The sequence below is a fragment of the Algibacter sp. YIN40 genome, from assembly GCF_057219435.1.
This window is the reverse complement of the sequence record NZ_JBXVVC010000003.1, coordinates 115,343-173,013: the sequence shown is the minus strand read 5'-3', so window position 1 is coordinate 173,013 and position 57,671 is coordinate 115,343. Positions and strand designations below refer to the sequence as shown.

Sequence of the window (57,671 nt, the reverse complement as noted above, 5' to 3'; positions counted from 1 at the left end):
TTAAAAAATCTGAAGCCAAGGGCTATAACTATTTAGATTTCGAACAGTTTCAAGATTTATTCTTACCTGAATGGTCACATTTAGCCACGAAAGACGCTCAATTTTTCACGAAAGAACTTATAAAGATTATGAAATCTGATGGTACTTTGTCTAATTTAAAAACCAACTAACCATGCTATTTAATTCATTAAGTTTCGTATTATTCTTAGTTATAGTTCTAGTATTATACTATTCTAAAATTTTTAATTGGACAGGAAAAAAGCGTATGCTGCTATTATCCAGTTACGTGTTTTATGGCATGTGGAATCCTCCACTAGTCATCTTGTTATGGATATCCACCATAGTCGATTGGACTGCTGGTAAAAGATTAGCAGTTGAAGAAAATCAAAAAAAAAGAAAAATGTGGTTGCTTCTTAGTATGTTCGTAAACCTTGGTTTTTTAGCATTCTTTAAGTATGGAGATTTTCTTCTTGAAAATTTTGTAGTCATTATGAACAGTATTGGCATAGACTTTCAAGCAAGACCAATGGACATAATTTTGCCAATGGGGATTTCATTTTACACATTTCAAACCATGTCTTATACCATAGATATGTATAAACGTAAAATCGAACCTGCAAGAACGTTTTTAGATTTTGCATTGTATGTAACGTTCTTTCCTCAATTAGTTGCAGGACCAATTGTAAGAGCAAAAGATTTAATTACCCAGTTTTATGAAGAGAAGAAAGCAACAACCAATCAATTTATTTGGGGTTTATTTCTTCTTACAATAGGATTGTTTCAAAAGGTTGTTATGGCAGATACGCTACTTGCCGACACATCTGATGCTGTTTTTGGTTCTGGTAAATTACTACATGGTATTGATGCTTGGATAGGTACCCTAGCTTTTTCTGGTCAAATCTTTTTTGATTTTGCTGGTTATTCAACTTGCGCTATTGGTATCGCGTTAATGCTAGGTATCATATTACCAGATAACTTTAGATACCCTTATGCCTCATTAGGGTTTTCAGATTTATGGAAACGTTGGCATATTTCTTTATCCTCTTGGTTAAAAGACTATTTATATATTCCTCTTGGAGGAAATAGACACGGTATTACAAGAATGTATGTAGCATTAATGTTAACTATGCTTTTAGGTGGCTTATGGCACGGTGCCGCTTGGACTTTTATGGTTTGGGGCGGATTACATGGCACGTATTTAATTTTAGAGAGATTACAAAGACGTTATTTACCATTCAAAATAACTAAATGGAATGGCATATTTCTAGCATTTATAACGTTTTCCTGTGTTAACATTACTTGGGTCTTCTTTAGAGCGAGAGAGTTTGACACAGCTTGGAATATGATAAAGTCTATGTTTTATATGCAAACTGATGGTGAAAAGATTTTAGGTTCTTTTGACATTTTAAAAGTAAGTGTGGTGATAGCTATTTTGTTTCTATGCCATTGGGTTATGCGAAATACTTCTATGAAAGAAGTATCTTTAAAAACCTCTCCTTATGTTCTAGGATTAGTTTGGGCATTTATGACTTTTTTAATAATCATTGCGCAAGGTAGTGGTGAGCAGTTTATTTATTTTCAGTTTTAAAATTTAAAAGCATTATATGAGTTTAGTCAAATCCTCTCGAATCGAATCCATAGATATTTTAAGAGGGGTTGTTATGATTATTATGGCGTTAGACCATACTAGAGACTATTTCCATTATGGTGCTTCCATTGGCGACCCAACTAATTTGGAAACCACTACACCAATATTATTTTTCACAAGATTTATAACGCATTATTGTGCCCCTGTTTTTGTTTTCTTAGCAGGTACTTCTGCCTTTTTATATGGTAGCAATAAAACAAAACCTCAACTTTTTAAATTTTTATTTACGCGTGGTATTTGGCTTATTATTTTAGAAATCTTTTTAAACAACCTCCTTTGGTTTTTTGACATATCGTATAGCTTTGTTCTTCTCCAAGTTATTTGGGCTATTGGACTAAGTATGGTGGTTTTATCTTTTCTTATTTATCTTCCCAAAAAAGCTCTTTTAATTGTTGGCTTTTTACTGGTAGCTGGACATAATTTATTAGATAATATTATTGCAACTGGCGATAGTTTTAAATCTGTTTTATGGTATGTACTGCATCAACCAAGTGGCATTCAAATTAGTGAATCTACATTCCTTTATTTTGCATACCCAGTAATACCATGGATAGGTTTAATTGTATTAGGATACAGTTTTGGTTCTTTATACACTAGAGGTTTTGATATTAATACTAGAAAAAAATGGCTACTAAGGTTAGGACTTAGCTCGGTAATATTATTTTTTATACTAAGGGGAGCGAACGTCTATGGTGATTTGGCTCCTTGGTCAATGCAAGATACAACGACTAAAACCATTCTGTCATTTTTTAAGGTAACTAAATATCCACCGTCATTGGCATACTTGCTTATTACAATTGGACCTTCATTATTATTTTTATACAGTATTGAAACTATAAAAAACAAACTAACCGACTTTATTCTAGTTTTTGGTCGTGTGCCGCTCTTTTATTATTTCTTGCATGTATTTGTTATACATGTAACTGCAATTATTGTCCTTATCTTATTAAATGATAATTGGAGAGAATTGTTAAAAGCTAATGGAAACCCAATATCGACACTTACAAAAAATGGCTATTCCCTTTTTATAGTTTACATAGTTTGGATTGCAATTATTATTTTACTGTACTTCCCTTCAAAAAAATACATGACCTACAAAGCGACTAATAAAGACAAATGGTGGTTAAGCTATTTATAAAAATTTATTTAATAAACGATATAATATTGATGAACATAAAATCTAATAGAATTCAATAAATAGTTATTTTAAGAAATGCTGTATTAGTGATTATGGCATTGGAAGATGTTCATTATTATTTTAGCTTTCACTCATTTTTAACAAACCAACTTACCTATATGACAAAAACGAATCAACCAAAACCCTTAAGTTTAAAAGAGCGAATTGCTTATCTAGATATTCTTCGTGGTATAGCCATTTTATTTATTTTTTCTGCAAATATTATTTATTTCTCAGGGTATTATTTTTTACCAGAAGATACTTTAAAGTCTTTTGCTACATCTGCATTCGATGAAATTTTAGAATTCATTATATATATTTTAATAGATGGTAAATTCTATTCCATTTTTTCTTTACTATTTGGTATTGGTTTTGTCGTGCAATACAACAATCTTAAAAAATCGAACAAACCCTTCGTTCCATTTTTTAGTCGACGCATGTTCTGGCTTACCATAATTGGACTATGTCACCTAGTTTTCTTTTGGGTTGGTGATATTTTAACATTATACGCCTTATTAGGTTTTATTCTAATTATATTTAGACATAAAACAAATAAACAATTACTTATATGGGCAAGTATTTTAATTCTATTCCCCTTACTGCATTGGATTCTAATCTATTCTACAGGTTCATTTTATTTTATATATTTTTTTAATAGCTATGGTGAGTATTGGCAAGATTTAGGTTTACCAATGCTGGATATAGGAAACGGTCAGCTAAGGCCTGATAACCTGCAGTACTTTCATTTAGATAATATTGAAATATTCTTTAAAGCTAATCTAAAAAGGTATTATTTAAGAATTGGCATGATATTGCAGGAAGGTAGAATATTTAAAGTTTTAGGTATCTTTTTAATAGGGATTTGGACAGGACGAAAAATTTTAAATGAAAATATTTTGGAGAACACCAAACTATTAAAGTGCATCGCTTTGTATGGCTTTTTAATAGGTTTTCCCTTCAGCGTTTTTAGAGGCATAATCGAATTTTATTTAGATAAAAATATAACTTGGAGTTTTGTGCATACAGTAACTTATGCTTTTGGCACAGTACCATTAGCTATTGCTTATGCTGCCTCAATTGCACTACTTTGTCAAAAGAAAACTACTTGGTTAACTTGGTTTGTTCCCGTAGGAAGAACAGCTTTATCTAATTATTTATTTCAAACATTAATATCGATAAGTTTATTTCACGGATTTGGTTTTGGTTTAACTGGCAAAATTGGCTATACAGGCCTATTTGGTTTAGTTATTGGAATATACATTTGCCAAAACTTACTTAGCCGTTGGTGGTTGCAATATTATAAATTTGGTCCTATCGAATGGATTTGGAGGCAATTGACTTATGGAAAACGTATGTCCATAAAAAAATAATATGCTATGAAGAAACTTGTGACGAATTGATATTGATGCTAAAATATTACTCATTAAAAAATTATTATCTATAAAGCTAACAATAAAGACAAATGGTGACTCAGCTATTTATAAAATTTTGATACGATGATTAAAAATGATGGTTTAAAAAGACGCATTGGCACTTTAGGTTTATCTGCCAACATTATAAATATAATTATTGGTGCTGGTATATTTGCTCTTCCTGCTATAATAGCTTCCAAAATGGGCGCTTCTAGCCTTATCGCTTATCTTTTTTGTGGTATTCTAATCGCATTGGTAATGCTTTGCTTTGCGGAAGCTGGAAGTAAAGTTACCAATACTGGTGGCCCATACACCTATATAGAAACGGCATTTGGTGACTATGCTGGATTTCTAGGGGGGGTGTTTGTTATGATAAGTGCCTTCTTTGCAGATGCTGCCGTTTCAAATGCCTTAGCAAACATGCTAGCATCTGTTAATCCGTTTTTTGAAATTGAATGGGTTCGATTATCCGTGCTTTTCATTATATTTTTTGGATTTGCTTACATAAATATTCTTGGATTAAAACAAGGTATCGGATTAGTAAAATTTAACACGCTAGCAAAACTCATTCCCTTGCTAATACTTGTAATTTTAGGATGGAAAGGAGTCTCATTTAATAATTTATCTATAGACTCCATGCCAAGTATTAAAACACTTGGCGAAACGTCTCTTATTTTATTTTTTGCTTTTCAAGGGGCTGAAACTGGGTTAATTGTTGGCGGAGAAGTTATTAATCCAAAGCGTACGGTTCCCAAAGCTATATTTATAAGCATTTTTGTTGTTGTAATATTATATATTCTAGTTCAAACCGTTTCGCAAGGTGTTTTAGGCAGTGACTTAGCAAACTTTACAGCAATACCTTTAGCAGAAACTGCTAGAGTAGCATTAGGACCAATTGGTTATACAATATTATTTTTTGGAGCTATCATATCCATGTTTGGTTACTTAAGCGGTTCCATACTTAATAATCCTCGGGTAGTTTATGCACTGGCTAGGGACAACGTTATTCCTGTAAAATCTTTAGCAAAAATTCACAAATCGTTTGCGACACCTCACGTAGCTATTATTGTTTATGCTTTTATTGTTTTTATAATTGCCGCTAGCGGTAGTTTTGAAAAATTAGCCATAATTGCAAGTAGTGCCATGTTAATTGTATATTTAGCCGTAGCATTATCAGTAATAAAAATGCGCAAAACCCATAAATCGAAAGAAGGGGAATTTAAAATACCTGGAGGGTTTATAGTTCCTTTACTGGCAATAATTGTTATTTTATATTTTTTATATAATATGTCTTCAAAAGAAATGATCGCTACAGTTATAGGTATTGCATTTCTTACTATTTTATTTGGTGTTATTAAGTTTATAAAAAAACGAGTCTAAAGTATTTATTTTTATCTTAGTGCTGTTATTAATTAGCCTATTTGAAATGCCTCCTACTCAGTCCTTCAAAAATTTAGTACTTCTGCTTGCTTTTTTTTGCTATAGTTTAAATGCTATTGCACAAGAATTCGGATATAAAGAAGAACAACTCACAAACACGACATCGGATAACAGATACGCTAGTTATAATAAAGATGGTACAAAAATATTATTTGAATCTAACAGAACCGGTAAGTGGCAGCTATACACCATGGACATAAACGGAGGGAATCAAAAAAGGTTACTTACAAACTCTTTTAACGACAGGCGTCCCACTTGGCATCCATACAAGAATATCATTCTGTTTGAATCGGATAGATTAGGAATGACCGAAATCTACAAACTTAACTTAGATAATTATAAAGTTTCTAAAATTGCAATTCCCTTAGCTGGAAATAAATCACGAGCTCAATACGCTCCTAATGGTGTTGAAATCGTTTTTAATTTAGAAGACCCAAAAGGCGATTTCGATATATACCATATTCATTATAAAGGGAAACGACCAAAAAAACTTATTGACGACTCATTTAATAATTTATATCCGCAATTTTCAAGAAGAGGTAATTATTTTTTATATCATTCTAATAAAAATAATGAAAAAGAAACCGATGTAATTTACACCTACAATATTATTACCGAGAAACGTTCTAGACTTACTTATTTCAAGAATCACAGTAACTATGCTAAACTTTCTAATAATAAACTTAGAGTTGTTTATTCTGCTACGGTTGGAGGTGGAAAACCCGAAATTTATATTATGAAGCACGATGGAAAAAGTAAACGGCAAATAACATTTAATGATGAAGTCGATATACTCCCGTCCTGGTCGCCTAAGGATATAAACTTATTAATATCAAGTACAAGAAATGGTTATTTTCAAATCTGCAAAATACTTTTAAAGGAGCCAATAGAACCTTAAACTTTACATCAATCTAATTATCAGTAGTTTAAATTCGTTATATTTATATCAACTAACCAAACTTCTTTATTGAAGTTTATAAAACTAATGATAATGAAAAATAAAGTTCTTGCCATTATTGGTGGCACAATTTCCCTTTTTGGTCTAGGGTATTTAATTTATGTTATTATGGGCTTTCATGCCCTAACTGGAGAAAACGTTTCAGAAGTTTTCACTAAACTAGACTTGCCAATTATTATCTTAATGGAAGTATTATATGCTACCTTGATTGTAATAATATTTAGCAGATGGGCTCAAATTAAAACATATGCAACTGGTGCCCAAGCAGGTTTTATAATTGGTGCCTTTATTGGAGGTTGTCAAACATTAGAAACTCTTGCTACAAGTGATTTAACAGACCTAACTGGTGTAATTATTGGTGCGCTTTCCTTCGGAGTTCGTTTCGGAGTTGCTGGTGCCGTAATTGGCTATTTATTGGGAAGAGACTAAAAAAGTATTAATTAAATTGAAAGAGGCTGTCTAAAAAGCCAATAGAATCCATTTTGTCAAGTTGAGCTTGTCGAAACTGATATTGATTATCAGTAAGTAAAAAATATTTCGATATTCTCAATATGACATTGAGTTTACTTTTTAGACAACCTCTTTTTTATAAAAAACTCAAACTAATGAAACTTTCTTTATTTTTATTATTATTTATCTCTTTAAATAGTTTTTCTCAAAGACCAAGCGCAAAAGAAAAGGGTAAATTTTTTGAACTAAACGGAAACAAAGTCCTTTATGGTGGTAAACTAGAAAGCCAGCATTTTATTATAAATAATTTGGACTTAAAAGAAGATCAATTCCATTATGGTATTGGTCGCGAACGATTTCCCGCACTTCTCAACCCAGAGTTCGAAAATGTAGCATTAGCCGATAAGAAATGGAACGATGAAGATCGTTTTTTAATAGCTCATAAAGGAAATGATATAAAAGCCTATTCAGTAAAAGATTTAACCAAACATGAAATTGTTAATGACAGCTTAGATGGTGAGCCCATAATGGCGGCTTATTGTATTTTGGCAGATTTAGGGGCTATTTATAAACGAAAATATGATGATACTACTTTAACATTTGCTTTAAGTGGTTACACCTATTTCGATAAAGACATTTGGAATGGATTAGATGGATTTATCCTTTGGGATAGAGATACCGAAAGTCTTTGGTGGCCTTTAATTGGTAAAGCAGTATCAGGTCCTCTAAAAGGTGTTGAGCTACTTGAAATGAATAAAGCTTTTTGGGAAGACACTACTTGGAAACAAATAAAAGAAAACTATCCTAATGCATTAGTTCTTATTTCCGGACAAGATTTTGATAGACCCAAAACATGGAAAAACATTAAGAATGTTAACCATATTGTAGAAAAATATTCAAAGTAAAATCTAATCCCTTAATTTCCCAGCAAACACACTCACATTAGAATTAAAAGGATTCCCAGAAGCACGCCTTAGCATTACAATTTGACCGCAATGCCATAATGCATCTGCTATAGGACCGTTTATAAGATTCCAGAAAGGAAATCTATTATTATCAAATTCTGAAAGATCTTCACTTTTCATCAAAATATCTGAAGCCTTCTTAAAATTAAGTAAAGTCTCTCTACGTTTATCTTCAAAATTGAATTTCACTTCTTCTTGTTTACCTGTTTCTTTTAATAAAGTCCGTAATATAAAATTAGAAAGATTATACATATGGCCTAAGTTTTCATCCATGGTTCTCCCTGTTTCACTAGGTTTATAAGCTAAATCAACTTCTGTTAATCCTTCTGTTGCCCAATAATATCGAAACCCTAATCCATCAACCATTCTCGCTGCTACCGCCCCAGGAGTATACGTCTCTGGCGTATTCGAAATATCAGAATAAGGTAAATCGTTTGTGTTCTGTGAATAAACCATTGCCGATAAAAATACGGCTAAAATTAAAGTGACTTTTTTCATTTTATAAAATTCTAATTTTTTATTTTATTTGGATTAGCAATAGGGTTCACGCCGTACTTATCAAACAAATACACTAATGATGTCATGGTTGCAGCGCCTAATTCTAATTCTCTTTTATTAACGGCATCGAACGTATCATTACTAGCGTGATGATGATCGAAATAACGCTGTGAATCGGGACGCAAACCTGCTAAAACCATGGCATCACTTTTTAATGGACCAATGTCTGCACCGCCATAGCCTTTTTCAAAATAATGGATTAAATATGGTTTAAATAAGGGCTTCCATTGTAAAACTTGATTAAAACTAGCATCATTACAATCGAAACTAAAACCTCTAGGTGTAAAACCACCAGAATCACTCTCTAATGCAAATACATGTTTTTCATTTTTCTGTTTACTAATTTCTGCATATTTATTACCACCACGTAAACCGTTTTCCTCATTCATAAACAAAACTACGCGAATACTCCGTTTTGGTTTAATACCAACTTCTTTCAACAAGCGTAATACTTCCATAGATTGCACTACTCCTGCTCCATCGTCGTGTGAGCCATCACCTAAATCCCATGAATCTAAATGGCCACCAACGAGCATATATTCCTTAGGAAATTCGGAACCAGTAATTTCTCCAACAACATTATAAGACAATACATCCTTTAACTGCTTACAGCTTTGCTTAAAATAGAAACTTATTGACTTATCTAACTTAAGCATAGCACTCAACAATTCAGCATCATTGGTACTTATCGCTGCAGATGGTATGCGCTTGTTTACTGGTAAATCATCATAAGTCATCGCGCCTGTATGTGGCAAATCATCTAAACGTAAATTCATAGAACGGACAAGTACACCTATAGCTCCATATTTTGCGGCTTCTACCGCCCCTTTGTAGCGTTGATCAACACAGCCCCCATAAGCTTCAAACGTATGAATTAAATCTGGCTGCATCGGGCGATTATAAAATACAATTTTGCCAGCAACCGTCTCTTCACCAAGAATTGCTAATTCTTCAAAATTTTGAACTTCTACTACACCTGCTTTTAAACCGAGTGATGGTGTTGAAACAGAACCACCTAATGCACATATATTAACTATAGATGTTTTACCTGAACCCGATTCGATATAGGCATATTCCTTGGCACCTCGAATCCATTTTGGAACCATTACTGGTTGCAACCAAACCTTATCCAAACCTAATTTTTCTAATTCCTCCTTTGTCCATGCGACTGCTTTTTCTGCACCATAAGATCCCGACAAACGGCTACCTATTTGGTTTGACAAATAATTTAACCAATGATAACTTTGACCATTAGTTAAAGATGTTTTATAAATATCTTTAATAACTTCTTCATCTGTTTGTGAAGTTGAATTAAATGAAAATGTAAGCAAGCAAATTACTATAAGTAATCTAAGATTTATCATAAAATATAACGTGAAATTTGATGTCTAAAATACTATTTTATAAAAGCATTAGTCTAAAAGAAATCATAAAAAAACTACTCACTCTTTAGTTGTTGTTTATACAATTCAATATTGGCTTTAATATCATCATCCAATTCAGGTTCTTGAATATCGGTATACTTACTTAATGTATCATACATTATTTTAGCGACAATGTAACGCGCCGTAGGTTTATCATCGGCAGGAATATTATACCAAGGTGCATGTTCTTCAGAAGTTCTATTAATAGCATCTTCATAACAATCCTGGTACTTTTCCCATAGCTTACGCTCCTTTAAATCGCCAGGTGAAAATTTCCAATTCTTTTCTTGCTTATCTAAGCGTCTTAAAAGTCGATTTTTTTGTTCTTCTTTAGATAAGTTTAAAAAGAACTTAAATATAATGGTACCATTATCTGCTATATGCTTTTCAAAATTATTGATTTGTTCAAATCGTTTATCCCAAAAAGCTTCGTTAACATCTTCAACAGAATTTACTGATGGTATGTTTTCACCCAAAATATATCCAGGATGCACACGAGTTACTAAAACATTTTCATAATGTGTTCTATTAAAAACTCCAAATTTTCCACGCTCTGGAAGCACAATATAGTGGCGCCACAAATAGTCGTGATTTAACTCAACTTCAGTTGGCACTTTAAAACTATGGACTTCAATACCTCGAACATTAAATTCTTTAAACACTTCACGAACCAAACTGTCTTTTCCAGAAGTATCCATCCCTTGTAAACATACAAGTACCGAATATTTACCGTGCGCGTACATCGTATTTTGAAGTTTTCCTAGCTTCTTACTAATATCATTCAGTTCATCTTCTATGGTGTTTTTAGAAGCGTCTAAATTGTAAGTTGATGATTGTGATTTTATTTGGATTGGTGATTTTATTTTGAATTCTTCAAGGTTTATTTTCTTCATAGGTATATTTCGATATTAAGATTCTATAAATATACTAAATCCATTTTTTCGATGAAATACATGTCTTTTAACGATATTTTTAATACATTCGTCGTTAATTTACATAAACTTAACCTGTTTAATATGGAAAAATCTTACTTTTTAGTCTTGCTTTTTTTAGTTTCAACGCTTTCATTTGCGCAATCTAAATGTGAAGATGCAGACTCAGACTTACTCTATGCCTATTCTCATGTGAAATCGGCATATAAATCTAACAATATTTCGCATTTAAAATATTATTCAAATAGATCTTTAGAAGCTTTTGAGCGATCTAAAGAAAAACTAAAAGCATGTGGTTGCGAAAGCGCTTATGATTTAGCCTATGATGGCGCTAAACTTTTAGCTCACGTCGAAAATGCTGGTACCTATGAGGATGGTCGTTTTTATGTAAAACGTGCCAGAGATATTGCTCAAAAAAGTATTGTGGAACTCGACAAATTCACAGTTTTGACAAATGACGAAGAAGAGCTTTTGACTTTAGAGTCTGAAAAAAATGAACTTGAACAGTTACAAATTGAATTGAAAGAGAAAGAAGCACAAATTAAAGCAAAACTTGCGTTTCAAAAAGAAAAGGAGGCGAATCTTAAAAAAGAGCGCTTAATTAACACTTATAAAGAAGCTATTGCAAATAATATAGAAACGTACAATAGTATATTAGAAATTTGTGACTGCGACCCTAATACTTTAGCAGATATAAAACCTAAAGAAGAAAAAATTGAAGATAAAAGCGTTGAAGAAATTAAGCTTTTACTAATAGAAAACATAAAAGGTTTAACGACTAATTATTTGTCTCGATTAGATCTTTGCGATGAAGAATAAGCAGAAAAAAATACACATATAAAACTCAATAAAAAGGGATTAGTTTAAAGACTAGTCCTTTTTTATTTCGCAATTATTACTATCAATTTCATAAAGTATTGTATTAATTGTTTCTATTTAAAACCTATCATTAATAGGCTTTTTTACTGTTATTTTGAATTATGAAAAAAACAGTAATTATTCAAGCGAGTTCTAGAAGTAAAGGAGATACCGGCAAAATTGTAGAATATATAAAATCAAAAATTGATGTTGATATTATAGACTTGCGAACAAAAAATATTGGTCATTATGACTATGAATACCAAAATGAAAATGATGATTTTATAGATTTAATGACTCACATTATAAATACCTACGATACTATTATTTTTGCAACCCCAGTTTATTGGTACGCAATGAGTGGGATTTTAAAAGTATTTTTTGATAGAATTTCAGATTTATTAAGAATACATAAAAATACTGGAAGAGAGTTACGCGGAAAGAACATGGCTATGATTAGTATTAGTAATCAAGATGATATAAAAGAAGAATTTTCGATGCCTTTTGTAGAATCTGCAAACTACTTGGGAATGCACTATTTAGGAGATATTCATACCTACGTTGAAAATAATTCAATTAATAACCAAGTAAAACTTATAATAGATAACTTTATAGATACAATAAAAAAGAGGCTGTCTTAAAAGTCTAATCCTATGTCATATTCAGCTTGCCGAAATATTCTATCATATTGATAATCAATATCGATTTCGACAAGCTCAATCTGATAAATTAAAAATAAGTACTTATATCGATGCCTCTATATATTATTATTTCGAAGCAAACAACTTAACATCTTCTTCACTTACTTCTTTACCACCAAGGATAATTAAGCGCTCAATAACATTTCGAAGTTCACGGATATTTCCAGTCCAATCATAATCTTGAAGCAACTTAACAGCCTTTGTTGTAAAAGTCTTTTTAGCTGTACCTTGTTCTGTAGCTATTTTATTAGCAAAATGCTCTATTAGCATCGGAATATCATCACGTCTTTCATTTAAAGCTGGAACTTTAACAAGTATAACTGCTAATCGATGGTATAAATCTTCACGAAATCTGCCTTCTGATATTTCCTTTTTTAAATCTTTATTTGTTGCAGCAACCACACGAACATTCACCTTAATGTCTTTATCACTCCCTACACGCTGTATACGACTTTCCTGTAATGCTCTTAAAACTTTAGCTTGCGCTGATAAACTCATATCACCTATTTCATCTAAAAAAATAGTACCTCCGTTCGCCGCTTCAAATTTACCTGCTCTATCTTTAGCCGCACTTGTAAAAGCGCCTTTAACGTGTCCAAACAATTCACTTTCTATTAACTCGCTAGGTATAGCGGCACAGTTAACTTCAATCATAGGCCCTTTAACACGATCACTCTTTTCGTGTAACCAGTGCGCAACTAGCTCTTTTCCAGTTCCATTTGGACCAGTAATTAAAACACGAGCGTCTGTTGGGGCTACTTTGTCTATAATGTCTTTTATTTGAGAAATAGCATCACTCTCACCTACCATTTCATATTTCTTACTTACCTTTTTCTTTAGAATTTTATTTTCAACAACCAATTCTTTTCTATCCAAAGCATTTCTTACCGTATTGAGTAAACGATTTAAATCTGGTGGTTTAGAAATATAATCAAAAGCGCCTAAACGCATTGTATTTACTGCGGTATCTAAATCACCATGACCAGAAATCATAACAATTGGTATTTCTGGTTTTATTTTTTTTACAGCTTCTAATACTTCAACGCCATCCATTTTCGGCATTTTAATATCACAAAGAATTAAATCGAAATCTTCTTTCTTAATTTTCTCTATACCTAACAAACCATCCTCTGCTTCATCTACCTTATAAGTATCATTTTCTTCTGATAAAATTTTCACAAGTACGCGTCTAATCGCAGCTTCATCTTCTATTACTAATATTTTTGACATATTTTATATTTTAAATTTAATTCCAGTTCTTAAATAAAACGCATTCAAATCGTCTAATTTAAAAATTTCCTCTCTACTTTGGTTTCGCAACACATTATTTAATCTCAATGTATTTCCTATATACATATAGGTTACTAAATGTTTAGTAAAGCAATATTCGTACCCAAAACCTCCAATGATTACAGATAACGAAATATGTTCCACATTTTCTCCGTTGACAATTGTTGGTGATTGTAGATGAGCCAAGTAGCCATCTAGTCCAACAAAGGCTTGCAAATTATTTCTTTTATTAAATGTATATTTTAAATTAGACTTAGGAATCCCTGCATTATAACTCCACTTTTTATTTATCTCTCTATAATAACTAATAAATGGCAACGGAAAAGGTAAACCCGTTGTCGCATTATACGTTAATCCTAATATTAATCGGTAAGGGTGGCTCAAATTCTCATCTTTAGTTTTGTCTTTAATAAAAAGCACAGCCCCATTCATAAATAAATCATCCTCAGTAATTTGACCTGTTAGTGTAGATGCTATTCTAGGATTAAACTTTATTGCAAATCGCCATTCTTGATTCCATTTGAATGTATAGCCTAGGTTCAAATCTATAACATGTATTTTATTTAGACTTTCTGTGTTAAAAGGATAAGCATCTTCAAGATTAAGTAAAACTCGATTATACTCTGCTCCTACCAATAAATAAGTGTCTTTTTTAAGTTCTATAGGGTAATTGAAAATACCTCTTAACCTTGTGTATTGGTCTTCGGAATTACTTTTAGGAATAAAAGAATACTCAATACGAGCTATGTCTGTTATTTGAGCTCCAACAACTGCTGACAAAAGAATAAAGCCAAAAATTAATTTCTTTTTAAGGCTATTTCGATTCACAAGCAATTTCAAATAATGACTCAATTAATTTTTATTAAGAGTTTTAGTTATCTGGTTTTTGGATAATATGAATATCCCTTTGAGGGAAAGGAATACTAACATTATTTTCTCTAAACAATCGGTCTATTTCAAACCTAATTTCGCTTTTTGGGAAACGCACATTAAAACTATCATTGATTGTAAATGCTACTTTGAAATCTAATGAACTCTCACCAAAGTCCGTAAATAAAACTGTGGGTTCTGGATAATCTAAAATATATTCATTGCCTTTTGCAGCCTCAAGTAATAATTTTTTAACTAGCTGAACATCGCTTCCATAGGCTACTCCCACGTCAACACTCTCGCGAGTAGTTGTTCCGTTTTGTGTCCAATTATAAAGACTGTTTGTTAGATATAAATGATTAGGAATAACCAATACTTTATTATCGATTGTAGTTGCCCTTGTAGTCCTTAATTTTATCTCTTCAACGCGCCCTACTTTACCTTCTAACTCAATAATATCTCCTACATGTACTGATTGATCTACTAAAATAAAAATTCCCGAAATAATATCCTGAAATAGCGTTTGGAGCGCCAATCCAATTCCAATTAATAATGCAGCAGAAGCGGCGAAAATTGCTGTAACATTAACACCAATTGAATCGAATACTATTAGTGTTACTATGATATAAATCATCCACCTAGCAAAGGTGAAAACCGTATTAAATTTAGCTTTGTCCTGGCTAGGCATATTTCTGGTCACGAGCCTCTTAAACCATCTTAAGACATAGGTTGTTGCCAACATTACAAATATAATAAGCAAAACATATTTTACTCTTAAAATAATATCGTGAGCTTCTTCTCCAACCCCATACGTAAAATCAATAATTTTGAATTCCAGAAAATCTACGAACTTTTCCCACATAGAACTTTGTGTAACAACTTCTTCAACCTGTCCTGCTTTATTTTCTAATTTATATGATATTTTCTCTTGCATTTTAGTACTTAATCCATTTAATTAATTCCTTATAGCTTGGTTTTTTGCCATACATTAAAATACCCACACGATAAATTTTCGCTGCAAACCAGACCGTCCCCATAAAAGTCGCAACCAATAACAGCAACGAGACTATTTGTTGCCATATGGGAACCCCAAACGGAATTCTCATGAGCATAACTACTGGAGAAGTTAACGGAATAAACGAAAACACCGTTGATACAGTTCCATGTGGATCTTCAATTACTGTGAAAATACCAATATATACTGCCAAAATTAGGGGCATTAAAATGGGTAGCAAAAACTGTTGTGTATCAGTTTCATTATCTACTGCAGCACCAATTGCAGCATAAAACGAACTATAAAGTAGATAACCACTAATGAAGAACAATATAAAAGCTACAATTAAATTAGTTAGCGGCATATTGAAAAAAGCCATCATAATATCTTGAACTTTCATTCCCATTTCTGGATTCTGCACAGCCTGTTGCATCATTTCTTGCTGTGGTGATTGCATTTGCGCAAAATCAATACCTAGAACTGATGATACTATAAGCATAAGTAAACCTCCTAAAACAATCCATATAACAAATTGAGTGATTCCAGCAAGTGAAGTTCCTATAATTTTACCAAGCATTAATTGTACTGGCTTTACCGATGAAATTATAACTTCTATAATTCTACTCGTTTTTTCTTCAATTACGCTGCGCATTATCATGTTACCATAAATAATTATAAACATAAATAATAGGTAACCTGCAGCCCCACCAAAAATAAGTTTCACAATACTATCAATCTTCGAAGTTTCTTCTCCTTCAAAACTCTCTTGAATCATATTAACCTTGATTTTAGATGACTCTATTACACCTACTTCAACGCCATTATTTTTAAGATTAATGTTTGTTAATTTATTTTCTAATTGATCTTCCAAATCTGAAATTACTGTTATAGAAGGAGAGTCTTCTGAATAAAATTTAACATGGTTCGACACGGTATTTAAATCTTCAATTTTTGCTATATGTAACAATCCATAATTTTCTGATTTTATGGATAATAACTTAGCATCTTCTAGAGTCATTTCTTTTAATACATCGTACTTTATTTTTTCTGAATCTTTAAATATATCTTGCACTAAACCGGATTCATCTAAAACCGAAATATTACGAACTTTATCATTATTTAATTGAGACAAATAAGCCACAACAGCTATGAGTGCAATCATAATCATCGGACTTAAAATAGTCATGACTATAAATGATTTGTTTTTAACTTTTGTTAAATATTCGCGCTTAATAATTAATGGCAAATGATTCATAAATTAATGATTCTTTACGGTTTGAATAAAAATATCGTTTACACTTGGAATTAACTCAACAAAGTGAGATACTTCTCCCCTAGACCCTAAATAACCGAGTAAATCGCTTGGTTTTTCTGAATCTGATAATTTAATATTTAATTTCAATTCATCTTCAAGTGTCTTGAAACTAGCTTGAGAAATATCAAATTTTTGAGATAATTCAGTTTGAAGCAATTCTTTATTTATTGCCCTGATACCCACTTCATAAGTATTGGCTTTATATTTTCTTTTTACATCAATGAGCTTACCGTCTAAAATCTTATTAGATTCATGAATTAAAGCTATATCATCACAAAGTTCCTCAACAGATTCCATTCTATGGGTTGAAAAAATAACTGTCGCCCCTTCTTCTCTCAAGCGTAAGATTTCATCCTTAATAATGTTAGCGTTTATAGGGTCAAATCCAGAGAAAGGTTCATCAAAAATTAGCAATTTAGGTTGGTGTAACACAGTAACAACAAATTGTATTTTTTGTGCCATCCCTTTGGACAATTCCTGAATCTTCTTATTCCACCAATCACCTATATCAAAACGGTCGAACCAATATTTCAATCGTGCTTTTGCTTCAGAATGTGTCAACCCTTTTAATTGTGCTAAATATAATGCCTGTTCTCCAACTTTCATAGACTTATACAACCCTCGTTCTTCTGGTAAATATCCAATATCTTTTATATGGGTATCTCGCAGCAATTCACCGTCCAAATGAACAGTTCCTTCATCCGGCATCGTGATTTGATTAATAATTCTAATCAAAGTTGTTTTTCCAGCCCCATTAGGTCCCAATAAGCCAAAAATACTGCCTTTTGGAACTGATATGGATACTTGGTTTAAAGCTTTAAAATCTCCGAAATTTTTAGAAACCTGGTTAACATCTAAGAGGTTTTTCATTCTTGTTTTTTAGTATAACTAGTAGGTGTAAATATATTAAATGTAATAAACTTTAATGTAAGATTTTCACTAAAGCTTAAAAAAACAAAACCCACCCTCAAAACTAATTAAGGATGGGAAAAAAATTGCTATGAAAAAGAAAAATTACCACTAAAATAAATTAGTGATACTTCAAATATAGTTTTTTTTTCAATACTAATAGCAAAACTATTAAATAAGTTATTCCAAAAAATAATCCGCTCAATGGCAGATTATCTATGTTTTATGATGTTTAACTAAGAAAACATGTCCTTAACTTTTTCGAAGAAAGACTTATCGGAACTTTCAGGTTTAGGTGAAAAATGTTCGTCATCACGCATGGTTTCAAAAAAATCTTTTTGTTGTTTATTCAAAGTTTTTGGAGTCCAAACATTTACGTGTACTAACAAATCTCCTTTTCCATAACCGTTTATACTTGGAATACCTTTTCCGCGTAAGCGCAATATTTTCCCAGACTGGACACCGGCTTCAACTTTAATACGCACTTTACCAGTAACCGTATCTATTTCTTTAGAAGTACCTAAAACAGCATCTGGATAACTCACATATAAATCGTAATGCAAATTGTCGCCTTCTCGTTGTAATTTATCATGCTCAATTTCTTCAATAGCAACTAATAAATCTCCAGAAATTCCATTACCTGGAGCTTCATTTCCTTTGCTAGATACTTTAAGTTGCATGCCATCTACAACACCTGCTGGTATTTTAATAGAAACCGTTTCTTCTGCTATTTTAAGGCCTTGAGCATCGGCATCGGCAGGTTTTTTATCAATAGTTTGTCCTGCTCCACCACATGCATTACAAGGTGCAGATGTTTGCATTCTTCCTAATATAGTATTAGCTATTCTAGTAACTTGACCGCTACCATTACACGTAGAACATGTTTTGTATGTTGTACCTGGAGCTTGTATTTTACGCTTTACTTTTATTTTTTTCTCTACACCATTGGCGATTTCTTCTAAAGTAAGTTTTACGCGAATACGTAAGTTACTTCCTTTTACACGACGCTGACCACCGCCACCGCCACCAAAACCAGAGAAGCCACCGCCACCAAAACCGCCACCAAAAATATCACCGAATTGACTGAATATGTCGTCCATATTCATGCCACCACCAAAACCACCGCCATTTTCAAATGCTTGGTGGCCAAACTGATCGTAACGTGCTTTTTTATCGGCATCACTTAAGACTTCATAAGCTTCGGCTGCTTCCTTAAATTTAGCTTCTGCATCCTTATCATCTGGGTTTTTATCCGGGTGAAATTGAATCGCCTTTTTTCTGTAAGCTTTTTTTATTTCAGAATCACTAGCGCCTTTGCTAATCCCTAATATTTCGTAATAATCTCTTTTTGCCATCTGTATATTTTATTGCCCAATAACAACTTTTGGAAAGCGAATAATTTTATCTCCAAGGGTATACCCTTTTTCAACAACATCAATAATTTTTCCTTTTAAATCGTCACTTGGTGCAGGAATTTGAGTTATTGCTTCATGATTATCTGCATCAAAAGCACTTCCTTTTTCCACAGTCATTACCTTTAAACCTTTTTGTTCTAAATTATTAACCAACTTTTGATAAATAAGTAAAACACCTTTGCGTAATTCTTCAGCTTCTTTATCCTCTTCAATATGCGTCAATGCACGCTCAAAATCGTCAAGAATTGGCAACAATGTTTTCATAACATCTTCACTTGCGGTAGAAAATAATTCTATGCGCTCTCTGGCCGTACGCTTTTTATAGTTTTCAAACTCTGCAAAAAGCCTTAAAAACTTATCTTTTTCCTGTTTCACCTCGGCTTGAAGTTTTTCTTCAATCGTTTGTTCTTCAACAACTTGCTCTTCTACCTCAACCGTTTCGGTTTCTGCATTAGCAACCTGTTCTTCTACTATATCTTTTTTACTTTTCTTACTCATGCTAAACTTAATTTGTGCAATACATTATTTGAGTTGGCAAAAGTACTGCCAATATTATAAAAATGTCATAATGTCACTAAAATATTTTAGAGTAAATATTTATGTAGATTTTTTAATATTATTTAAACATCAATTTTGAGATGCGTCCTTTTCCCGCAGCATAAGCAATCGAATCGTTTAAAAATCGAATAGTATAAAAGCCTTCATCACTTAAGTGTTTCCATGAAGCTCCAAAATCGTTGGAATAATCTATACCATTAAAACCCAATGCTACGAGTTCCTTTCCTTTGCCATTAGGCACAAATTGAACACAACTTCTATATCCTGGGTTTTGGTTTTGGGCTACTAACTCCCATGTTTTACCGCCATTGGTAGTTCTAATTTTATTAACACTATTGGTATCTGGTTGCGTATAATCACCTCCAATAGCAAAGCCAATTTTTTCATTATAAAAATCGATGGAATACATACCGGTTGTTTCTTTGCCTTGGACTATAGGTGTTTCAAATACTTTCCAAGTTTCACCTTTATCTGGAGAATATAAAACTCTACTTGCCTTACCACCTGTTGCTACCCAAGTATGATCGTTAACAATAGCAATATTTGTGTCACTTGCTGCAAATGCAGCTTCTCCTTCTTTTGCCTTGGGTAAATCATCACATAATAGTTTATTCCATGTATTACCACCATCTCTAGTGATGATGATGCTCAGGCAATCATCTGTTGGGTCTCCAATAGCAATACCTTCTTGGTCATTCCAAAAATCCATAGAGTCGTAAAAGGCTTTAGGGTGAGTTTCTTCGTAGACAATTACTTTTTCATCATTCTTCATTTTATATAACCTTGCAGGCGTCCCTATAGTAAGAGCAAAACCATTTTTTCTAGTAGAACTGACAGCTCTGAAATTATTTTTCACACTATCGTGCGCCATAGGAATTGGGTAGATCACATTTGTTTCTTTGTCATATTCACTATTATAAATAACACCGCCAAAACCATTCGATGTTAGAAAAAAAACTTTATCCTCTTTATTGATATCTAAAGCTCGAATACTTAAAGAGGAATCTAAAGAATGTGTTTTAATTTCTACTTTAGAAATATTTCTAGGTAAATATTTAGTTTTCTCTTTACAAGAAAAAATAAAAGTACAGATTATAATTACCTGAACGATTTGCTTCATAATTTTAAATTTCCATAAAAGTAAAAAAGCTTCATGAACAATCGTGAAGCTTTTCATCAAAAACCATTAATCGAATCAAATTTCTTTTCTGAGAATATCGATGTGTCTTTTTAATCTCAATACATCAACCTCTAAAGTGCCATTATATACGCCTCGTATATAACCTTTTTTATCTACTAAAATAAAATTCTCAGTGTGGATAAAATTGCTATCATCTTGGGTTTTTATAAAATCTTCATCGGCAAAATAACCTGTTCTGGCAATATTATAAAGCGCATCTTTATTGCCAGTAACAAGATTCCATTTTTCATCATTTACTCCATTTCTTTTCGCATATTCTTTTAAAACAGTAATTGAATCTTTCCAAGGCATTACAGTATGTGACAGCAACTTAATAATATTATCACTTTTATATTCCTCTTGCAAACTTGCCATATTCTTAGTGAGTTTTGGGCAGATACCAGGACAACTAGTGAAGAAGAAATCCGCTATATAGATTTGTCCTGTATAAGTAGCATTATTTACAATTTCACCATTTTGATTTATAAACGAAAATTCAGGTATTTTATGTGTTGGTATTTCCCATTCAGGTGTGAAATCTGGGGAATTGAAATAGGGCAATTTTGTAATTTCTGAAACAGTAGTATCTTTTGATTGATTTTTACATGATAAGAAGCTTAAAAGTAATAATGCCCTTAAAAAAAGATTTCTCGATACAATTCCTCTTAAAATCTGAATCACTCGAAATGACATCATATCGATCTTGGGAGCTGAAATATAATCGGCGTGATACGTTTTATTATTCAATTTCATCTTCATTAACAGTTATAGTGTAACATTTTTTTAACCCTATGAGACCGAAACGTTCTCCATCAACTACTTCATAATTAGCTTTAATACTTCCGTCTAATTTCCATAAACGTTGGCGACCTTCTTCTTTTCCATTAGCGTAATTAAAACTCATATATAACAAACCCGATTGCGTCCATTCTTTAACTGTTCCATGAAACTCTCCTCGCTCATTAAAGTAATATTCGAATTTTGGTGTTCCATCTGGCCAACAGGCTTTATGTATGCCTGATTTAAAACCATTGGTGTATGAACGCTTTTCAATTACATTTCCATTTTGTGACCATTTTTTTTCTAAACCATTTTTCCTGCCTTTTGCATATTGAATTTCATATTTTAATTGCATTGAAGTGTAATTTGAAATTACTTTGCCAGAAAAAGGTAATTCATTATATAACAAAACACCATTTGCTAATCTTAATCTTGAATCTGTATTCTCTACAATACTATTTGATGAATCATTACAAGAAAGCATCAAAACTAAAATGGAAGCGATATGTATAATTCTAAATTTCAACTATCGAGATATATTTCCTGGTGTTCCAAAAAAGCCGTTTCCATTTAAATAAGGATCCTCGCTTGTAATGTGGTAATGATAAATGCCCTCTGGAAAATCTGGTGTTACTGAAGTATGCCCATGATAAGCATCTAAATCACTATTTGTTATAGTTTCTCCATTTTCAACAGGTCCATAAACCGGAAATCCATCTGACAATAACCCTAAAAATGCGTCAACTCCAAATTCTTGAGTTAAATAAGTAGGTTCTACATGATAATGGTAGGTTGTCATAGCTGGATGGCCTAACCATTGATCGAATGAGTTAATCTCGCCTGTTAAAGGAGACCCACCTGCTGCATATTGATTAAAAAATATAACTCCATTTCTAGAAATGCCAATGGGCCCCATAGGAGTAGCCTCTTTATTAGTTGCTTCTTCTGGGTTTAATGTTATAGTAAATACAATATTTTGTGTGCCTATTGAACCTGGGTTTTGATTCCAATTAGCATTAGTCCCATTATAAGCTTCATACAACGGATTACTAGTATCCCAGTAAGGACTTGTATGATTTGGCAAATCTGCCGTAGTAAACGTAACCGTATTCCCGTTAACTTCATAAGATAAGCCGGTTCCATCAAATTTCGAAAGTATATTACTAGTATCGTAATTAGTATCTGTATTTACTTCTTCTTGCTCTTGTCCTGAAGTTGAATCATCTCCACTAGAACATGCTGTAAGAATTAATAAGAAAAGCAAGCCGAACCTTAAAGTGTATTTTAAATATTTCATAGTATTTGGGTTTTATATTATTGGTTTTTAATGTTTATAACTTCGGCTTCTAAGGCATCTTTTGCCACCTGAGCCTCTTCAGATAAAGGAAGCCGATTAGCAATTAATAAATTAATTGATTCAAAAGGATCTTCAGCTAAATGATAAAGAGCTTCATTACCATTATTAAATTTCATCAGTTTGTAGTCGTTATTTCTAATGGTATAGTCCAGATTATTTATATCATCACCTATTTCACTATAAACATAATCTCTAACAGTGACTCCAGATCCATTAAACATAGATTTAAAATTCTTACTATCATTTATTTCAGTATTATTAGAACCCGCTATTCCCGATATGGTCGCAAACAAGTCTGTAGTGCTAAGAAGCGCATCTTCCTCTACTCCTAGGCGCTCTATGTTTTTTCCTGAAATTATCATAGGTACATTAATACCTCCTTGATAAATACTTCCTTTTACACGTCGATTTGAATATGTTTGGGCTACCTGATTAGGTGTACCATTATCTCCAATAAAAATAATAACTGTATTACCTCTTTCTTCTTGACTCATAGAGTTTATTAGTCTTCCCATTTCAGAATCCATAGCTTCTATCATAGCTAAGTAATATGGTAAAGGATTTATATCTATACTTGATTGATCTTCAGGCAAAACACCTTGTGAATGTAATTCACTTGGTGGCAAATGAAAAGGGGTATGTGGCGCATTATAAGCCAACCACAAAAACCAAGGTTGATTTTGACTTCCTATCCAATTAATTGCTAAATCTGTAAACTTTGTAGTGGTATATTCTGTTGAACTAGAACTTTGCATATTTTCTACCAAATTCCAATTCCAGTAAGATTGTACACCTCCACCTAAAACTCCTGAATAGTCATCAACACCAATAGCATTAGGGTGATTAATATCCCCAGATAAATGCCATTTACCTATTACTGCATGGCTATATCCAGAATTCATATTATCTAAATAGCTTTGTATAGACTGTTCCGTACTTGATAAATTCTGCCCAACATTTGTTACGTTTGTTCTAAATCCATATTTACCGGTGAGGATGCTTGCTCGTGTTGGTGTACATAATGGATAAGACCAAAAGTTATTAAACTTAATACCGTTGCTCATAAGTGACTCTAAATTGGGCATACTTGGTTTAATCCCTGCTATATCATAACCGGGTGTAGCATCTAGCCCCATATCATCAGCAATTACTAGTAATATATTTGGTTGTGAAATTGTATTCTCCTGTTCCTCTTCTTCCTGATTAACAACATCAACGTCTTGAGCATTACTACATCCAGAAAGGACAACAAATAGAAATAGTAGTTTTGAATAGAATAGTTTCATTTGGTATAGCAATTTGGTTTTAGACATCATAAAAGCAGAAAGGTTTAATTGGGTGCATTCTATTCATATTAATAAACATTATAACTACATTTGCAGATTGATAAAAACAACATGCGATTACACAGAAATTTATGCTTTGCGGTTATTGATGGTTTAACCTTAATTTTTAACGAAGGCAAGTATGCCGATAAGGTTATACAACAACTATTAAAACGAGATAAACGATGGGGCTCACGGGACAGAGGCTTTGTAGCCGAAACTACTTATGACATAGTTAGATGGAAGCGTTTGTATGCAGAAATTGCTGAAGTTAAAGAACCATTTGACAGAGAAAACCTATGGCGCATGTTTGCTGTTTGGGCAACCTTAAAAGGTATTAAATTACCCGATTGGAAATATTTTGAAGGGACGCCATTACGACGTATAAAAGGCAAATATGATGAGCTTTCAAAAACTAGAAAATTTAAGGAATCTATTCCTGATTGGATGGACGATATTGGTATAAAAGAACTAGGGAAAGACGTATGGAGTAAGGAAATTGAAGCTTTAAACGAACAGGCAGATGTTATTTTAAGAGTAAATACGCTTAAAACTACTAAAGAGAAATTACAAGCCGAATTATTCAATTTAGATATTGAAACAGAATTTTTAGATAACCATCCGAGTGCATTAAAACTAAGAGAGCGTGCCAATGTATTTCAAACAGAAGCTTTTAAAAATGGTTATTTTGAAGTTCAAGATGCATCATCGCAACTAGTGGCTGAATTTTTAAATGTAGAACCAGGTATGCGTGTGGTAGATGCCTGTGCCGGTGCAGGGGGAAAAACATTGCATTTAGCGGCTTTAATGGAAAATAAAGGTCAAATTATTGCTATGGATATTTATGAAAATAAATTGAACGAACTAAAACGCCGTGCAAAACGAAATGGTGCTCATAACATTGAAAACCGCGTCATTGAATCTACTAAAGCTATTAAAAAATTATATAATAAAGCCGACCGTGTTTTAATAGACGCCCCATGCTCTGGCTTAGGTGTTTTACGTAGAAACCCAGATGCCAAATGGAAATTAGAACCTGAGTTCTTAGACCGTATTAGAGTTACGCAACAAGAAGTATTGCAGCAATATTCAAGAATGGTGAAACCTGGCGGTAAATTAGTATATGCTACCTGTTCAGTTTTACCATCAGAAAATCAAAATCAGGTTGATAATTTCTTGAAATCAGAATCAGGAAAAGATTTTATATTTGTAAAGGACAAAAAAATATTAGCCCACGAAAAAGGATTTGATGGGTTTTATATGGCTCTTTTGGAACGAAAAAATTAATCTTAGAGTATGAAACATTTTTACTTTCTTTTTTTTATAGCATCATTTGGATTTGCTCAAGTTCCTAATGGCTATTATAATAATGCTAATGGAAAAACCGGTACTGATTTAAAGACTGCTCTTCATTTAATTATTGACGAGGTTAATGATTTAAATGGGCAACCTTTTCATGATACTAGTGTAACATATTCAAATTTATGGACATTATATCAAACATCAGATATTAGAAATGATGGTAAGGTTTGGGATATGTATAGCAATTGTGACTTTACCTTTGTAACAGATCAAGATACTGGAGGATCTGTATCTGGTGAATGCGAAAAATATAATAGAGAACATACATTTCCAAGAAGCTGGTTTGGAAACATAAGTAATCACCCAATGCAAGCAGATGCTTACCATATAATTCCTACTGATAAAACCATAAATTCACTTAGAGGTAATTTTGCCTACGGAGAAGTTAATATTACAACAGGAAACCCCTCCTCAAATGGATCTAAATTAGGTTCCAGTATTATTTCTGGCCCAACTGATGATGTTTTTGAACCAATTGACATGTATAAAGGTGATATCGCTCGAGGCTTATTTTATATTGCTGTAAGATATCAAGACGAAATATCCGGATGGGAAACAGAAAACCCTAATGGAAATAGTATGCTTGACGGCTCTAGTTATCAGGTATTTGAACAATGGGCTTTAGATATGCTATATGATTGGCATATTAGCGATGAAGTAAGTGACAAAGAAAGAACTAGGAACGAAGAAATTTTTAAACATCAAGATAACAGAAATCCATTTATAGATAACCCAAGTTATGTTCAATCTATTTGGGGTAATTTACTTTCAACAAAATTCATTGAAAATATAACTTACAAAATGTATCCTAATCCAGTAAAAGATAATTTTGTTTACTTTTCTGCAACTCAAAACTTAGAAGTTGTCATTTACAATGTTTTAGGCAACGAGATTCTTATCAAGAACCTTGATAAAACAAATAATAGCGTAAACATCTCAAACCTTGCCAAAGGCATCTACTTAGTAAAACTAAAATCTGCTGAGGGAAGCATTACCAAAAAACTAATTAAACAATAACCAATTATAAGTTAATTTGAATTTAATATGGTATATTTAGATTCATAAAAAAATGAAAAAACAACTTCTTTTTTACTTTTTATCCCTTCTCTCTTTTGTTTTGCTAGGTCAACAAAGTTATTATGACGACGTTAATCTTAATTTAACAGGTTTAACACTAAGACAAAATTTAGCAACCAAAATAACTACAACACATTTTAAAAATCTCCTATATACTCCAGACATATGGGAATCTGTTAAGATTACAGATATTAACCCATCAAATAATACAGAGGTTTTATTAATTTATGGTTTCGAAAACGGTTTAGATGGAGATGAGACAAACGATCGTGAAAGAGGAATTAACGACAACGGGGTATCAATTGGCCAGTGGAACAGAGAACACGTATATTCAAATTCATTAGGAACACCAGATTTAGATGAAGGAGGAATAGACGGCCCTCCATATGCCGATGCACACAACTTAAGACCTTGTGATGCCCAGCGCAATTCGTCTAGAAGCAATAGGTTGTTTATAACAGGTTCAGGTGATTCTGGTCCTGTGAGTGCGGGCTGGTATCCAGGCGATGAATGGAAAGGAGATGTAGCACGAATTGTAATGTATATGTATTTACGATATGGGGATCGTTGCTTACCAACAAATGTTGGGATAGGAAATAGCTCAGCCACACCTGATAATATGATTGATTTATTTTTGCAGTGGAATGCAGATGATCCTGTTTCTGCCATCGAAGAGCAAAGAAATACTTATCATGAAAATATTGCAAATACTTATGCTCAAGGAAACAGAAACCCTTTTATAGACAACCCTAGATTAGCTACAAGAATATGGGGCGGACCAGATGCTGAAGATATTTGGGGAATCTATACAAGTGCAGACAATGAAGCACCTACAGTTCCAATGAATTTAGTTGCATCAAACAACACTACTTTTTCTATCGATTTAAGTTGGGATGCCTCTACAGATAACGTAGCAGTAACCAGCTATAATATTTATGTAAATGGAAACTTTGAAACCTCAACATCCAATACTAATTTTACAATATCAAATTTAGCATCTAATACTTCTTATAGTTTGACTGTTTTAGCCAAAGATATAGCAGAAAACGCATCAGCACTAAGCACTAATCTTGTGAGTTCTACTCTGCAGGATACTGAAGCTCCAACTATTCCAATTAATATTATAATAAGTAACGAAACTGACACTTCTTTCAAAATTACTTGGGATCCTTCTGGAGACAATACAGGAGTAACAGGTTATGATATTTATTTAGATGGAAGCTTTAATGCTACAACCGCAGATGCAACATATACAGCCAATGGCTTAACGGCATCAACAAATTATTCCGTCACTGTATTAGCTAAAGATGCTGCAGACAATAAATCTTCTCAAAGCATCCCTATAAACGCTATGACCACGGATGGTGGAACAGGAGGTGCCGAAGAATTGTTCATCTCAGAATATATAGAAGGAAGCTCAAACAATAAAGCCTTAGAAATAGCAAATGTCACGGGTAACACTATAGATTTATCTGCTTATAATTTAAGACGACAAGGAAATGGAGCTGGCTCATGGTCAACAAAATTTGATCTATCTGGTAATTTAAATTCAGGAGATGTTGTAGTTATTATTAACGGCAGTGCTATAAATTCAACTATTATAAATCAGGCAGATATAATAGTTCCAAATAATGTTGACACTAATTATGGAGAGCCATTAAATTTTAATGGTAATGATCCTGTTGGATTATTTAAAAACGACGATTTAATAGATATTATTGGTGTTTTTGATGGCGGAAGTAGCAATTTCGCTCAAAATGTAACATTACGAAGAAAACCATCAGTTGTGCAACCAAATACTGCTTACGATTTTCTAAATGAATGGACGTCATTCGCTCAAGATACAGTAGATGATTTAGGCATGCATTCGACCACATTAAATACTTCAATATTTAATAAGAATAGTATTTTAATTTTCCCTAACCCTACAAAATTAGATTATATTTTTGTCAAGAACAGTGAAGGTATAAGTGTTGAAATATTTAATATTTTTGGTAAAAAACTGCTTCAATCTAATATCACAACTTCCAATCCGAAATTAGATATTTCATCATTAGCAAGAGGTATTTATATAATTAAAATCAACAACAACGGTAGGAGTATTACAAAAAAAATAATAAAACAATAAAAGCAATCGACTTAATTCGATTCTTATATGTTTAAAACCTAGTGAATAACTCCTACTTTTCGACATTGCATTTACTACAAATTCCATTAAAAAGAAGTAAATTTGCACTTTCTTTAAACAAACAAATAAATACATAATGATTCATTTCTTTGGAAACGTAAATAGCAAAGTCTTTGCTGTTCAAACAACAAAAGAATTATCTACCAAAACAATCTCAAAATTAACATGGCTTTTTGACAACCAACCTAAAATAGAGCAAGCATCATTGGATTCTTTTTTTGTTGGTCCACGTGCCGCTATGATTACACCATGGAGTACTAATGCGGTTGAGATTACTCAAAACATGGGAGTTTCTGATGTTATTAGAATTGAAGAGTTTAAAGCTGTTTCAAAAGATTTCAAAGATTTTGATCCTATGATTTCTGAAAAATTTAAAGGTTTAAATCAAGAGAGTTTTACCATTGATATTGAGCCCGAACCCATTTTAAATATTCAAGATATTGCGGCTTATAATACGCAAGAAGGCTTATCGCTAAGCGATGAGGAGGTTGAGTATTTAGAAGGTGTTTCTGAGAAAATTGGAAGACCACTAACGGACTCTGAAGTGTTTGGGTTTTCACAAGTGAACTCTGAGCATTGTAGGCATAAAATTTTTAACGGGACGTTTGTGATTGATGGTGAAGAAAAACCAACCTCGTTATTCAAATTAATTAAAGAAACATCGAAGCAACATCCTAACGATATAGTTTCGGCATATAAAGATAATGTGGCTTTTATTAAAGGCCCAAAAGTAGAACAGTTTGCACCAAAACGTGCTGATATTCCTGATTACTATACAACCGAAGATTATGAATCCGTAATTTCACTTAAAGCGGAAACACATAATTTCCCAACAACCGTTGAGCCTTTTAATGGTGCTGCAACAGGTTCGGGTGGAGAAATTAGAGATAGACTTGCGGGTGGGAAAGGATCACTTCCATTAGCAGGAACTGCGGTTTATATGACCTCATATTCGCGTTTAGAAGAAAGTCGTCCTTGGGAACATCGCGTTTTAGAACGCGATTGGTTATACCAAACGCCAATGGATATTTTAATTAAAGCCTCTAACGGAGCTTCAGACTTTGGAAACAAATTCGGGCAGCCATTAATTTGTGGTTCGGTATTAACTTTTGAGCATGAAGAGGAAGCGCGTAAACTTGGTTTCGACAAAGTAATTATGCAAGCTGGAGGTATTGGTTATGGAAAAGCAGACCAAGCTTTAAAAGACACGCCAAAAACTGGCGATAAAATTGTTATTCTTGGTGGTGAAAATTACCGTATTGGTATGGGTGGTGCTGCGGTATCATCAGCTGATACTGGTGCATTTGCTACTGGCATTGAATTAAACGCCGTACAACGTTCTAACCCAGAAATGCAAAAACGTGCTGCAAATGCCATTCGAGGAATGGTAGAAAGCGAAGAAAACTTTATAGTATCAATTCACGATCACGGCGCTGGTGGGCATTTAAATTGTTTATCTGAATTGGTTGAAGATACAGGTGGAAAAATAGATTTAGATGCATTACCAGTTGGGGATCCTACCCTATCTGATAAAGAAATTATTGGTAACGAATCTCAAGAACGAATGGGATTGGTCATTAGTGAAGAACACCTTGAAACTCTGCATAAAATAGCAGACCGTGAACGTTCACCAATGTATACTGTTGGTGATGTTACTGGTGATGATAGATTTACGTTCCAATCTAAAACCAAAGGTAATAAGCCAATGGATTTAGCCATGGAAGATATGTTTGGAAGCTCTCCAAAAACCATCATGACAGACAATACGGTTGAAAGAAATTATGCCGATGTTACTTATAAGGCAGATGATTTTTACAAATACTTAGACCAAGTATTACAACTTGAAGCCGTTGCCTGTAAAGATTGGTTAACAAACAAAGTAGACCGTTGTGTTGGTGGCAAAGTAGCCAAACAACAATGCGCTGGGCCTTTACAATTACCATTGAATAATGTTGGTGTAATGGCGTTGGATTATAAAGGTAAAGAAGGTATTGCTACTTCTATAGGGCACTCACCTATTTCTGGATTAATTAATCCTGTGGCAGGGAGTAGAAACTCTATTACCGAAGCTTTAACCAATATTATTTGGGCACCTTTAAAAGATGGCTTACGCTCGGTTTCCTTATCTGCAAACTGGATGTGGCCTTGTAAAAATGAAGGTGAGGATGCCCGTTTATATGAAGCGGTTAAAGCCATTTCAGAATTCAGCATTGATTTAGGTATCAATGTGCCAACAGGGAAAGATTCGCTTTCAATGAAACAGAAATATCCTAATGAGGATGTGATATCTCCGGGTACAGTTATTATATCCGCTGCAGCCAATTGTAATAATATTTCTAAAGTTGTTGAGCCTGTTTTTAATAAAAATGGTGGGGATATTTATTACATCAACTTATCTCAAGATAACTTTAAATTAGGTGGAAGCTCATTTGCACAGATTCTGAACAAAATTGGAAATGATGCTCCTAATGTTAAAGATGCAAGGTATGTTAAAAACGTTTTCAATACTATTCAAGACTTAATAAGAAATGAACAAATTATAGCGGGACATGATGTGGCATCTGGTGGATTAGTCACCACGCTTTTAGAGTTGTGTTTTGCCGATAACAATTTAGGTGCTGAATTAGACCTATCGGCTTTAAACGAAAAAGATTCGTTTAAAATCTTATTTGCTGAAAATGCTGGAATTGTTATTCAAGCAAAAGATGCTTCAATTGAAAATACCTTATCTAATGCCAAAATTGAATTCTTTAATATTGGAAAAGTTACTGAAAGTGATAATTTAAGTGTGATTAACCAAACGGAAGTATTCACCATGACCGTTTCTCGCTTAAGAGATGTTTGGTACAAAACATCATTCTTATTAGATCAAAAACAAACAGCGGATAATTTAGCTGAAGAAAGATTTAACAATTATAAAAATCAACCTTTACAATATACATTCCCAGAACATTTTACTGGTAAATTCCCTGAAGTTGGAATTAAAAGACCTAAAGCCGCTATTCTACGCGAAAAAGGGAGTAACTCTGAACGCGAAATGGCAAACGCTATGTATTTAGCAGGTTTTGATGTAAAGGATGTTCACATGACTGATTTAATTTCTGGTCGTGAAACTTTAGAAGACATTCAATTCTTAGGAGCTGTTGGTGGTTTTAGCAACTCAGATGTTTTAGGCTCTGCCAAAGGATGGGCGGGTGCTATTAAATACAACGAAAAAGCTAATAAGGCCATTCAAAATTTCTTTCACAGAGAAGACACATTATCTGTTGGTATCTGTAACGGATGCCAGTTATTCATGGAATTAGAGGAAATTAATCCAGACCATAACATTCATGGTAAGCTCACTTATAACGATTCTCATAAACACGAGAGTTCATTTACTTCAGTAAAAATTCAAGATAATAATTCGATTATGCTATCAACACTAGCTGGAACTACTTTAGGTGTTTGGATTTCACATGGAGAAGGAAAATTTAATTTACCTTATAGTGAAGATAAATATCATATCGTTGCTAAATATGGTTATGAAGGCTATCCACATAACCCGAATGGTTCTGATTTCAACACCGCTATGATGTGCGATAAAACGGGAAGACATTTAGTAACAATGCCGCATATAGAGCGTTCCACTTTTCAATGGAATTGGGCCAACTACCCTAAAGGCAGAAAAGACGAAGTTTCTCCTTGGCTCGAAGCTTTTGTGAATGCTAGACAATGGGTTGAAAATATTTAATATTATAGACTATACTAAAACCCCAAAGTAAATTTATACTTTGGGGTTTTTCAATTTTAAAAATTTAAACTTATTTCTTAGCTTTTATAGCTGCTTGTGCTGAAACCAATCTTGCAATAGGCACACGATATGGTGAACAACTAACATAATCCATTCCTATATTATAGCAAAACTCTACGGAGCTTGGTTCACCTCCATGCTCGCCGCAAATTCCAACTTTTAAGTTTGGTTTTGAACTTCTTCCGCGCTCCGTTCCTATTTTAATTAATTGTCCAACACCTTCTTGATCCAATACTTCAAAAGGGTCAACTTTTAAAATACCTTTCTTGATATAGATTGGCAGAAACTTACTAGCATCGTCTCGTGAGTACCCAAAAGTCATTTGAGTTAAGTCGTTTGTTCCAAATGAGAAGAAATCTGCTATTTCCGCAATTTTATCTGCCATCAAGGTTGCTCTTGGTATTTCCATCATAGTACCAACAAAATATTCAATAGTATCATCTCTCTCTTTAAAAATAGTGTCTGCAGTATTTCTGATTATTTGTTCCTGTACTTTAAACTCATTGACAGTGCCAATTAACGGAACCATAATTTCCGGTTTGCAAATAACACCTCGCTCCTTCAAATTTAATGCAGCTTCTATAATAGCTCTCGTTTGCATTTCGGTGATTTCAGGATAGGTATTTCCTAATCTACATCCACGGTGTCCGAGCATAGGATTAAACTCCTCTAATTCTGCTACTTTATTCTTAACAGCCTGCAATGAAATATGCATGTCTTCGGCTAACTCTTTTTGTGTAGCTAGTTGGTGAGGTACAAATTCGTGTAAAGGTGGATCTAATAAACGAATGGTTACAGGCAACCCTTCCATGGCTTCAAAAATACCTTCAAAATCCATGCGTTGCATTGGTAATAATTCCTCCAGAGCTTGCTTTCTACCTTTTACAGTATCTGCCAGAATCATTTCTCGCATTGCCTTAATTCTATCGACTTCGAAGAACATATGCTCTGTTCTGGTTAATCCTATACCTTGAGCTCCAAAACTACGAGCTACTATGGCATCCTTTGGTGTGTCTGCATTGGTTCGCACCTTCATAACACCATACTTATCTGTAAGTGTCATAAGTTCTGCAAACTCGCCACTCAACTCGGGCTCCTTAGTTCCTACTTTACCTTCTATAATATTACCTGTAGAACCATTTAAAGAAATCCAATCACCTTCTTGGTATTCATGATCTCCAACCGTAAGTGTTCTATTCTTATAATTAATTTTTAAAGCGCCTGCGCCAGATATACAACATTTTCCCATACCCCTAGCTACAACAGCAGCATGAGAAGTCATACCACCACGAGCAGTAAGAATACCTTTAGCAATATTCATACCTTCTAAATCTTCTGGAGATGTTTCAATACGAACTAAAATACTATTCTTAAATTTATTGGCTTCGTCTGCAAAAAACACAATTTTACCAGTTGCTGCACCTGGAGATGCTGGTAGCCCTTGAGCAATTACATTAGCTCTTTTTAAAGCATTTGGATCAAAAATTGGATGCAATAATTCATCTAATTTATTGGCTTCAACCAACAATAAGGTTTCTTTTTCATTAATCATGCCTTCTTTTAGCAAGTCCATAGCTATTTTTACCATGGCTGCACCAGTACGCTTACCATTTCTGGTCTGTAATATCCATAGTTGACCATCTTGAATAGTAAATTCCATATCCTGCATATCACGATAGTGCTTCTCTAGAGTATCTTGATATGTATTTAGTTCTGTAAAGATAGATGGCATTAATTCTTCTAATGAGGGGTAATTTTCAACTCTATCATCCTCTTCAACTTTTGCTAATTCCGCCCAACGTTCTGAACCTAACAATGTAATTTGTTGAGGTGTTCTTACACCCGCAACTACATCTTCTCCTTGTGCATTAATTAAATATTCACCATTAAACACATTTTCTCCTGTTCCTGCATCACGAGTAAAACAAACACCTGTACCTGAGTTATCTCCCATATTCCCATAAACCATAGCTTGAACATTTACTGCAGTTCCCCAGTCGGCTGGATAACCATTCATATTTCTATAGTATATTGCTCGATCACCATTCCAACTATTAAATACAGCTATAATTGCTCCCCATAGTTGGTCCCATGGATCTGTTGGAAAATCTAATCCTGTCCTTTTTTTAACCGCACCTTTAAAATCGTAAACTAAATCTTGCAAGTCCTGAAGTGTAAACTCTGTATCCAAATGAATACCACGTTTTTCTTTCAGGTTTTCCATAATTTCTTCAAAGGGGTCTATATCTTCTTTTGAAGCTGGTTTCATTCCTAGGACAACACCACCATACATTTGAATAAAACGACGGTAAGAGTCCCAAGCAAACTTTTCGTTATTTGTTTTTTTTGCCAACCCTAGTACAACCTCATCATTCATCCCTAAATTAAGAACAGTATCCATCATTCCTGGCATAGAAACCCTAGCCCCTGAACGCACTGATACTAATAAAGGATTATCTTTATCACCAAAAGTAGTTTCCATTAATGATTCTATATTTGCGATAGATTGCTCCAATTCTTCTCTAATCATCGAAATAACAGCATCCTGACCTAAAAGATTATATTCTGTACACACCTCTGTGGTTATAGTAAACCCGGGTGGTACAGGAATACCAATTGAACTCATTTCTGCTAAATTAGCCCCTTTACCACCTAGGAGGTTTTTCATTTTACTGTTTCCATCGGCAGTTTTTTCTCCAAATTTGTAAACCCTTTGTTTTACCTCTTCTAATATTTCCATATCGTTAAAATTTCACATTAAAATAACAGCATAAATTTATTGACTTTACAAAATGTATCTTATGATATAAGTCATGTTTATAGTATTACCATAAGTAAAAATGAGACACTCAAGAAAGCTAATTTGAAATTCCTTTTTTATTTCATACTTTGCAATACTAGATTTCACTAAACTATTTATGGTAGAAGTAGCAAGATTATTCGATTTCCCCTATTATCAATTGGAAAATGCCCCTTTAGAGGGTTCTTTAGTTACAAAATACAACGGAACTTGGGCTAAAACTAGCACCCAAGAATACTTAGATAAAGCAAATGCTTTAAGTAGAGCTTTATTAAAATTAGGCGTTAAGAAAGATGATAAAATTGCTATTATTTCTTCTACAAATAGAACAGAATGGCACATTGTAGACATTGGTGTATTACAAACCGGCGCACAGACCATTCCAATTTATCCAACCATTTGCGCCGAAGATTATGAGTATATTTTAAACCATAGTGAATCTATCTACTGTTTTGTTTCAGATGAAGAAGTTTTAGGTAAAATCAATAAAATAAAAGAGAAAACAAAATTGAAAGAAGTCTTTTCTTTCGATACTATTGAAGGTTGTACTAACTATTCTGATTTATTTGAAGTAGGTAAAGACACTTCTAACCAAAAGGAACTAGATACTAGAAAAGATGCTGTTAAATCATCAGACTTGGCAACTATTATTTACACATCGGGAACCACAGGAAAGCCTAAGGGTGTTATGTTATCTCATTGGAATATTGCTTCAAATGTATTTGCAGTTGAAAAAAGATTCCCTCTAGAAATTGGGGACAAAACACTCAGTTTCCTTCCTATATGTCACATTTTTGAAAGAGTATATCTTTATGTCTGTCAATACTGTAGTATTTCTATTCATTTTGCAGAGGGCATAGATAAAATTGGTGATAATCTAAAAGAAGTAAAACCAAGTGTCATTACATTAGTTCCTAGATTAATTGAGAAGGTTTACGATAAAATAATGGCAAAAGCCGAAGATTTATCTGGAATTAAGAAAAGTTTGTTTTTTTGGGCGGTGAAACTTGGTGAAAAGTTTGAGCCTTATAAACAGAATGGCTGGTGGTATGAATTAAAATTAAGCATTGCACGTAAATTAATTTTTAGCAAATGGCAGGAAGCTCTTGGTGGGAATATTGTATTTATGGCATCTGGTAGTGCGGCATTACAACCACGTTTAGGACATATATTTGGAGCCGCAGGATTACCTATTATGGAATGTTATGGGCTTACAGAAACATCTCCTGGGGTTACGGTAAGCGATAGAAGAGACAATACATGGAAAATTGGATATGTTGGAAAAGCCCTTGAAGGTGTAGAAGTAAAAATTGCAGACGACGGTGAAATTCTATGTAAAGGTCCAAATGTTATGATGGGTTATTATAAGGACCCTGAAAAAACTGCTGAAGTTATGACCGGTGATTATTTCCATACTGGTGATAAAGGAGAAATTGATTCAGATGGTTTTCTTAAAATTACAGGACGTAAAAAAGAAATGTTTAAAACTTCTGGCGGTAAATATGTCGTTCCTACACTACTTGAAAATGATCTAAAACAATCACGCTTTATAGAACAAATAATGGTAATTGGTGAAGGCGAAAAAATGCCAGCTGCCTTAGTACAACCAAATTTTGACTATCTAAAAGAATGGATTAACAAAAAAAATCATTCCATTGGTAATTCTCAAAAAGAAATAGCTTCTTCAGAAATAGTGCATTCGAGAATCCAAAAAGAAATAGACAAATGCAATAGCAAGTTTGGAAAATGGGAACAAATAAAACTTTTCAAGCTAACTCCAGAAATATGGTCTATCGATGGTGGTCATCTTACTCCTACTTTAAAAATGAGACGAAGTATCATTCAAGAGAAATACTCAGAATTGATAGAACAAATTTACCGACCTTAGACTAAATAATTGTTTTAAACTTTAGATAATTTATCCTACACAATATTGCGATATCATCATTTCTATATATAATTAATTATGTATTTCGTATTTTTTTAATACTTTTAACTCACTAACTAATAATTTAAATAAAATGAAAACAAAAAATTTTCTAGTTTCTGGAGTTGTTGGAGGCATAGTTGACTTCTTATTGGGTTGGCTTTTCTATGGTATTCTTTTTAAAGACTTTTTTCCACAACCAGAGGAAAGTTCTAATACTATGATTATGATATTTTTAGGCTGTATTACTTTTGGTTTATTTGTTGCTTATATCTACACCAAGTGGGCACAAATAACCACAGCAGCTACAGGCGCTAAGGCAGGAGCCATTATTGGTCTATTTGTAGGGTTATATTTTAACTTCTTTAATATGGCAATGAACTCAGGAGCTACAGGACAAATGTTCGCCATGGATGTAGGTATTTCTATTGTAATGACAGCTATTATTGGTGCTGTAATTGGTATGGTTAATGGCAAATTAGGCGAATAACTATTATACACATTTTTAAAACCACCTTATTAATAAGGTGGTTTTTTTATACTTCTTACATTTTATTAATATATAAAAAAATACTATGCATGCATAGTATTTTTTTATATATTTGAACTCACCAACCTAACCAAATGAAAGATAAAACAATAGAGTACGTTCTTAGAACAACGTGGCTTGCTGTGCAAAAAATGTATAACGAAGAGGCTGCTAAATTTGAAAGCACCATGGCGACCGGATTCACGCTACTTAGTATAGATCCAGAAAAAGGAACGCCATCCACAGCTTTGGGTCCTAAAATGGGCATGGAAGCAACAAGTCTTTCTAGAATATTAAAAACAATGGAAGAACGCGGTGTTATAGAAAGGAAACCAAACCCATCTGATGGCCGAGGTGTTCTTATACATTTAACTGAATTCGGGCGTGAAAAACGTGATCACTCAAGAGATAAAGTACTAAATTTTAATGAAGCCATACGTAATAGTATTTCTGAAGAAAAAATAAATAACTTTTATGAGGTAGCAGAGTTAATCAATGATATGATTACAAACAAAAAAATATACAACCAAAAAAAATAAAAGCTTAAAAATGAGTAAGCGAAGAATTAAAAAAGTAGCTATTATAGGTTCTGGAATTATGGGAAGTGGCATTGCTTGCCATTTTGCAAATATTGGTATAGATGTTCTTTTATTAGACATCGTTCCACGAGAACTCAATGAAAAAGAAAAAGCCAAAGACTTAACTTTAGAAGATAAAGCCGTTAGAAATAGATTAGTAAATGATGCATTGATGGCTTCATTAAAATCTAAGCCCTCTCCTATTTACCATCAAAAATTTGCGAAAAGAATAACCACGGGTAATCTTGAAGACGATATCGCTAAAGTTGCAGATGTAGATTGGATTATGGAAGTTGTGGTTGAACGTCTAGACATAAAAAAGCAAGTTTTTGAAAACCTAGAAAAACATCGAACTCCAGGAACATTAATTACAAGTAATACGTCTGGTATTCCTATTAAATTTATGAGCGAAGGTCGCAGTGACGATTTTCAAAAACATTTTTGTGGTACACACTTTTTCAATCCTGCGCGCTATTTAAAACTCTTCGAAATTATACCTGGTCCAAAAACAAATCAATCTGTTTTAGGTTTTTTAAATAATTATGGCGAACAATTCTTAGGTAAAACTTCTGTAATTGCAAAAGACACACCTGCTTTCATTGGAAACAGAATAGGAATCTTTAGTATTATGAGTTTGTTTCATGCGGTTAAAGAAATGGGATTAACTATTGAAGAAGTTGATAAACTTACTGGTCCAGTTATAGGTAGGCCAAAATCGGCTACTTTTAGAACGGTTGATGTAGTTGGTTTAGATACACTTGTTCACGTTTCCAATGGTATTGCAGACAATTGCAAAAATGACGAACGCCTAGCGTTGTTTAAGTTACCAGCTTTCATTAATACTATGGTGGAAAATAAATGGCTAGGTAGTAAAACTGGCCAAGGTTTTTACAAAAAGCAAGTGTCTCCTGAAGGGAAAAAAGAAATACTGTCTTTAGATTTAAATTCTCTGGAATATCGCTCATCTAAAAAAGCAAAATTTGCAACACTTGAACTAACAAAATCAGTTGATAACGTTATTGATCGGTTTAAAATTCTAATCTCTGGAAAAGATAAAGCGGGTGAGTTTTATAGAAAAACATTTGCTTCCTTATTCGCCTATGTATCGCATAGAATTCCAGAAATATCAGATGAATTATATAAAATAGATGATGCAATGAAAGCTGGTTTTGGATGGGGTCATGGTCCTTTCCAAATCTGGGATGCTATTGGTCTTGAAAAAGGATTGGAGTTAATTAAATCTGAAGGTTTAGAAGTCGGTTCATGGGTAAATGAGATGTTATCCTCTGGAAGTACTTCATTTTATTGCATCAAAGAAGGAGCAACCTACTTTTATGATATTCCATCGAAAACACAACAAAAAATACCTGGACAGGATGCCTTTATTATATTAGACAATATTAGAAAATCGAATGAAGTATTTAAAAATTCAGGAGTAGTTATAGAAGATTTAGGTGATGGCATATTAAACTGTGAATTCCAATCTAAAATGAATACCATAGGTGGTGATGTTTTAGCCGGATTAAATAAAGCTATCGATATTGCAGAAAATGACTTTGAGGGATTAGTTATCGGTAACCAAGGCGCTAATTTCTCAGTTGGCGCCAATATTGGTATGATTTTCATGATGGCAGTCGAACAAGAATACGACGAGCTTAACGCAGCCGTTAAATATTTTCAAGATACTATGATGCGTATGCGTTACTCATCTATACCTACTGTATCAGCGCCTCACGGTATGTCTTTAGGTGGTGCATGCGAACTTTCAATGCATGCAGATAAAGTAGTTGCTGCTGCCGAAACCTATATGGGTCTGGTTGAATTTGGTGTAGGCGTAATTCCTGGAGGTGCTGGCTCTAAAGAAATGGCATTAAGAGCATCCGATACCTTTAGAAAAGGGGATGTTGAATTAAACGTACTCCAAGAATATTTCTTAACTATTGGTATGGCAAAAGTATCTACATCAGCATACGAGGCTTTTGATTTGGGCGTGCTCCAAAAAGGAAAAGATGTTGTAGTTGTTAATAAAGACAGACAAATTGCTACAGCAAAAGCACATGCTATGCTTATGGCAAATTCTGGTTATACACAACCTGTAAAACGAGCTGATGTGAAAGTATTAGGAAAACAAGCGCTTGCTATGTTTTTAGTAGGAACAGATGCTATGGAGGACAGTAATTATATTAGTTCACACGACCATAAAATAGCCAATAAGCTTGCCTACGTAATGGCAGGTGGTGATTTATCTGAACCCACTTTAGTTACAGAACAATATTTATTGGACTTAGAACGTGAGGCATTTTTAAGTTTATGTACCGAACGTAAAACCTTAGAGCGTATTCAACATATGTTAACCACAGGGAAACCATTGAGAAATTAAGAATATGAAACAAGCATATATAGTAAAAGCATACAGAACCGCAGTTGGTAAAGCTCCCAAAGGTGTTTTCCGGTTTAAAAGAACCGATGAGTTAGCTGCTGAAACGATTCAGCATATGATGAAAGAATTACCACAATTAGACAAAACACGTATTGATGATGTTATTGTTGGTAACGCGATGCCAGAAGGGTCTCAAGGTTTAAATATGGCGCGTTTAATTTCTCTAATGGGACTAAATTCGGTTGAAATACCCGGAGTAACGGTTAATAGATTTTGTTCTTCTGGAATTGAAACCATAGGTATTGCTACGGCTAAAATTCAATCGGGAATGGCAGATTGTATTATAGCTGGTGGTGCCGAAAGTATGAGCGCCGTTCCAATGACGGGTTTTAAACCTGAATTGAATTACGATGTTATAAAAGCTGGTCATGAAGATTATTATTGGGGTATGGGTAATACCGCAGAAGCTGTGGCTAATCAATTTAAAGTATCAAGAGAAGACCAAGATGAATTTGCATATAATTCTCATATGAAGGCCTTGAAAGCGCAATCAGAAAATCGTTTTCAAGATCAGATTGTTCCTATAGACGTTGAACAAATATATGTAGATGGAAGTGGCAAAAAAGCATCCAAGAATTATACAGTCACTAAAGATGAAGGTCCTAGAAAAGGAACCAATATAGAAGCACTAGCAAGATTACGTCCAGTTTTTGCTCAAGGCGGCAGTGTTACTGCTGGAAATTCATCGCAAATGAGTGATGGTGCAGCATTCGTTATGGTAATGAGTGAAGATATGGTTAAAGAATTAAACCTAAAACCTATAGCACGACTTGTAAATTATGCTGCTGCGGGTGTTGAACCTCGCATTATGGGAATTGGTCCTGTTAAAGCCATTCCAAAAGCGTTAAAATTAGCAGGTTTAAAACAAGATGAATTAGAATTAATTGAACTTAACGAAGCATTCGCATCGCAATCCATTGCAGTGATTAGAGAGTTAGACTTAAACCCTGACATCATAAATGTTAATGGTGGTGCTATTGCGTTAGGTCATCCATTAGGTTGTACTGGTGCTAAACTTTCAGTGCAATTATTTGATGAAATGCGCAAACGAGATATGAAAGGAAAGTATGGCGCAGTCACTATGTGTGTTGGTACTGGTCAAGGCGCATGCGGAATTTTTGAATTTTTAAATTAAGAAAAAATAACATGAAAAAAGATATATTAAGAGGTGGTCAGTTCTTAGTCAAAGAAACTAGTTGTGAAGACATATTCATTCCAGAAGACTTCAATGAAGACCAGCAAATGATGAAAGAAGCTGTTACCGAATTTGTTGATAGAGAAATTTGGTCCAAAAAAGCACAATTCGAGCAAAAAGATTATGCACTTACCGAATCTTGCATGCGACAAGCTGGAGAACTTGGATTTTTAAGTGTGTCAGTTCCTGAAGAATATGGTGGCATGGGTATGGGCTTTGTAGATACCTGTTTAGTATGCGACTATATCTCTGGTGCTACAGGATCTTTCAGTACAGCTTTTGGCGCACATACTGGTATTGGTACGATGCCAATTACATTGTATGGTAATGAAGAACAAAAACAAAAATATGTTCCAAAATTAGCTTCTGGAGAATGGTTTGGATCTTATTGCCTAACAGAGCCAAGTGCTGGTAGTGATGCAAATTCTGGTAAAACAAAGGCTGTCCTTTCTGATGATGGTAAAACCTATAAGATTACGGGTCAGAAAATGTGGATTTCTAATGCTGGATTCTGTAGTGTAATGATAGTTTTTGCTCGTATTGAAGATGATAAAAATATCACTGGATTTATTGTGGAATACGATTCCGAAAACCCAAATGGTATTACTATGGGTGAGGAAGAGCATAAACTCGGCATTCGTGCGTCATCTACCCGCCAAGTCTTTTTTAATGAAACGGTTGTGCCAATTGAAAATATGCTGTCTACGAGAGGTAATGGCTTTAAAATCGCCATGAATGCGCTTAACGTTGGAAGAATAAAATTAGCTGCAGCTTGTTTAGATGCACAACGACGTACCATAACAGAATCTGTTAAATATGCTAACGAACGTATTCAATTTAAAACGCCAATATCTAGTTTTGGAGCTATTCGACAGAAAATAGCTGAAATGGCAACCAATTGTTGGGTTGGTGAAGCGGCTACTTACAGAGCTTCAAAAAATATTGAAGACCGCATAGAACTAAGAAGAAATAATGGAAAAGACACACATCAAGAAGCAGAATTAAAAGGTGTTGAAGAATATGCTATAGAATGTTCTATTCTTAAAGTTGCGGTTTCAGAATTTGTTCAAAACTGTACAGATGAAGGAATTCAAATATTTGGAGGCATGGGCTTTTCTGAAGAAACTCCAATAGAATCTGCTTGGAGAGATGCTCGTATTTCTAGAATTTATGAAGGCACCAATGAAATTAATAGAATGCTAAGTATTGGCATGCTGATTAAAAAAGCTATGAAAGGTCATGTAGATGTTTTAGAACCTGCAATGGCCGTAAAAGACGAATTAATGGGGATTCCATCTTTTGAAGTTCCAGATTATTCAGAATTATTTTCTGAAGAAAAAAACATAATCAAAAATCTTAAGAAATTATTCTTAATGGTGGCTGGAGCAACATTACAAAAGTATGGAGAGAAAATAGATGAGCAGCAACAACTCATGCTAGCAGCTTCAGATATATTGATTCAGATTTACTTAGCTGAATCTGCAATTTTACGTGCAGAAAAAATGGCTAAAAAAGAAGGCGAAGACAATGTAAAGGAGCAAGTTGCGATGGCTAAACTTAATTTATTCCATGCCATAGATGTTATTGAAACAGCTGGTAAACATTCCATTATTTCATTTTCTACCGGCGATGAACAACGTATGATGCTTATGGGTTTAAAGCGTTACATTAAATATGTCAACATGCCAAATATTATAGAACTAAGACACATAATAGCAGAAAGAGTAATTAAAGAAAATAAATATTGTTTTTGAGTAAAACTCAAAATTTTAGAATGACTAATTCAAATGTAAAAAAGCTCCTAATTTCTTAGGAGCTTTTTTTATATAATTATTTATATACTAAATTTTATTCACTTACTGCTCTATAAGCATTTATAACTCCTTTACCATATAAAGCACTACTTCCATTAGTATCAATGTTATATGCACTCATCATTAATTGCTTTTCTACATCATGTGGGTGCATTTCGCCTCCATTTTTACCAATTATTAATGCTGCTACACCAGCTACATGAGGTGCAGACATACTTGTTCCTTGAGAATAATAAAAAGAATTCTGAGCTCCTCCGCCTGCACTTAATATCATACTACTTACTGAGCCGGAGTAAAAGAAGTCACCACCTGGAGCGGCTAAATCTATCAACGATCTTCCATAATTAGAATAATAAGCTAAAGTATTTTCTGGACCAGTAGCACTAACTGATATAAGATTATTTAAATCTGCAGGCAAAACTATTGTAGACCCGTTTCCATCTGCATTCATAGCATTGTTACCAGCAGAGGTTATTATAGTAACTCCTTTTTTGTAGGCATAATTTACAGCTCTTTGTTGCGCCATAACGAACTCTTGAATAAATTTAGATGGTATTTTAAAATCAAAATTTCCTTCATCATCGTAAAACTTACCATCTTTATTTATAGTAGTACCTAAACTCATATTGATTACATCAGCTCCGTGATTAGCAGCATAAACAATTCCAGCATTTACTCCACTAAAAGGGCCCGATCCTGTATATTCAGATAGCACTTTAATTGCCATAATTTCTGCATTTGGTGCAACACCTATAATTCCATAATCACTATCGGCTCCGGCTGCTATACCAGCAACATGTGAACCATGATTAAAAAATGTTTCACCACCGTTATCTCTAGTATACCATTCTTCTTCAGCCACAAAAGACATAGAAAGTTCTGAATTTAAATTTGGACTTAAGTCGGGATGGTCTCTATTAATACCCTCATCCAAAATTGCAATTCTCACTCCTTCACCAGTATATCCAGCTTCCCACGCTTCTGGTGCATCAATATCATCCAATCCCCATAAAAATCCAAGATCATAGAAAAATTCACCTTCCCCAGGATTAGATAGCTCGGTAACATCTAAAGGTTTTATCCATTTTACAGATAAATCTGGAACTATAGAACGCACGGCGGCAATTCTCGAGATATTACTTTCAAAATTAGGGTCCTTAGACTTCATAACCACTACTCCAATCTCTGGAATCGATCTTATTACATTTCCATATTTGGATACTGATGTAACAAAATCATTTGGAAGTGTTTCTGTTTTAGATAACACCATAAAAGAGCTATTAGAAGTGCCTTTTGGCTTACTACTTTTTTCTTGAAGGGTGGTATTCAATTCGCTGGATGAGTCATCAATTTCAAAAACTTCATTGTCACAAGAAAAAAATAACATTACTAATGAGCCAAGCACAATACTTTTTAAAAATTTCATAAATTAAATTTTTTGAGTTAGTCAATAATTAAATAACACAAGAAACTAGGTTTAATGATAGACTTTTGGGAAGTGTGTAGTAATTTAACAATAAAGAATACAATTAATGTTATACAGTTAATAAAATATTCGAAGAAATAGACGATGTGTATTAAATAATAGATTAATAGTTTAAATTTCAACCAAGACATTAAAATTAAGACCATTAATTATACATGAAGATTAACAAATACTTAAGAATTCTTTTTTTAATTTTGAATAAAATCATAACATGACAAACTTTATACAATTAGTTTTAGTATTTCTTTTACTTGCCACATCAAGTATTGTTCAAGCTCAATTGTTGCAAGACAAAGCTATATTTACAAAGCAAGACACCTTAAGAGGCAGTATAACTCCAGAGCGTGCATGGTGGGATTTAACTTATTATCATCTAGATATTAAAGTAGATCCAGATAATAAGTTTATTTCAGGTAAAAACACGGTTCAATACAAAGTTCTCGACAATCAAAATGTTATGCAAATTGATTTACAAGCCCCAATGACAATAACCAAAGCTACCCAGAATGGCAAAGAACTAAAAATAAAACATGAAGGTAATGCACATTTCATTGCTTTAATAGAAGAACAGAAAATTGACAGTATTAATAGCTTAGATATCTTTTATCAAGGACATCCTAGAGAAGCAGTAAGAGCCCCTTGGGATGGTGGTATTTCATGGAAAAAAGATACTAATGGGAATCATTTTATAGCTTCCGCATGCCAAGGTTTGGGAGCTAGTGTTTGGTGGCCTTGCAAAGATCATATGTACGACGAAGTAGATAGTATGCTCATTAGTGTGAATGTTCCTAAAAATGTAATTAATGTATCAAATGGTCGGCTAAGACGAGTTGAACAGATTGGCCATACAAAAACGTATAGTTGGTTTGTAAGCAACCCTATAAATAATTATGGTGTGAATATAAATATAGGTGATTATGTGAACTTTTCCGAAGTTTATGATGGCATGGCAGGAAACCTAGATATGAACTATTATGTCCTTAAAGATAATCTAGAAAAGGCAAAAGAGCATTTTAAAGATGCTCCAAAAATGATGAAGGCTTTCGAGCATTGGTTTGGCCAATATCCGTTTTACGCAGATAGTTTTAAACTGGTTGAAGTACCATATTTAGGCATGGAACATCAAAGTTCTGTAACGTATGGGAATCAATATAAAAAAGGCTACTTAGGTAGTGATTTATCTGGTACTGGATGGGGTCTTAAATTCGATTTTATTATTATCCATGAAGCAGGACATGAATGGTTTGCCAATAATATTACGAGCAAAGATGTCGCCGATCTGTGGATTCATGAAGGGTTTACAGCCTATTCTGAAAATCTATTTTTAGATTATTATTATGGAAAGGAAGCTTCAGCAGATTATGTCATTGGAACTAGAAAGCTTATTCAAAACGACAAACCTTTAATTGGTCATTATAATGTGAATAAAGAAGGTTCTGCAGACATGTATTATAAAGGAGCTAATATGCTCCACACCTTAAGGCAACTTATTGAGGATGATGAGAAATGGCGAAAAATACTGCGTAAAATGAATGTCGAATTTTATCATCAAACAGTAACTACTCAGCAAATTGAAAACTTTTTGAGCAGAGAAACTGGTTATGATTTAACCGAATTTTTTAATCAGTACTTGAGAACCATTAAAATACCAACACTAGAATATTCTGTTGAAAAAAAACAACTAAAGTATCGTTGGACTAACATTGTTGAAAAATTTGATATGCCAATTCAGGTTTCCATAAATAGCAAACTACAATGGTTATTCCCAAAGGCTGAATGGGAAATATTAGATTTTGAGTCAAAAATTAATTCTTTTGAAATTGACCGTGATTTTTACGTGAAATCGAAAAATATATAAATTTGAATCAGTTAGCAGAATTATTTTTTGAACGACATACTGACTGGTATGAGTGGTTGTTAAACAACCATAATCAAAGTAAAGGTGTTTATCTCATTTTTTACAAACTCGAGCTTAATGTTGCAACCATGCGCTGGGAAGAAGCGGTTAAAGTCGCCATTTGCTTTGGTTGGATAGATTCTACAGTTAAGAGTTTAGGGAATGGTAAAAGAAGACAATATTTCTGCCCTAGAAACCCAAAAAGCACTTGGAGCGCTTTAAATAAAAAATATGTTGAAGAACTCACCATTAAAGGGTTAATTCATGTATCTGGTTTTAACTTAATTGATATTGCTAAAGAAACAGGTACTTGGTCTGCTATGGATGATGTTGAGAATGGTATTATCCCGGACGATTTAAAAATTGCTTTTAACCAAAACAGTATAGCTTTTGAAAATTATCAAAATTTCGCAAAGGGCTATAGGAAAAATTACCTGTCTTGGTTACATAGCGCAAAAAGGGAAGAAACAAGAAATAAACGCATAGCTCAAATTATTGAATTATGCGCGAATAAAATTAAAAGCCGTGATAACTGGTAATACTTTTAATAGTTTAAGTCTTATTCACCATAATATATAATAACTAATGAAAATTAAATTAATCTCATAAATTGATAAAAATTAATTAAGTAGTAAAAATATTTAATTCCATAGATCGCTGATTGATAGAATTATTAAATACTTGAATCATACGTTTCGCAATTCCTGTCCATCCAAAATTACGGCGTGCAAAACGTGCTCCTTCAACCGATAATTCATTACGCATTTTTGGATATAGGAGCGGCATAGACATCATTGCTCCAAACTCAACTGGTCTATGTGGATCTGCAAATAAAGCCTGATTACCAAAATCTATTAAATCACATAAGCCCCCGTGCACAGTTATAACGCTTGGAGTTCCACAAGCCATAGCTTCAATGGAAACCATACCAAAAGGCTCATATCTTGAGGGCATTGCAAAAATATTAGCTGCTCTATAAACATTTGCCAAATCTTCATCTGCAATATAATTTTTCCATTTTATTTTATCAATCACACCAAGTTCCGTAGCCAGTTTTTTAAGTTTGGCAACTCCCTCATCATCTTGATCAGATTGATCACTACCAATGGCAGCGACTAAACGTGCTTCAGGACAAAGCTCGAAAACAGTCGGTAAAGCCTTTATTAAAAGATCATATCCTTTATTATGAGCCATTCTACCTAGTGTTAAAATATCGGTTGGATGAATATCATACTTCGATCTGATTTTATCATTTTCTTTGGAGGGAACTGGAAAGAAGCGGTTTTCATTAATTCCAGGTGGAATCATACCACAATTTTTAGGCAAAACATCATATTGTTTAGTAAGCAAATCTACTTGAGGTAAAGTAGTTGCAATAATATAGTTACACATTTGATAAACAAAGTATTCTTTTTGAATGCGTTCTTTAAAACGGTATTCCTTTTCCATATCCTTTTCATTCATATCGCTTCCCATGCTATGTTGTTTCCACCAACCTACCGAATGCGGTGTATGAACATGAGATATACCTAATTCTTCCGCAATTTTTTGTCCTGCCCAACCAGCATCCCAATAATGAGAATAAACTATATCGTATTTTTTATTACCTTTTTTTATTGCTGCCAAACAGTTGGTAACAAACTTTTTCAAATAATCGTGCATATCCTCTTTTCTAATAAACTTTTTACCTCCAAAAGGAATTCGCCATACGCTATAATTTTCATCCACATGATCATATTCTGGTTGATCTTCAAATTGACGCGTTACTAAATCTACTCGTTTACCAAGTCTGCTAAAACGCTCAGCTAGTTCTAAAACATAAACTACTTGACCACCAGTATCTGGTTTCCCTAATTCTGCATTTGCACCTACGTATCCGTGTAAAGAGATCATTAATATTGACTTCATAGTTTTAAGTTTTATCTATTTTCTAATTATTTTTAAGTCATGACAAGCAGAAATATATTGTGCAGCAGACCATGCTTGATATGCTTTACCCATTGCTTTTCCTGTAATTCCATGCGCCCATTCGTTGAATTCCCACTCTTCGGTTAATCCTTCTTTATTAATTAAGGCTAGTTTATGAAGCTCTGATATAGCCAAATCTCTAAACCCAAGTTTCGTAATATATTTAACCCAAAACCCACCTACAAAAGGCCATATACCACCATTGTGATAGTGGTTGGGTAAATTCAATAAATTAACGGTATAATACGGTTTCCAATCTGGATCTCCCGGCGTTACAACTGGATACACATTAGAAACAGGGAAGGGATCATTAACCCCAACCCCTAACATAAACTTAAAAGTTTGATGGGCTTTTTCTGCATCAATAGTACCATGTAAAAAGGCCAACACATTTCCAAAAACATCACAACGCCAACTAAAATCAAATGGTGTTGTTTGCTGAATTAAATAAGGTGTGTCACCAAGTGTAAACTGACGTTCTGCAAATGAGACTGATTGAAATAATTTTTGTTGCGTTGATGGCCAAAAATTTTGTAATATTTCCTTTTTAATTACTTGTGACCATCTAATATATTCTCCTGCTTCATCATAATTGCCTAACATTTCTAACATTCTACCAAAACAAACATTAGATCGATACCAAAGAATTTCATCATATAATATGTTGTAGCTACCTCCAAACAAATCCGTCCAGTCCCCAGCTTCAGGTATTTCTAATAAGGCATCATTATTACTATCGTGAGCACCTAACCATCGCATGGTTTCTTTAATATCGGAGATATATTTCCGTAAAAAACTAATATCATTTGTAACTTTAACATATTCATAAAAAGCAATAACGACCCAAATACCACTGTCTATAGAACAAATACCACCTACACCAGAATAGTCTGCAACATTATCCTTAATTCTTACGTTAGATGGAATTTGTCCGTTACGAGAAATATGCTCAAATAGTGTAATTAATGTTTGTCGCTGACATTGGTGAATTTCGTCATCATGAATTAGAGACAAAGAGCCTATAACAGTTATAGCTCCATCTCTAGCCCAAACACTATGATAATTTTCATCAGTACCATTCGTTACATTATCCTTTATTGAACAAGCCGAAAAACCTAATGGCGTAATATTTTTTTTAAGCGCTATAATAGCTTTATCATAACCTTCACGAATTAGTTTTAATTTTTCATTATCATCTTCTTCGGCTATAATATTTAATTCTTGCTGAATAATATAATCGTCTGTATGATTATCTTCATTGATGATTTTAGCTTCTTCAGGTAATATTCCATAATATATAAGTCCTTCAATAATACCATCTCCATTTTCACTTTCAGAATGATAAACTTCTCTATGCTTCGTAAACTTGTAAAGCTCTTCATATGCGTTGGCAACAACAATACCTTTAACGCCTTTAACATTAAACATAGCAGTATCATTACCACTATCACCAGCTACCAAAACATTACTTGATTTTAAATCTATTTTTTTTAATAACCATATTAATGCATTTCCCTTATTTGCCCATTTTGGAAGAATGTCTAAAAATTTATTTCCAGAATACACGACATTAATGAACATCTCTGAAACAGCAAATACCTGCTCAACATCATTTATTAACTCCTCACTGGCATCTTGAAAATAGTAACTTCTTTTATATGAATGTTGAAATCTTGCGGGTTGTTTACTAATAGGATGATTTATACCTTGAATGATTTCTTCAACGGCTGCCAAATCCCAGCCCTCGTCTAACACCTGATTAAACTCCTTAACAACTTGCTTTTTATTGTAATCATAAATATGAGTTCCAACACCCGAAATAATATAATCGGGTTCTGGTAAAACTCCTTTATTTATTAAATTAAGAACATCGTCTATTAAACGCCCCGTATTATAGGCGAGCAAAGTGTCGTTTTTAGGTTTGTAAGTCTTCCATGTTTTCGGAAAGTTACTTTTATGTGTATTAAAATCTATTAGGGTGTTATCAATATCGAAAGAAAGAAATTTTATATCTGGTAGAATACCATCCTCTGTTTTTCTCATAAACCATTATAATTTTTAGTTTTTCATCAGAATGAATAACTAAATTTCTTAAAAATTAAAGGTTTTAGCTTTAATATCCAAAAACTGAAGCACTATTCTTAATGAATTTATAATGTGTTAAACAGAGACTATTAGAATAAGAAATCATAAAATATTCCCTTGCTTTTTTTGGTATTTAACAATGTCATAAAAATATAATTTTATCAGATTTTTGTATTATTTAGAATATATAATTTTGATTATTCTAATTACCTGATAAAAAAAGGGAAACAATTTGCTTCCTTTTTTTTAAATACCACTTATAAAACTTCCATAAGGATCTCTAAATTGAACACCTTCTGTAAATCTGTGTTTACTTAGTAGTTTAAATTCTACTAATGCCCATAGCACAAATTCTTTTACAAAATAACTATCTTGTTTAGCAAGCTTAGGTTGATGTTTCCCTAACAAATCATCAAGAGGCGAAATAGCATCCAATAAACTTTTATAATCTTTATCTCTTAAATCGTCTAGTAATTCGAAACCATCTTTTTGATTGAAAAACCAAGACACAATATCATCATAAGGATTCTCTTGATCTTGTTTTTGTAACTTCTCAATTTTTGGAAAAAACTCAACAAACAAACTCTTAACGGCTTCGCCAATTAAATTGTAAGCAACCATAGCAGCTCCTTCCTGCTCGCCTTCATAAACCAATTCTACCTTCCCAGTTATTGATGGAATCACACCTACAAAATCACTCAAACGAACCATGGTTACTTTATCACCGGTTACTAGTGCTCTTCGCTCTGCTGTACTTAATAAATTCTCTAATGCTGTAATACTTAAACGTGCACTCACACCACTTTTAGCATCAATGTAATCGTGTTCACGAGCTTCAAAAACAATTTGCTCCAATAAATCTCTTGCTAAATCTGGAACAATTACCGTTTGTTTTTGTGATTCTAAAACTTTGGCCTCTTGTTCAGTAATACGTCTTGCGGTTTCAATATCGGTTGGGTAATGTGTTAAAATTTGAGATCCTATTCTATCTTTTAATGGCGTTACTATACTACCTCTATTGGTGTAATCTTCGGGGTTTGCAGTAAATAAAAATTGAATATCTAATGGCAACCTCAACTTAAAACCTCTTATTTGAATATCCCCTTCTTGTAAAATATTGAATAGTGCCACTTGAATTCTAGCTTGTAAATCGGGTAATTCGTTAATAACAAAAATGCATCGATTTGCACGTGGAATCATACCGTAGTGAATGACACGGTCATCGGCATAACTCAACTTCAAATTTGCTGCTTTTATAGGGTCTACATCACCAATGATATCTGCTACTGTAACATCTGGTGTTGCTAATTTTTCAGCAAAACGCTCACTTCTGTGTAGCCATGAAATTGGTGTCTTATCCCCTTTTTCGTTAATTAATTCTAAGGCAAAACGTGATATGGGATTAAAAGGGTCGTCATTAATTTCGGAACCTTCGACAATTGGAATATATTCATCTAATAAATTCAACATTAAACGAGCTAAGCGTGTTTTTGCCTGCCCTCTTAAACCTAATAAATTTATATTGTGTCTTGATAAAATAGCGCGTTCTAGCTCTGGTATAACCGTGTTCTCATATCCATGAACTCCTTTAAAAGTCGTTACATTATTCTTAAGTTTTTCAATTAAATTATGACGCAATTCATCTTTAATTGACTTAGAATTATATTTAATTCTTTTTAAGTCTCCTAAGGTTTTTATTTTTTCAATATTCATGTTAGCCTTTAATTCTTTTTTTTCTATTCGTTTCGTAATCTTCAAAAATCATTTCACCCAACCCTTTTAATCCAGTGTAAAATGCCTTTCCTTGATTTGCATAAGTGAATTCACGAACAAACTGCATAAGGTAATTATCTTTCGCAATCATAAAAGTTGTAATTGGGATATGTAATTTCCTTGCTTGCTGGGCCATCATGTAGCACTTGTTAATAATTTGTGTGTCTAGCCCCATACTGTTTTTATAGTACTGTCCGTCTGGTAATCGCAAGCAACTTGGTTTGCCATCAGTTATCATAAAGATTTGTTTATTGGTGTTTCGCTTTCGTCGAAGTAAATCCATAGCTAATTCTAATCCAGCTACCGTATTGGTATGATATGGCCCTACTTTTAAATAAGGCAAATCTTTAATCTCTATTTGCCATGCATCATTTCCAAAAACCAAGATATCCAACGTATCTTTTGGGTATCTTGTTGTAATTAATTCTGCCAAAGCCATCGCTACTCTTTTTGCTGGAGTTATGCGATCTTCACCATATAAAATCATGCTATGACTAATATCTATCATGAGCACGGTACTCATTTGAGATTTGTGCAATGTCTCTTCTATCACTAAGTCTTCTTCAGACAAAGTAAAATCTGCGATACCATGATTAATTTGTGCATTTTTTAAACTTTCGGTCATAGATACTTTATCTAAAGCATCACCGAATTGATATGCTCTAAAATCACCTGTATGCTCATCACCAATACCAGGACTTTTACTTTTATGATTACCTTGACCACTGCGTTTAATATTCCCAAAAATATGATTTAATGCCTGTTGTCTAATAGCACGTTCCGTCTTTGCTGTAATCGCTAAAGAACCATTTCCTTCAGGGTCAATTTCTTCGAACAGGTATCCTTTGTTTTTTAGGTCTTCTATAAAATCTTCAATCGTATAATCTGCATTGGTGATATTGTATTCTTTATCAAGCTCCTTCAACCAATCTATAGCTTCATCAAAATCTCCAGATGTATGAGTTAATAATTCTTTAAAGACTTCAAATAGTCTATCGAAAGTAGATTTTATTGGTGCTTCAAATTTTTTAAATATAAAACCTTTTTTAAAGTAATTATCATTTTTCATCGCCCTATAAAAGTACCTATTTTTTATACAAAGTAATGAGCTTAATGAATAGATTTATCTATAATTTAATAAGAATTTTAAATAGTAGTTATTCAATTCTTTTAAGACCGCTAATATTTTCAATCTTTATGAACTTACCGACAGTAGATATAAGGCCTTCTTTTTTAAATTGGGATAATACGCGAATTGCAGATTCTGTGGCAGTTCCAACAATATTAGCATAATCTTCACGAGATAAGATAACACTTAATGTACCATCTGGATTCACGCCAAAACTTTCATGGATATACATTAAAGTCTCAGCTAACCTTTGACGTACAGATTTTTGTGCCATATTTACTATTATATCATCAGCCTCACGCAAATCGTGTGCCATATCTTGCAACATATCAAATGTAAATTTTGGATTTTTTTGAAGATCAGCTATAATTTCAGCTCGTGGAATAAAACAAACTTCCATATCATTAAGCGCCGTCGCTTGTAAATTAGAATTTTCATTAGACACCAAAGAGCGCTGTCCTATCAACTGCCCCTTAACAACCATCTTTACAATCTGATCTTTACCGTTTTCGCTTAACTTGGACAGCTTACAAACACCATCTTTGACACAATAAACACCATTTATAGAATCACCCTCTTCAAAAATAATCTCCCCTTTTTTAATGATTTTAGATGTTTTACAACCTGAAATCCTCATTAACTCATCTTTAGTCAAAGACTTAAGTGCATTGAACTGTTTGATGATACATTGCTCACATTTACTCATACCCAATTTTTAGTGAAAAGTAAAAGTATAAAAATCATGATAAATATCATATTTTAACCATATCTAATTTTAAACCTTTGTAAAAGGTATAAATGAGCAAATATTATGAAATGAGTCAATTACAAATTTTGATTTCGTCACAGCACCCTATTGACGAATTGCATCTGTCAATTTACAAACAAATAAAACCCATAACATGAATAATAAATCATGTTACCACTGTGGGTTAGATGCAACATCTACCGAAATACTTTATGATAATAAGTCATTTTGTTGTAACGGTTGTAAAACAGTGTACGAGATATTCTCCGCAAACGATTTAACATGCTACTACGATTTACAGGAAGCACCTGGAGCAACTCCAAAAGAGATTGAAGGCAAATACAACTTTTTAGAAAATGCTAAAATTGTTGAAAACCTAATAGAGTTCGACAATGAAAAAACCCAAATTGTAACACTTTATATTCCGCATATACATTGCAGTTCTTGTATTTGGATTCTTGAGAATCTAAACAAATTACATCCAGCTGTAAGTTCATCTATCGTTAACTTTGGAAAGAAAACGGTAAGAGTTACTTATAATATTGATGATTTTTCAATAAAAGCATTAGTGGAACTTTTAAGTAGTATTGGCTACGAACCTTTTATTAGTTTAGACGATTATAGTGTCGGCAAAAAAAATATAGATCGATCTCTTATTTACAAACTTGGCGTTGCTGGTTTTGCTTTTGGGAACATTATGTTTTTATCGTTTCCTGAGTACTTTCAAGTAAATGGCTTTTGGATTGAAAAATATGCGCCTCTTTTTAGATGGTTAATGTTTGCCTTTTCATTACCTGTTGTTTTCTATTCAGCACAAGATTATTTTATTTCAGCATATAAAGGAATACGCTCTAAAATATTAAATATTGATGTGCCAATTGCTTTAGGAGCTGCCGCACTATTTATAAGAAGCACAGCAGAAATTATTTTAGATATTGGCACAGGCTTTTTCGATAGTCTCGCTGGGCTTATTTTCTTTTTATTACTTGGGAAGTTTTTTCAGCAGAAAACTTATACTTTTTTATCTTTTGAACGGGATTATAAATCGTATTTCCCTATTGGAATTACTAAGATTTCTTCTGATAGGTCTGAAGCTTCTGTTCAGGTCTATGATATAAAAAAAGGTGACAAATTACTTATTAGGAATGAAGAATTGATTCCAGTAGATTGTATTTTGATTAAAGGTAATGCATATATAGACTATAGTTTTGTTACTGGCGAATCTGAAGCAGTTTCAAAACAATCTGGCGATAAACTATTCGCTGGTGGAAAACAATTAGATGGCAGTATTGAAGTTGATGTTTTAAAAACAGTTGAACAAAGTTACCTAACCCAGCTTTGGAGCAATGACGTCTTTAGTAAAAATAAAGAAGATGGCTTTACGACATTAACAAATGCTATTAGCAAACGGTTTACCATGGCTGTTTTGAGTATTGCCGTTATTGCGACAACATATTGGATGTTTGCAGATTCATCTAAAGCATTAAATGTGTTTACATCGGTGCTTATAATTGCCTGTCCATGTGCCATTGCTTTGGCTGCTCCTTTTACATTTGGAAACTTGTTGCGCATTTTTGGGAGTTTGAAATTCTATGTTAAAAACGCTTCAGTCATTGAACAGTTGGCTACTATTGATACCATTATTTTTGATAAAACAGGAACGATTACTGCTAATAAAGAAACATCAATTGCCTATGCTGGATTGGAACTTTCTGGTGATGAAGAATCGCTTTTAAAAAGTACGCTACGGAATTCTAATCATCCTTTAAGTAGGTCTTTATATTCTCTTTTAAATGATCATAATATTGTTACTTTAGATGATTATGAAGAACATATTGGTGAAGGTATTACTGCCAAGCATAACCAAGGTTCTATAAAAATTGGTTCTGCTCCTTTTGTTGGTTATGCATCTGAAACTACAGCGTTGAATACTGCAGTTCATGTTAGTACAAACAACCATTACAAAGGGAAATTTACATTTTTTAACAAATATAGAAAAGGACTTTCTAAGCTATTTAATAAACTTAAAAACGAGTTCGATTTGGTTATACTTTCTGGTGATAATGCAGGAGAAAAAGAAAACTTAACTAAACTACTGCCGGCTAAAACGAAACTATTTTTTAATCAGAAACCTGAGGATAAACTAGAATATATTAAGCACCATCAAAATTCAGGGGCTAAAGTGCTGATGATTGGTGATGGCTTAAATGATGCCGGTGCTTTGGCTCAGAGTAATATTGGGATTGTGATTGCAGAGAATGTGAATGTGTTTTCTCCAGCATGTGATGCGATTTTGGATGCTGTTAAATTCAATCAATTATATGGTTTTATTAAGGCTTCTAAATCCGCAATGAAGATTATAAAAT

General features: G+C 33.3%; 45 protein-coding genes (2 of these 45 running past the window's edge). 23 read left to right on the top strand and 22 right to left on the bottom strand.

Annotated elements, in window-relative coordinates; all coding sequences use genetic code 11:
- The 8 genes from AC2D6V_RS11570 to AC2D6V_RS11535 all read left to right on the top strand — a co-directional run.
- Positions 1-170: the end of a hypothetical protein gene (locus AC2D6V_RS11570; RefSeq protein ID WP_484648357.1), read on the top strand. 865 nt of this gene lie to the left of the window's left edge; only the last 170 of its 1,035 coding nucleotides appear in the window; its start codon lies off the left edge, out of view; it ends in the stop codon at positions 168-170.
- A gap of 2 nt (positions 171-172) precedes the next feature.
- Positions 173-1,588 (top strand): MBOAT family O-acyltransferase, encoded by a 1,416-nt coding sequence (locus AC2D6V_RS11565; protein WP_484648356.1) that lies wholly within the window; start codon positions 173-175, stop codon positions 1,586-1,588.
- Between the two features lie 16 nt (positions 1,589-1,604).
- Positions 1,605-2,786: an acetyltransferase domain-containing protein gene (locus AC2D6V_RS11560; RefSeq protein ID WP_484648355.1), complete on the top strand. Its 1,182-nt coding sequence runs from the start codon at positions 1,605-1,607 to the stop codon at positions 2,784-2,786.
- Positions 2,787-2,944: 158 nt separating this feature from the next.
- Positions 2,945-4,195, top strand: a complete 1,251-nt coding sequence (locus AC2D6V_RS11555; protein WP_484648354.1) for a DUF418 domain-containing protein — start codon at positions 2,945-2,947, stop codon at positions 4,193-4,195.
- 126 nt (positions 4,196-4,321) lie between these two features.
- On the top strand, positions 4,322-5,617 hold the full coding sequence (locus AC2D6V_RS11550; protein WP_484648353.1) for an APC family permease: 1,296 nt from the start codon (positions 4,322-4,324) through the stop codon (positions 5,615-5,617).
- 46 nt (positions 5,618-5,663) lie between these two features.
- Positions 5,664-6,575, top strand: coding sequence for a hypothetical protein (locus AC2D6V_RS11545; protein ID WP_484648352.1), 912 nt, complete (start codon positions 5,664-5,666; stop codon positions 6,573-6,575).
- Positions 6,576-6,668: 93 nt separating this feature from the next.
- The gene (locus AC2D6V_RS11540) at positions 6,669-7,064 is read left to right on the top strand and encodes a hypothetical protein (protein ID WP_484648351.1); all 396 of its coding nucleotides are present in this window, start codon (positions 6,669-6,671) and stop codon (positions 7,062-7,064) included.
- A gap of 176 nt (positions 7,065-7,240) precedes the next feature.
- Positions 7,241-7,990 carry a DUF3179 domain-containing (seleno)protein gene (locus AC2D6V_RS11535; protein WP_484648350.1) on the top strand — a complete coding sequence of 250 codons (750 nt, stop codon included), beginning with the start codon at positions 7,241-7,243 and terminating at the stop codon, positions 7,988-7,990.
- 3 nt (positions 7,991-7,993) lie between these two features.
- Here the strand turns inward: AC2D6V_RS11535 and AC2D6V_RS11530 are convergent, their stop codons facing one another.
- The 3 genes from AC2D6V_RS11530 to AC2D6V_RS11520 all read right to left on the bottom strand — a co-directional run bounded on the left by AC2D6V_RS11530 (position 7,994) and on the right by AC2D6V_RS11520 (position 10,925).
- Positions 7,994-8,548 (bottom strand): hypothetical protein, encoded by a 555-nt coding sequence (locus tag AC2D6V_RS11530; protein ID WP_484648349.1) that lies wholly within the window; start codon positions 8,546-8,548, stop codon positions 7,994-7,996.
- A gap of 11 nt (positions 8,549-8,559) precedes the next feature.
- Complete coding sequence (locus tag AC2D6V_RS11525; RefSeq protein ID WP_484648348.1) at positions 8,560-9,972, bottom strand: M20/M25/M40 family metallo-hydrolase; 1,413 nt, start codon at positions 9,970-9,972, stop codon at positions 8,560-8,562.
- Between the two features lie 74 nt (positions 9,973-10,046).
- Entirely contained in the window at positions 10,047-10,925 is an 879-nt protein-coding gene (locus AC2D6V_RS11520; protein WP_484648347.1) for a PPK2 family polyphosphate kinase, read from the bottom strand.
- A gap of 123 nt (positions 10,926-11,048) precedes the next feature.
- Between AC2D6V_RS11520 and AC2D6V_RS11515 the strand changes: the two genes are divergently transcribed.
- Positions 11,049-11,783: a hypothetical protein gene (locus tag AC2D6V_RS11515; protein WP_484648346.1), complete on the top strand. Its 735-nt coding sequence runs from the start codon at positions 11,049-11,051 to the stop codon at positions 11,781-11,783.
- A 161-nt stretch (positions 11,784-11,944) separates the two neighbouring features.
- Positions 11,945-12,463, top strand: a complete 519-nt coding sequence (locus tag AC2D6V_RS11510; RefSeq protein ID WP_484648345.1) for a flavodoxin family protein — start codon at positions 11,945-11,947, stop codon at positions 12,461-12,463.
- 126 nt (positions 12,464-12,589) lie between these two features.
- Here AC2D6V_RS11510 and AC2D6V_RS11505 read toward each other — a convergent pair whose 3' ends face one another.
- From AC2D6V_RS11505 to AC2D6V_RS11450, 12 genes are all read right to left on the bottom strand, one after another.
- Entirely contained in the window at positions 12,590-13,753 is a 1,164-nt protein-coding gene (locus AC2D6V_RS11505) for a sigma-54-dependent transcriptional regulator (protein WP_484648344.1), read from the bottom strand.
- A gap of 3 nt (positions 13,754-13,756) precedes the next feature.
- Positions 13,757-14,641, bottom strand: a complete 885-nt coding sequence (locus AC2D6V_RS11500) for a DUF6268 family outer membrane beta-barrel protein (protein WP_484648343.1) — start codon at positions 14,639-14,641, stop codon at positions 13,757-13,759.
- Between the two features lie 43 nt (positions 14,642-14,684).
- Positions 14,685-15,617 (bottom strand): mechanosensitive ion channel family protein, encoded by a 933-nt coding sequence (locus AC2D6V_RS11495; RefSeq protein WP_484648342.1) that lies wholly within the window; start codon positions 15,615-15,617, stop codon positions 14,685-14,687.
- A 1-nt stretch (position 15,618) separates the two neighbouring features.
- A complete protein-coding gene (locus AC2D6V_RS11490; protein WP_484648341.1) occupies positions 15,619-16,932 on the bottom strand; it encodes an ABC transporter permease in 1,314 nt (437 codons plus the stop codon).
- Between the two features lie 3 nt (positions 16,933-16,935).
- Positions 16,936-17,862: an ABC transporter ATP-binding protein gene (locus AC2D6V_RS11485; RefSeq protein ID WP_484648340.1), complete on the bottom strand. Its 927-nt coding sequence runs from the start codon at positions 17,860-17,862 to the stop codon at positions 16,936-16,938.
- A gap of 275 nt (positions 17,863-18,137) precedes the next feature.
- The gene (dnaJ, locus tag AC2D6V_RS11480; protein ID WP_484648339.1) at positions 18,138-19,256 is read right to left on the bottom strand and encodes a molecular chaperone DnaJ; all 1,119 of its coding nucleotides are present in this window, start codon (positions 19,254-19,256) and stop codon (positions 18,138-18,140) included.
- 9 nt (positions 19,257-19,265) lie between these two features.
- Positions 19,266-19,814, bottom strand: coding sequence for a nucleotide exchange factor GrpE (locus AC2D6V_RS11475; protein WP_484648338.1), 549 nt, complete (start codon positions 19,812-19,814; stop codon positions 19,266-19,268).
- Positions 19,815-19,932: 118 nt separating this feature from the next.
- Positions 19,933-20,994: a WD40/YVTN/BNR-like repeat-containing protein gene (locus AC2D6V_RS11470; protein WP_484648337.1), complete on the bottom strand. Its 1,062-nt coding sequence runs from the start codon at positions 20,992-20,994 to the stop codon at positions 19,933-19,935.
- Between the two features lie 75 nt (positions 20,995-21,069).
- Positions 21,070-21,807: an SCO family protein gene (locus AC2D6V_RS11465; protein WP_484648336.1), complete on the bottom strand. Its 738-nt coding sequence runs from the start codon at positions 21,805-21,807 to the stop codon at positions 21,070-21,072.
- Positions 21,794-22,360 carry a toxin-antitoxin system YwqK family antitoxin gene (locus tag AC2D6V_RS11460; RefSeq protein WP_484648335.1) on the bottom strand — a complete coding sequence of 189 codons (567 nt, stop codon included), beginning with the start codon at positions 22,358-22,360 and terminating at the stop codon, positions 21,794-21,796. Before AC2D6V_RS11460 ends, AC2D6V_RS11465 begins: the two co-directional genes overlap by 14 nt.
- Positions 22,361-23,131, bottom strand: coding sequence for a YHYH protein (locus AC2D6V_RS11455; protein ID WP_484648334.1), 771 nt, complete (start codon positions 23,129-23,131; stop codon positions 22,361-22,363).
- Between the two features lie 17 nt (positions 23,132-23,148).
- A complete protein-coding gene (locus tag AC2D6V_RS11450) occupies positions 23,149-24,477 on the bottom strand; it encodes a sulfatase-like hydrolase/transferase (RefSeq protein WP_484648333.1) in 1,329 nt (442 codons plus the stop codon).
- 111 nt (positions 24,478-24,588) lie between these two features.
- Here AC2D6V_RS11450 and AC2D6V_RS11445 point away from each other — a divergent pair, with 111 nt between their 5' ends.
- From AC2D6V_RS11445 to purL, 4 genes are all read left to right on the top strand, one after another.
- A complete protein-coding gene (locus AC2D6V_RS11445) occupies positions 24,589-25,803 on the top strand; it encodes an RsmB/NOP family class I SAM-dependent RNA methyltransferase (protein WP_484648332.1) in 1,215 nt (404 codons plus the stop codon).
- A 9-nt stretch (positions 25,804-25,812) separates the two neighbouring features.
- On the top strand, positions 25,813-26,895 hold the full coding sequence (locus AC2D6V_RS11440; RefSeq protein WP_484648331.1) for an endonuclease: 1,083 nt from the start codon (positions 25,813-25,815) through the stop codon (positions 26,893-26,895).
- A 52-nt stretch (positions 26,896-26,947) separates the two neighbouring features.
- A complete protein-coding gene (locus tag AC2D6V_RS11435; protein WP_484648330.1) occupies positions 26,948-29,083 on the top strand; it encodes an endonuclease in 2,136 nt (711 codons plus the stop codon).
- A gap of 136 nt (positions 29,084-29,219) precedes the next feature.
- Complete coding sequence (gene purL / locus AC2D6V_RS11430) at positions 29,220-32,876, top strand: phosphoribosylformylglycinamidine synthase (protein WP_484648329.1); 3,657 nt, start codon at positions 29,220-29,222, stop codon at positions 32,874-32,876.
- 70 nt (positions 32,877-32,946) lie between these two features.
- On the opposite strand, the gene ppdK is transcribed toward purL, so the two are convergent.
- Positions 32,947-35,676: a pyruvate, phosphate dikinase gene (gene ppdK, locus AC2D6V_RS11425; protein WP_484648328.1), complete on the bottom strand. Its 2,730-nt coding sequence runs from the start codon at positions 35,674-35,676 to the stop codon at positions 32,947-32,949.
- Between the two features lie 178 nt (positions 35,677-35,854).
- On the opposite strand from ppdK, the gene AC2D6V_RS11420 reads away from it, so the two are divergent.
- From AC2D6V_RS11420 to AC2D6V_RS11395, 6 genes are all read left to right on the top strand, one after another.
- The gene (locus tag AC2D6V_RS11420; RefSeq protein ID WP_484648327.1) at positions 35,855-37,624 is read left to right on the top strand and encodes an AMP-dependent synthetase/ligase; all 1,770 of its coding nucleotides are present in this window, start codon (positions 35,855-35,857) and stop codon (positions 37,622-37,624) included.
- Between the two features lie 133 nt (positions 37,625-37,757).
- Positions 37,758-38,153, top strand: a complete 396-nt coding sequence (locus AC2D6V_RS11415; protein WP_484648326.1) for a DUF1761 family protein — start codon at positions 37,758-37,760, stop codon at positions 38,151-38,153.
- A 134-nt stretch (positions 38,154-38,287) separates the two neighbouring features.
- On the top strand, positions 38,288-38,731 hold the full coding sequence (locus tag AC2D6V_RS11410; RefSeq protein ID WP_484648325.1) for a MarR family winged helix-turn-helix transcriptional regulator: 444 nt from the start codon (positions 38,288-38,290) through the stop codon (positions 38,729-38,731).
- A gap of 10 nt (positions 38,732-38,741) precedes the next feature.
- Positions 38,742-41,150: a 3-hydroxyacyl-CoA dehydrogenase/enoyl-CoA hydratase family protein gene (locus tag AC2D6V_RS11405; protein ID WP_484648324.1), complete on the top strand. Its 2,409-nt coding sequence runs from the start codon at positions 38,742-38,744 to the stop codon at positions 41,148-41,150.
- 4 nt (positions 41,151-41,154) lie between these two features.
- Positions 41,155-42,345 carry an acetyl-CoA C-acyltransferase gene (locus tag AC2D6V_RS11400; RefSeq protein ID WP_484648323.1) on the top strand — a complete coding sequence of 397 codons (1,191 nt, stop codon included), beginning with the start codon at positions 41,155-41,157 and terminating at the stop codon, positions 42,343-42,345.
- A gap of 11 nt (positions 42,346-42,356) precedes the next feature.
- The gene (locus AC2D6V_RS11395; protein ID WP_484648322.1) at positions 42,357-44,159 is read left to right on the top strand and encodes an acyl-CoA dehydrogenase family protein; all 1,803 of its coding nucleotides are present in this window, start codon (positions 42,357-42,359) and stop codon (positions 44,157-44,159) included.
- A 94-nt stretch (positions 44,160-44,253) separates the two neighbouring features.
- On the opposite strand, the gene AC2D6V_RS11390 is transcribed toward AC2D6V_RS11395, so the two are convergent.
- Positions 44,254-45,645: a S8 family peptidase gene (locus tag AC2D6V_RS11390; protein ID WP_484648321.1), complete on the bottom strand. Its 1,392-nt coding sequence runs from the start codon at positions 45,643-45,645 to the stop codon at positions 44,254-44,256.
- Positions 45,646-45,916: 271 nt separating this feature from the next.
- On the opposite strand from AC2D6V_RS11390, the gene AC2D6V_RS11385 reads away from it, so the two are divergent.
- Together AC2D6V_RS11385 and AC2D6V_RS11380 are read left to right on the top strand one after the other, a co-directional pair.
- On the top strand, positions 45,917-47,563 hold the full coding sequence (locus tag AC2D6V_RS11385) for a M1 family metallopeptidase (protein ID WP_484648320.1): 1,647 nt from the start codon (positions 45,917-45,919) through the stop codon (positions 47,561-47,563).
- Positions 47,564-47,565: 2 nt separating this feature from the next.
- Positions 47,566-48,141 (top strand): YdeI/OmpD-associated family protein, encoded by a 576-nt coding sequence (locus AC2D6V_RS11380; RefSeq protein ID WP_484648319.1) that lies wholly within the window; start codon positions 47,566-47,568, stop codon positions 48,139-48,141.
- An 85-nt stretch (positions 48,142-48,226) separates the two neighbouring features.
- Here AC2D6V_RS11380 and AC2D6V_RS11375 read toward each other — a convergent pair whose 3' ends face one another.
- From AC2D6V_RS11375 to AC2D6V_RS11355, 5 genes are all read right to left on the bottom strand, one after another.
- Positions 48,227-49,510 (bottom strand): glycosyltransferase, encoded by a 1,284-nt coding sequence (locus AC2D6V_RS11375; protein WP_484648318.1) that lies wholly within the window; start codon positions 49,508-49,510, stop codon positions 48,227-48,229.
- Positions 49,511-49,525: 15 nt separating this feature from the next.
- Positions 49,526-51,613 (bottom strand): HAD-IIB family hydrolase, encoded by a 2,088-nt coding sequence (locus AC2D6V_RS11370; RefSeq protein WP_484648317.1) that lies wholly within the window; start codon positions 51,611-51,613, stop codon positions 49,526-49,528.
- A gap of 288 nt (positions 51,614-51,901) precedes the next feature.
- Complete coding sequence (locus tag AC2D6V_RS11365) at positions 51,902-53,368, bottom strand: MoxR family ATPase (RefSeq protein WP_484648316.1); 1,467 nt, start codon at positions 53,366-53,368, stop codon at positions 51,902-51,904.
- A 1-nt stretch (position 53,369) separates the two neighbouring features.
- Positions 53,370-54,497, bottom strand: coding sequence for a vWA domain-containing protein (locus tag AC2D6V_RS11360; RefSeq protein WP_484648315.1), 1,128 nt, complete (start codon positions 54,495-54,497; stop codon positions 53,370-53,372).
- An 88-nt stretch (positions 54,498-54,585) separates the two neighbouring features.
- Positions 54,586-55,263, bottom strand: coding sequence for a Crp/Fnr family transcriptional regulator (locus AC2D6V_RS11355; protein ID WP_484648314.1), 678 nt, complete (start codon positions 55,261-55,263; stop codon positions 54,586-54,588).
- A gap of 196 nt (positions 55,264-55,459) precedes the next feature.
- Here AC2D6V_RS11355 and AC2D6V_RS11350 point away from each other — a divergent pair, with 196 nt between their 5' ends.
- Positions 55,460-57,671: the 5' portion of a heavy metal translocating P-type ATPase gene (locus AC2D6V_RS11350; protein ID WP_484648313.1), read on the top strand. Its footprint extends 164 nt past the window's final position; only the first 2,212 of its 2,376 coding nucleotides appear in the window; it begins with the start codon at positions 55,460-55,462; its stop codon lies beyond the right edge, outside the window.

Coding starts and splice junctions, on each gene's coding strand:
- AC2D6V_RS11565 (WP_484648356.1), top strand. CDS start 173: ATGCTATTTAATTCATTAAGTTTCGTATTATTCTTAGTTATAGTTCTA.
- AC2D6V_RS11560 (WP_484648355.1), top strand. CDS start 1,605: ATGAGTTTAGTCAAATCCTCTCGAATCGAATCCATAGATATTTTAAGA.
- AC2D6V_RS11555 (WP_484648354.1), top strand. CDS start 2,945: ATGACAAAAACGAATCAACCAAAACCCTTAAGTTTAAAAGAGCGAATT.
- AC2D6V_RS11550 (WP_484648353.1), top strand. CDS start 4,322: ATGATTAAAAATGATGGTTTAAAAAGACGCATTGGCACTTTAGGTTTA.
- AC2D6V_RS11545 (WP_484648352.1), top strand. CDS start 5,664: ATGCCTCCTACTCAGTCCTTCAAAAATTTAGTACTTCTGCTTGCTTTT.
- AC2D6V_RS11540 (WP_484648351.1), top strand. CDS start 6,669: ATGAAAAATAAAGTTCTTGCCATTATTGGTGGCACAATTTCCCTTTTT.
- AC2D6V_RS11535 (WP_484648350.1), top strand. CDS start 7,241: ATGAAACTTTCTTTATTTTTATTATTATTTATCTCTTTAAATAGTTTT.
- AC2D6V_RS11530 (WP_484648349.1), bottom strand. CDS start 8,548: ATGAAAAAAGTCACTTTAATTTTAGCCGTATTTTTATCGGCAATGGTT.
- AC2D6V_RS11525 (WP_484648348.1), bottom strand. CDS start 9,972: ATGATAAATCTTAGATTACTTATAGTAATTTGCTTGCTTACATTTTCA.
- AC2D6V_RS11520 (WP_484648347.1), bottom strand. CDS start 10,925: ATGAAGAAAATAAACCTTGAAGAATTCAAAATAAAATCACCAATCCAA.
- AC2D6V_RS11515 (WP_484648346.1), top strand. CDS start 11,049: ATGGAAAAATCTTACTTTTTAGTCTTGCTTTTTTTAGTTTCAACGCTT.
- AC2D6V_RS11510 (WP_484648345.1), top strand. CDS start 11,945: ATGAAAAAAACAGTAATTATTCAAGCGAGTTCTAGAAGTAAAGGAGAT.
- AC2D6V_RS11505 (WP_484648344.1), bottom strand. CDS start 13,753: ATGTCAAAAATATTAGTAATAGAAGATGAAGCTGCGATTAGACGCGTA.
- AC2D6V_RS11495 (WP_484648342.1), bottom strand. CDS start 15,617: ATGCAAGAGAAAATATCATATAAATTAGAAAATAAAGCAGGACAGGTT.
- AC2D6V_RS11490 (WP_484648341.1), bottom strand. CDS start 16,932: ATGAATCATTTGCCATTAATTATTAAGCGCGAATATTTAACAAAAGTT.
- AC2D6V_RS11485 (WP_484648340.1), bottom strand. CDS start 17,862: ATGAAAAACCTCTTAGATGTTAACCAGGTTTCTAAAAATTTCGGAGAT.
- dnaJ (WP_484648339.1), bottom strand. CDS start 19,256: ATGGCAAAAAGAGATTATTACGAAATATTAGGGATTAGCAAAGGCGCT.
- AC2D6V_RS11475 (WP_484648338.1), bottom strand. CDS start 19,814: ATGAGTAAGAAAAGTAAAAAAGATATAGTAGAAGAACAGGTTGCTAAT.
- AC2D6V_RS11470 (WP_484648337.1), bottom strand. CDS start 20,994: ATGAAGCAAATCGTTCAGGTAATTATAATCTGTACTTTTATTTTTTCT.
- AC2D6V_RS11465 (WP_484648336.1), bottom strand. CDS start 21,807: ATGAAATTGAATAATAAAACGTATCACGCCGATTATATTTCAGCTCCC.
- AC2D6V_RS11455 (WP_484648334.1), bottom strand. CDS start 23,131: ATGAAATATTTAAAATACACTTTAAGGTTCGGCTTGCTTTTCTTATTA.
- AC2D6V_RS11450 (WP_484648333.1), bottom strand. CDS start 24,477: ATGAAACTATTCTATTCAAAACTACTATTTCTATTTGTTGTCCTTTCT.
- AC2D6V_RS11445 (WP_484648332.1), top strand. CDS start 24,589: ATGCGATTACACAGAAATTTATGCTTTGCGGTTATTGATGGTTTAACC.
- AC2D6V_RS11440 (WP_484648331.1), top strand. CDS start 25,813: ATGAAACATTTTTACTTTCTTTTTTTTATAGCATCATTTGGATTTGCT.
- AC2D6V_RS11435 (WP_484648330.1), top strand. CDS start 26,948: ATGAAAAAACAACTTCTTTTTTACTTTTTATCCCTTCTCTCTTTTGTT.
- purL (WP_484648329.1), top strand. CDS start 29,220: ATGATTCATTTCTTTGGAAACGTAAATAGCAAAGTCTTTGCTGTTCAA.
- ppdK (WP_484648328.1), bottom strand. CDS start 35,676: ATGGAAATATTAGAAGAGGTAAAACAAAGGGTTTACAAATTTGGAGAA.
- AC2D6V_RS11420 (WP_484648327.1), top strand. CDS start 35,855: ATGGTAGAAGTAGCAAGATTATTCGATTTCCCCTATTATCAATTGGAA.
- AC2D6V_RS11415 (WP_484648326.1), top strand. CDS start 37,758: ATGAAAACAAAAAATTTTCTAGTTTCTGGAGTTGTTGGAGGCATAGTT.
- AC2D6V_RS11410 (WP_484648325.1), top strand. CDS start 38,288: ATGAAAGATAAAACAATAGAGTACGTTCTTAGAACAACGTGGCTTGCT.
- AC2D6V_RS11405 (WP_484648324.1), top strand. CDS start 38,742: ATGAGTAAGCGAAGAATTAAAAAAGTAGCTATTATAGGTTCTGGAATT.
- AC2D6V_RS11400 (WP_484648323.1), top strand. CDS start 41,155: ATGAAACAAGCATATATAGTAAAAGCATACAGAACCGCAGTTGGTAAA.
- AC2D6V_RS11395 (WP_484648322.1), top strand. CDS start 42,357: ATGAAAAAAGATATATTAAGAGGTGGTCAGTTCTTAGTCAAAGAAACT.
- AC2D6V_RS11390 (WP_484648321.1), bottom strand. CDS start 45,645: ATGAAATTTTTAAAAAGTATTGTGCTTGGCTCATTAGTAATGTTATTT.
- AC2D6V_RS11385 (WP_484648320.1), top strand. CDS start 45,917: ATGACAAACTTTATACAATTAGTTTTAGTATTTCTTTTACTTGCCACA.
- AC2D6V_RS11375 (WP_484648318.1), bottom strand. CDS start 49,510: ATGAAGTCAATATTAATGATCTCTTTACACGGATACGTAGGTGCAAAT.
- AC2D6V_RS11370 (WP_484648317.1), bottom strand. CDS start 51,613: ATGAGAAAAACAGAGGATGGTATTCTACCAGATATAAAATTTCTTTCT.
- AC2D6V_RS11365 (WP_484648316.1), bottom strand. CDS start 53,368: ATGAATATTGAAAAAATAAAAACCTTAGGAGACTTAAAAAGAATTAAA.
- AC2D6V_RS11360 (WP_484648315.1), bottom strand. CDS start 54,497: ATGAAAAATGATAATTACTTTAAAAAAGGTTTTATATTTAAAAAATTT.
- AC2D6V_RS11355 (WP_484648314.1), bottom strand. CDS start 55,263: ATGAGTAAATGTGAGCAATGTATCATCAAACAGTTCAATGCACTTAAG.